The organism is Methylobacterium sp. 10 (genome assembly GCF_000519085.1).
Classification (GTDB): domain Bacteria; phylum Pseudomonadota; class Alphaproteobacteria; order Rhizobiales; family Beijerinckiaceae; genus Methylobacterium.
The window spans coordinates 312,501-367,913 of sequence record NZ_KI912577.1 but is presented as its reverse complement, the minus strand read 5'-3'; the positions used below and the strand labels follow the sequence as shown (position 1 = coordinate 367,913).

The window sequence follows — 55,413 nt, the reverse complement described above, 5'->3', positions numbered from 1 at the left end:
CGTCGGGATCCCGCATGCCCTGAAGGATGTGCACCGGGCAGCCCGGATCGATCGGCCCGCCGAGGAGGAGGTGCCGGCGCCCGTCCTCGATCAGCGCCATGGTGGTAGGGACCGGCTCCGGTGAATAATTGGTGGATCGCATCCACACCCCCTCGCGCTCCATCGTCTCGCGGATCTCCGGCGGAAAGCGCTCCCACATCAGGCTCTCGGTGAAATCGAGGGCCGGGGCGATGAGCACCATGCCGGCGAGGGGGGCATCGCCCCGGAGCGCCCGTGCACGTGCAGCGAGGCAGGCGATCCAGCCTCCCATCGACGAGCCGACCAGAACGGCCGGCGCCGTCACGGTGGCGTCGAGGACCGCCATGGCGTCGTCGAGCCATGTCGAGATCGTCGATCCGGCGAATTCTCCCTCCGATTCGCCGTGCCCGGTATAGTCGAACCGGACGAGGGCGCGGCCATGGTCCCGCGCGAAGGCGTCGAGGACCATGGCCTTGGTGGCGCCCATATCGGAGCGGAAGCCCCCGAGCCAGACTAGGGCGGGCCCGTCTCCTGCGCGGGTGCGCACAGCGATGCGGCGTGCGGCGTCTCCCTCGCCCACGGTGATGAAGATCGGGGCCTGGCTGAGCGCTGAGTCCATGCGTAGTCCTTTTAATCCGGTAAAACCGACGTTTGACTGTGATGCAGTCGCATTTCGTTTACCGAGCCGTAAAGCGTGCCCCCGATGCTGGAGACCATGATCGAGACACGAGACGAGTCCCGTCGCCCCCTCAAAGGCTACCCTTCATCGATCCGGCCGTTGCCGAAAGGACCTGCTCGATGAGCGGCGACGAGCGATTCGGCGCTGGCTTCCCCAGCGAGACGCAGCCGCTGGCGGGCGCCACGGTGCTGCAGATCATTCCCGCCCTTGATGCGGGCGGGGCGGAGCGCACCACCGTTGACGTGGCCGCAGCCCTCGCCTCCGTGGGCGCGCGGGCACTCGTGGCCACGGAAGGCGGACGCCTCGTTGGCGAGATGCAGGCCAAGGGCGGGACCTGGCTTCCCTTCCCGGCGGCCTCCAAGAATCCCCTCGCCATGGCACTGAATGTCGGGCGCCTCGCCAGCCTGTGCCGGCGCGAGGGGGTCCAGATCGTCCATGCCCGCTCGCGGGCCCCCGCCTGGGTAGCCCTCGGTGCCGTCCGGCGGTTGAAAATTCCCTACGTGACCACTTATCATGGCAGTTATTCCGGCCGGACCGGCGTGAAGGTGCTCTACAATTCGGTGATGGCGCGCGGCGACGTGGTCATCGCCAACTCGCACTACACCGCCGACCTCATCCGGATGCTCCATCCCGATCAGGCTGGCGACCGTGTCCGGGTCGTCCATCGCGGCACCGACCTCGCCCAGTTCTCGCCCGGTGCCGTGGCGCCGGCCCGGGTCGAGACTCTGCGCCGGTCCTGGGGGGTCGCGCCGCATCAGCGCGTGGTTCTGCTCGCGGCCCGGCTCACCGCCTGGAAGGGGCAGCGCGTGCTGATCGAGGCGGCGTCCGTCCTGCGCGACCGGGGCATCGCCGATGTCGTCTTCGTCCTGGCCGGCGACCCTCAGGGCCGCTCGGCCTATGAGCGGGAACTCGACGCGCTGATCGAGGCCCGCGGGCTTCGCGGCGTCGTCCTGCGGGTCGGCCATTGCACCGACATGCCCGCCGCCTTCCGAGCGGCTTCGGTGGTGGCCGTGCCGTCCGTGGAGCCCGAAGCGTTCGGGCGTTCGGCTGTGGAAGCCCAGGCCCTCGGGACCCCGGTCGTGGTCTCGGACCTCGGCGCGGTGCCGGAGACGGTTCTCGCCCCGCCGGAAGTGCCGGCGGCCCAGCGCACTGGCTGGCGGGTGCCGCCCGGCGACGCACCGGCCCTGGCCGAGGCCCTGCTCGAAGCGCTCACCCTCGGGGCCAGTGCGCGGGACGCCATGACCCGCCGGGGGCGCGCCCATGTGGAAGCGCATTTCTCCCTCGACGGCATGGTGGGCGCCACCCTCGACATCTATGCGGAACTTCTCGCCCGACGCCCGCGCTGACGTCGTATGAGCCGGTTCGTGAACCAAACCCGTTCCTGCCTGTTGACACGGGACGCAGTTCGGACATGGTGTCCGCAACCGGATTGCCGGAGCGATTGGTGGCAGGTCTAGCCCTCCGGGCGATGTCCGCAGGCTGCCGTTTCGTCGTTCACTAGGAGATTGAAGCCATTCGTAGACCAATGAGAGCCATGCCGGCCCCGCAGAAGGACGGGCCGCGCGCCAATCGGGACATCCGTGGCGTCCGCGAAGTGCAGCTCATCGATGATACCGGGCAGAACCGCGGTGTCGTCGCCTTCTTCGACGCGCTCACCCTTGCCGAAGAGGCAGGCCTCGATCTCGTGGAGATCGCGCCGAACTCCGTCCCTCCCGTCTGCAAGCTTCTCGATTACGGTCGCTTTCGCTTCAACGAACAGAAGAAGCAGAACGAGGCCCGCAAGAAGCAGAAGACGGTCGAGGTCAAGGAGATCAAGCTCCGCCCCGGTATCGACAAGCACGATTACGACACCAAGATGAAGGCCGTCATCCGGTTCTTCGAAGAGGGCGACAAGGTGAAGGTCACCCTGCGCTTCCGCGGCCGCGAGATGGCGCACCAGGATATCGGCCTGCGCCTGCTCGAGCGGGTGAAGAACGAGACCCAGGAAATCGCCAAGGTGGAAAGCGAGCCGATGCTCGAAGGCCGCCAGATGATCATGATCCTGGCGCCGCGTTAAGGCACGCATCGTCCCGTCACGGGATATAGACGAGCTAAAAGCCGCTTCCTCGGGGAGGCGGCTTTTTTTTATCGCGTGACGGTCGGTGCTGAATGGCGCGAGATTCGGGGCAGCTTCGTGCGTGTCGAGAGGGGCGGGGGCAGCTTGTGGGCCGCCCCCCAATTCTCGAGGTTTTACTTCACCACGGACACCTGTGCGTCGCCCACCCGCCTCAACACGTTCACCGTGACGTCGCTGCCGTAGCGCTGAACCCGCAGGTCGATCCGCGATTCGCCGAGCTTCAGGTTGAAGATCGAGACGCCTTCGAGGAAGGCCGGCAGGGTGGGATTGCGCAGGCGTATGCGGTTGCGGTCGTGCTGAATCTCCAAACCGATGCAGGCTGAGAGGAAGGCGAACGGTGCCGCTGCCGCCCAGGCCTGAGGCGAACAGGCCACCGGGTAGGAGACGGGGCCGCGCTGATTGCGGCGCATGAAGCCGCAGAACAGCTCCGGCAGGCGCTTCTGGTCCTGGTAGAGGGCGGTGTCGAACATGCCCTGGAAGATGCGGGAGGCCTCGGGCTTCAAGTCGTAGCGCGCGAGGCCCATGGCCACCAGGGCGTTGTCGTGCGGCCAGATCGAGCCGTTATGATACGACATCGGGTTGTAGCGGGCCTCGCCGCGCGCGATCGTTCGCACGCCCCAGCCATTGAATCCGTCCTTCGACAGCAGGTTGGCGGCGACGCTCGCCGCGCGCTCCGGCAAGGCGATTCCGGTGAAAAGAGCGTGGCCGGCATTGGACGAGCGCACGGCGCATTGCTTCTTCGCACCGTCCAGGGCCAGCGCGTAGGTGCCGATCTCCTCGCACCAGAAGGCCTTGTCGAAGTTTTCGCGAAGGGCCAGAGCCTCCTTGCCGAGTCGGGCAGCGAGCTCGTCGTGGCCGAGCAGGGTGGCGAGCTTGGCCATGCCGTTCTTGGCCGCATAGACGTAGCCCTGGACTTCGCACAGGGCGATCGGCCCCTTCGCGAGCTGACCATCGGTATGGAAGATCGAATCGTGACTGTCTTTCCAGCCCTGGTTCTCCAGGCCCTTGTCGGTGTCACGCGCATATTCGACGAAGCCGTCGCCGTCCCGGTCACCGTAGTCGTTCATCCATGCGAGGGCGAGTTCGAGGGCCGGCCAGATGCGCTTGATCGTCTCGATGTCGCCGGTGACGGCGTAATACTCGTAGGCCAGCATGACGAAGAGCGGCGTGCCGTCGATCGTTCCGTAATAGTGGCGGAACGGCACCTCGCCGAGCATCGCCATCTCGCCACGCCGGGTCTCGTGCAGAACTTTGCCGGGCTGGGCGTCGGCAGCGGGGTCCACGGCTTTGGCCTGGGTCGAGGCGAGATAGCGCAGGACGCCCTTGGCGAAGTTCGGGTCGATCCAAAGTGCCATCATCGCGGTGATGATGCCGTCACGGCCGAACACGGTGGAGTACCAGGGGATGCCGGCGAAGGGATAGATGCCCTCGGGCGTGCGGCTCGCCAGCATGTAGAGGTCGGCGGTGGCGCGGCAGGCCGCTTCGTTGAATTGGTCGTTGGACGAGATGATTGTGGTGATGCCGGCGGTGAGCTGGCGCAGGTCCCGGCGTGCGTCGCGATAGGCGCGGGCAAAGATTACGCCCTCGCCAAGACCTTTGGGATGGCGAGCGCCGGCGCCGCTTCCCGCCGCCTGCGACAAGCCAGCGGCGGCGTCTTCGCCGACCTTGTCGGCGGCGGGGGCGCTGGTGAAGGCGCGGTGCGATTCGCAGACGACGCGGATGAACAACGACGTCCGGCCGCCCGGGGGTAGCGAGACCTCGAACTCGGCGCGGCCCGGCTCGATATGGCGCGGCTTCGGACCGAAATGCAGGCTCGTGGTGCGCACCACCTCGTCGAGGCCGACATAGCGGAACTGGACTTCCGATTCGTTTGCCACCTGCACGCTGCGCTTGCCGCGAACCGGCCGGTCCATGCCGCGCACCTCGAACAGGTCGCGGTAGTCGGCGTCGAAGGTCACGCCGATCTTGAGCTTCCAATGGCGTGAATCGTAATTCCGCAGGCCGATCCGGTCGTAGCAGGCGCCCTTGAACAGGAACTTGGTGCGCTCGATGGCGATCAGCTCGCGAGGGATCGTGGTCTCGTCATGGGCATCGATGCGGATGTCCGGCGTCGTCATGTCGACGCTGAGCGCGCCGTTGTCGTCCTGCATCACCGAGGAGAGCAGCAGCGGACGCTGGTCCTCGATGGTGAAGCCGAGGCGCGAGAGGTAGCGCGTATCCTGGAAATACAGGCCCTCGGGCCCTGGCAGCACGCCGATATCACCGTAGCTGTCGAGGACGGCGAAGGCCTCGCCGTATTTCAGCGAGCGTAAGGGACGCTCCACCAGCGAGGTCTGCGCCTCGATATGGTACTGCGGCAGCACCTCGTCGGCATCCTGGAAACCGTGCCCTAGCCCGTTCGCGCTGGTGGGGCCGTCCTGTGTCGTCGCCGTGGAAGTGTTCGCCGCCATGCCTGAACGTCTCCGGGAAGTGGGCTGTCGGACCTGCGATATCGAAGCCGGGCCGTTCCGCCCCATGCCGCAGATCGTCGTGGTCGCGTCGACGGGCTCGATGAAGCGGCTTTCGCTCCCTGGCCTGATGCGCTGGATCGTCTATCGCGAATCAAAAGGCCGCCGGTCGCGAAAAGGCGATCCAGCGGCCTCCGGTAACCTGTATCGACGGATCTCACGAATGAGCGCCGACGACTAGGGAAGAGGTTAGCAAGGCTGATGCCGTATGGCACCAGCCCATTTTGGAAGATTTTAGGCAGGCCGGACTTTTAGGCGGGCATGGCGGCGGCGGACAGCGACGGGCGGGCCGAGCCGTTCAGATCGCCGTAATGAGGGGTGAAAGCCCCCGCGCGCGGCATCTTGATGACGTTCTGCTCGTTCTCGATCAGCTGCTCGTAGACCGCCACATACTTCTTCACCATGCACTCGGCAGTGAACTGCGTCTCGAAGTGGCGGCGCACGCCGGCGCGGCTCATGGTCTTGACCTTGTGCACGGCCGCGATGGCATCGTCCATCGTGTCGCACAGCGCGCCGCTGACGCCGTCGGCGATGACTTCCGGCACGGAGCCGTTGCGGAACGCGATCACCGGCGTGCCGGCCGACATCGCCTCGATCATGACGAGGCCGAAAGGCTCCGGCCAGTCGATCGGGAAAGCCAGGGCGAGGGCGTTGCCGAGGAAGTCCTTCTTCTGCTCCTCGTTGATCTCACCGATGAACTCGACGAGCGGGTGGTGGATCATCGGCTCGATGACCTCGTCCCAGTAATCCTGATCGGCCTTGTCGACCTTGGCGGCGATCTTCAGCTTCACGCCGGACTGGATCGCCATCTGGATCGCGCGGTCGGGACGCTTCTCGGGGGAAATGCGGCCGAGGAAGGCGAGGTAGCCGCCCTTGGCTTCCGGGTAGTACGGGCAATTCTCGGCCGGCAGGCCGTGATGGATCGTCGACTGCCAGTTCGAGGTCGATGGCATCGGCTCGCGCTGGTTGTCGGAGATCGACACCAGGGGCATGCCCGTGAAAGTACGATAGACCGGCATGAAATCGGGCACGTCGAGGCGGCCGTGCATGGTCGTGACGCACTTGTGGTAGAGGTCTTCGAACATCGGATACTGCAGCAGGTCGATGTGGAAGTGCAGCACGTCGAACTCGTGCGCCCGCTTATGGACGGTGTGCAGCATCGCCAGATGGCTCGCAGTGTGGTCACGATATCCGAGAAGGCGAAGACCCTCGGGCGTGCAGGCGGCGAGCTTGGCGGATGTCTCCGAATCGCCGCTGGCGAATAGGGTCACATCATGTCCCTGCCGGACAAGTTCCTCCGTGATCCACGATACGACGCGCTCGGTGCCGCCGTAGAACTTCGGAGGTACGGCCTCCGAGAGCGGAGCAATCTGGGCAATGCGCACGAAACGTCTCCTGTAAGGTCGAATATTGCGACGACCTAACGCCATCCGGCCTGAGTGGGACATGAACGGAACTCACGGCCAAGGTTCTGGTTCCGTGTGCCCCACGAGTGCCGATCCTCGCTATCTCCCCCCGCCCGGATGTCCCCGAAATCCTTGTTTCCAGCTCTTACGATCAGGTGGTCGGGCAGGGTCCGAGCCATGCAGGAAGCCGGCCAGATCGGGCCATTGCCACCACTACGACGCCGCCGGTCAGGGGAGCTGCGCGGATCGGTCGTGTTGCCGGATGCGATCTGCTCCATACTTCACGGGCATGGCCGGATTTGTGCGACGCACGATGCCCTTGTTTCGCTCAAGGGGGTCGTCTAAGCCTCGCGCCTGCGCAGTCTGGCATTGGAGCAATTCCATACCGTTCGAGCGCTCGCGAGGCGCTTCGGCCGCCACGAACACGAGAGGTGTCGCATGACAAGCCTGCTGGCGGACTATCTGCCCCTCATCGTCTTCATCGGCGTGTCGTTGTTCATCGCCGTGGCCTTGCTCGTCGCACCGTTCCTCGTTGCCTACAACAGTCCGGATCCGGAGAAGCTCTCGGCCTACGAGTGCGGCTTCAATGCTTTCGATGACGCCCGCATGAAGTTCGACGTGCGGTTCTACCTCGTCGCTATCCTGTTCATCATCTTCGACCTCGAAGTGGCGTTCTTGTTCCCCTGGGCGATTACCTTCGGGGAGCTTGGGTGGTTCGGTATGTGGTCGATGATGGCCTTCCTCGGCGTGCTGACGGTCGGGTTCGTCTACGAGTGGCGCAAGGGCGCCCTCGAATGGGACTAGACGTCCCGTCGACCTGACAATCGCATTGCCCGAAGCCGGATCCCGAGAAACCGATGGCCTTCAGTCCCGATATCACCCGGATCCCCGCCGTCGCACCTGCGCCGAAGGGGATCATCGACCCCAATACCGGCCGCCCCATTGGTGCCGACGATCCGACCTTCCTGTCGATCAACAGCGAGCTCGCCGATCGCGGTTTCCTCATCACCTCGACGGACGACCTCATCAACTGGGCCCGCACCGGGTCGCTGATGTGGATGACGTTCGGTCTCGCCTGTTGCGCGGTCGAGATGATGCAGATGTCGATGCCGCGCTATGATTGCGAGCGTTTCGGTTTCGCGCCGCGCGGCTCGCCGCGCCAGTCTGACGTCATGATTGTCGCGGGGACCCTGACCAACAAGATGGCTCCTGCTCTGCGCAAGGTCTACGATCAGATGCCGGAGCCGCGCTACGTCATCTCCATGGGCTCCTGCGCCAATGGCGGCGGCTATTACCATTATTCCTATTCGGTGGTGCGCGGGTGCGACCGCGTGGTGCCCGTGGACATCTACGTGCCCGGCTGCCCGCCCACGGCGGAGGCGCTGCTCTACGGCGTGCTCCTCCTCCAGAAGAAGATCCGCCGCACCGGCACGATCGAGCGCTGAGGGTCCGCCATGAGCAACGGCATCTCGATCCTCGCCCATACCGCCGCCCCGGCCGACGGCTCGCTCCAGGTGCTCAGCGACCATGTCGGAGCGGCGCTCGGCCCCGCCATCGTCTCGCGGACCATCGCCTTCGGCGAACTCACGTTGAATGTGCAGGCGAGCGACATCGTCTATGCGCTGACCTATCTGCGCGACGATCCCGCCTGCGCCTTCCGCTGCTTCATCGACATCTGCGGCGCGGATTACCCGAACCGCGAGAAGCGCTTCGACGTCGTCTATCACCTGCTCTCCCTGCGCCATAACGCCCGCATCCGGGTGAAGGTGCAGACCGACGACCAGACCCCGGTCCCCTCCGTCATCGAGGTGTTCCCGGCCGCCAACTGGTTCGAGCGCGAGACCTACGACCTCTACGGCGTCCTCTTTTCCGGACATCCCGATCTCCGTCGCCTGCTGACGGATTACGGGTTCGAGGGTCATCCCCTGCGCAAGGATTTCCCGCTCACCGGCTTCGTCGAGGTCCGCTACGACCAGGACGAGGCCCGCGTGGTCTACGAGCCGGTGAAGCTGGCGCAGGAATTCCGGAACTTCGACTTCCTCTCGCCATGGGAGGGCACCGACTACGTGCTCCCGGGCGACGAGAAGAAATCGGCTTGAACGGCGGAGCGAGGCCATGACCGAGCACAACATCCGCAACTTCGCGATCAATTTCGGGCCCCAGCACCCGGCGGCGCACGGCGTGCTGCGGCTCGTGCTGGAACTCGACGGCGAAATCGTCGAGCGGGTCGATCCGCATATCGGCCTGCTCCATCGCGGCACCGAGAAGCTGATCGAGCACAAGACTTATCTCCAGGCCACGCCGTATTTCGACCGTCTCGATTACGTGTCGCCGATGAATCAGGAGCACGCCTTCTGTCTCGGCATCGAGAAGCTGCTCGGCCTTCAGGTACCGCGCCGGGCCCAACTCATCCGCGTGCTGTTCTGCGAGATCGGCCGCATCCTCTCCCACCTCCTCAACGTCACCACGCAGGCCATGGATGTGGGTGCGCTGACGCCGCCTCTCTGGGGCTTCGAGGAGCGTGAGAAGCTAATGATCTTCTACGAGCGCGCGTCGGGCGCGCGCCTCCACGCCAATTACTTCCGGCCCGGCGGCGTGCACCAGGACCTTCCGCCCGCGCTGATCGACGACATCGAGGCCTTCATCGACCCGTTCCTGCAGGTGGTGGACGACCTCGACAACCTCGTCATGGGCAACCGCATCTTCAAGCAGCGTAACGTCGACATCGGCATCGTCACCGTGGACGAGGCCATGGCCTGGGGCTTCTCTGGCGTGATGGTGCGCGGCTCCGGCATCCCGTGGGATCTGCGCAAGTCACAGCCCTACGAGTGCTACGAGGAGATGGAGTTCGACGTTCCCGTGGGACGGAACGGCGACACTTACGACCGCCAAGTCATCCGCATGGAAGAGATGCGGGAATCGGCCAAGATCATGCGGCAATGCTGCGTGAAGCTGCGCGAGCCCGCCGGACAGGGGCCGATCGCGGCCACCGACGGCAAGTTCGCGCCGCCGCCGCGCCGGGAGATGAAGCGCTCGATGGAAGCGCTCATCCACCACTTCAAGCTCTACACCGAAGGCTTCCACGTCCCGGCTGGCGAGGTCTACGCGGCGGTCGAGGCGCCCAAGGGTGAGTTCGGCGTCTATCTCGTCGCCGACGGCACCAACAAGCCCTACCGCTGCAAGATCCGCGCTCCGGGTTTCGCCCATCTCCAGGCCATGGACTGGATGTGCCGCGGCCACATGCTGGCCGACGTGTCCTGTGTGCTCGGCACGCTCGACATCGTGTTCGGTGAGGTGGACCGGTGACGGTATTCGAGGTTTCCTACTGATGGCCAACCGCAGACTCGCCCCCGCTTCCGAGCAGCCGGCCTCCTTCGCCTTCTCGCCCGAGAATGCGGATTGGGCCAAAGGCCAGATCGAGAAATACCCGGAAGGGCGTCAGGCCTCCGCCGTGATCCCGCTGCTGTGGAAGGCTCAGGAGCAGAATGGCGGTTGGCTGCCGCGCGCGGCTATCGAGGCGGTGGCGGCCGAGCTCGGCATGCCGCATATCCGCGTTCTCGAAGTCGCGACCTTCTACACGATGTTCGCCCTGGAGCCGGTGGGCCGGTTCTGGATCCAGCTCTGCGGCACGGTGCCGTGCGATTCCTGCGGCGCGCGCGAGCTGAAGGACTATCTTCAGGAGCGCCTCGGCCCCCCCGGCCATGTGAGCGCCGACGGCAACTTCTCCTGGCTCGAAGTCGAGTGCCTCGGCGCCTGCTGCAACGCCCCGATGGCGCAGATCAACCAGGATTACTACGAGGACCTGACCCCGGACCTCCTGGGCACGCTGATGGACGATCTGGCCTCCGGCCGCCCGGTGAAGGTCGGCTCGCAGGTGGGACGTACCTCGTCCGAGCCGAAGGGCGGCGCTGATACCCTCATCGACACGACCCTGTTCGACGGCTCCCGCGTCGGCGCTTGGCGCAAGCGCTTCGAGGAGCATGCGGCCGACGACACCACCGCCGAGGGCAAATCCGAGGCGGCGTCCTCCGAGCAGCGCGCCGCCACCGATCCGAAGCCGGCTAAGCCCGATGCCGGGCGTGCCGCTGCCTCGTCGGCCTCTGACGGCCCTGCTCAGCGCTCGGCCGGCGGCGAAGAGCCGGTCAAGGCCGGCGATAAGTCCGATGCTGCGGATTCCAAGGATTCCAAGGCCCAGCCGGGTCATCCCTCGGCCGATGCCGGAGTGACGGTGGCGCGCGCCGAAGCCGCCGGTGCCGAAGCGGGAACGCAATCGGACCTGCCCCGGGACGAGCCGCCGCCGCAGCCCCTCGCCTCCGGTGCCAGCGACGATCTCGGGCCGGACGACGCGACGGCGCCTTCGAAGGCCGACAAGCCGAGCGGGACGGCCTCCAAGTCCGGTGCTCCGAAGACGGAGGGGAACTGACATGCTCTCCGATCAGGATCGCATCTTCACCAATCTGTACGGCCTGCATTCCCCCGGTCTCGAAGAGGCCCGGAAGCGCGGCGCGTGGGACGGCACCAAGTTCCTGCTGGAAATGGGCCGCGACTGGATCATCGACGAGATGAAGGCGTCCGGCCTGCGCGGCCGTGGCGGTGCCGGCTTCCCCACCGGGCTGAAATGGTCGTTCATGCCCAAGAAGTCGGACGGGCGGCCGCATTACCTCGTGGTCAATGCCGACGAATCGGAGCCGGGCACCTGCAAGGACCGGGAGATCATGCGGCACGATCCGCATCTCCTGATCGAGGGCTGCATGCTGGCCTCGTTCTCGATGGCCGCCCATGCCTGCTACATCTACATCCGCGGCGAGTACGTGGCGGAGAAGCACGCCCTGCAGAAGGCTGTGGACGAGGCTTACGCGGCCCGCCTCGTGGGTAAGGACAACGTCCACGGCTACCCGTTCGACATCTACGTCCATCACGGCGCCGGCGCTTACATTTGTGGCGAAGAGACGGCGCTGTTGGAGAGCCTCGAGGGCAAGAAGGGCATGCCGCGGCTGAAGCCGCCATTCCCGGCCAATATGGGCCTCTACGGCTGTCCCACCACGGTGAACAACGTCGAGTCCATCGCGGTGGCGGGTACGATCCTGCGCCGGGGCGGCGCCTGGTTCGCCGGGTTGGGTGGCAAGAACAACACCGGCACGAAGCTGTTCTGCGTGTCGGGCCACGTCAACAAGCCCTGCAACGTCGAGGAAGAGCTCGGCATCACCTTCCGCGAGCTCATCGACAAGCATTGCGGCGGCATGCGCGGCGGCTGGGACAACCTGCTCTGCTCCATCCCCGGCGGCTCCTCGGTGCCCCTGGTGCCGGCCGAGCAGATCATCGACGCCAAGATGGATTTCGACACCTTGCGCGGCCTCGGCTCCGGCCTTGGCACAGCGGCGGTGATCGTCCTCGACCGCTCCACCGACATCGTCTCGGCGATCGCCCGCATCGCATACTTCTACAAGCACGAGTCCTGCGGCCAGTGCACGCCCTGCCGCGAGGGCACCGGCTGGATGTGGCGCGTGATGCTGCGCATGGCCGAGGGCCGCGCCCAGCGACGCGAGATCGACATGCTCCTCGACGTGACGAAGCAGATCGAGGGGCACACGATCTGTGCGCTCGGCGATGCAGCGGCCTGGCCGATCCAGGGCCTCATCCGCCACTTCCGTCCCGAGATCGAGAAGCGCATCGACCGCTACAGCGCCAACCCGCACAGCGACCCCGTGCGGATCGCGGCGGAGTGATCGCCATGTCTTTCGGACCGATGTTCGACACCGAGAACCACGCATGACCAAGCTCATCGTCGACGGAACTGAGGTCGATGTTCCGGCCGAGTACACCCTGCTTCAGGCCTGCGAAGTCGCGGGCGCGGAGATCCCGCGCTTCTGCTTCCATGAGCGGCTGTCCATTGCCGGCAATTGCCGGATGTGCCTGGTGGAGCTGAAGGGCGCGCCGAAACCCGTCGCGTCCTGCGCCTACGCGGTGAAGGATTGCCGGCCCGGCCCCAATGGCGAGCCGCCGGAGATCCTGACGCGGTCGGGAACCACGAAGAAGGCCCGCGAGGGGGTGATGGAGTTCCTCCTCATCAACCACCCGCTCGATTGCCCGATCTGCGACCAGGGCGGCCATTGCGACCTGCAGGATCAGGCCATGGCCTACGGCGTCGATTCGACCCGCTACGGCGAGAACAAGCGGGCGGTCGAGGAGAAATACATCGGCCCGCTGGTGCGGACCGCCATGAACCGCTGCATCCACTGCACCCGCTGCGTCCGCTTCCTGGCGGAAGTGGCCGGCGTGCCGGATCTCGGCGCCATCGGCCGCGGCGAAGACATGGAGATCACGAGCTATCTCGAGAGCGCCATGGGCTCCGAACTTCAGGGCAACGTCGCCGATCTCTGCCCCGTGGGCGCCCTCGTCCACAAGCCGCAGAGCTACGAGGTGCGGCCCTGGGAGCTGTCGAAGACCGAATCCATCGACGTGATGGACGCGGTCGGCTGCGCCATCCGCGTCGATGCCCGTGGCCGCGAGGTCATGCAGATCGAGCCGCGCGTCAACGAGGACATCAACGAGGAGTGGATCTCCGACAAGACCCGCCACGCGGTGGACGGCCTGCGCGCCCAGCGTCTCGACCGGCCGTATCTGCGCGAGAACGGCCGCCTGCGTCCGGCCTCCTGGGGTGAGGCCTTCGCCGCCATCGCCGCGAAGACGAAGGCCGCCGATCCGAAGCGCGTCGGTGCCATCGTCGGCGATCTCGCCGCCGTCGAGGAGATCTATGCCCTCAAGATCCTGATGGCGTCCCTCGGCGTGACCAACCTCGACTGCCGCCAGGCCGGCGAGGCGATCGACCCCGCCTGGGGGCGGGCCGCCTACACCTTCAATCCCACCATCCCCGGTATCGAGGATGCAGACGCGATCCTCTTGGTCGGGACCAATCCGCGCCTCGAAGCCTCGCTCCTCAACGTGCGCATCCGCAAGCGCTGGCGCATGGCGCCGCTGGCGGTGGGCCTCATCGGCGAGGCCGTGGACCTCACCTATCCCCACACCTATCTCGGCGCGGGCCCCGAGACTCTGGCCGACCTCGCCGCCGGCCGGCACAGCTTCGCCGAGGTGTTGAAGGGCGCGAGCCGTCCCCTCGTCGTCGTCGGGACCGGGGCGCTGTCCCGGCCGGACGGAGCCGCCATCCTCGCGGCGGCGGCCGCCCTCGCCAAGGATGTCGGGGCGGTCACACCGGAATGGAACGGCTTTGCCGTGCTCCAGACCGCCGCCGCCCGCGTAGGTGCCCTCGATCTCGGCTTCGTGCCGGGGGAGGGGGGGCTCGACTTCGCCGCGATGGCCGAGCCCGGCGCCTTGGACGTGCTGTTCAATCTCGGCGCCGACGAGGTCGAGATCGGTGCCGGCGCTTTCGTAGTTTACCAGGGCACCCATGGCGACCGTGGCGCCACTCGCGCCGACGTGATCCTGCCGGGGGCCGCCTATACCGAGAAAAACGCCACCTTCGTCAATCTCGAGGGCCGGGTGCAGACCACCAACCGCGCCGGCTTCCCTCCGGGCGACGCCCGCGAGGATTGGGCGATCCTGCGCGCCCTCTCGGACGTGCTCGGTAAGCGCCTGGCCTTCGATTCCCTCGGCGCCCTGCGGCGTGCGCTCTATGCGGAATATCCGCATTTTGCCGCCCTCGACGCGGTGGCGCCGGGCGACCTCGTTGCAACGGTCGAGACCCTGGCGGGCCTCGGCGGCGAGACGAACCGCTCCGCCCTCGTGTCCGCGGTGCCGGACTTCTATCTCACCAACGCCATCGCCCGCGCGTCGCGCGTGCTGGCCGAGTGTTCGGGCCTCGCGCGGACGCGCGGCCTCGAAGCAGCGGAATAGGGGCTGCCGACCATGCTGGAAATCGTCGGCACCGTCCTGCTGCTGGTGCTCAAGAGCTTCGTGCTCCTGGCGCTGCTTCTCGTCTTCATCGCCTACGCGCTGCTGGCCGATCGCAAGATCTGGGCGGCGGTCCAGTTGCGGCGCGGCCCCAACGTGGTCGGCCCCTGGGGCCTGCTGCAATCCTTCGCCGATCTCCTGAAGTTCGTGCTGAAGGAGCCGGTGATCCCGGCCGGCGCCAACAAGGTGCTGTTCCTGCTGGCGCCCCTGGTCTTCGCCACCCTGGCCCTGGCCGGCTGGGCGGTGATCCCGCTGGCGGAAGGCTGGGCCATCGCCGACCTCAATGTCGGCATCACCTACATCTTCGCGATCTCGTCCCTCGGCGTGTACGGCGTGCTGATGGGCGGCTGGGCCTCGAACTCGAAATACGCGTTCCTGGGCGCGCTGCGATCCGCCGCGCAGATGATCTCCTACGAAGTCAGCCTGGGCTTCGTCATCATCTGCGTCCTGCTCTGCGCCGGCTCGCTCAACCTCTCGCGCATCGTCATGGCGCAGGATACCTCGCTGGGCATCCTGGGCTGGTACTGGCTCTGGCTGTTCCCGATGTTCGTGGTGTTCTTCATCTCGGCGCTCGCCGAGACCAACCGTCCGCCCTTCGATCTGCCGGAGGCCGAATCGGAGCTCGTGGCGGGCTACATGGTCGAGTATTCGTCGACGCCGTACCTGCTGTTCATGCTCGGCGAGTACGTGGCGATCATGACCATGTGCGCTCTCGGAACGGTGCTGTTCCTCGGCGGCTGGCTCTCGCCCATTCCGTTCGCGCCCTTCACCTGGGTGCCGGGGCTGATTTGGTTCGCCCTGAAGGCGAGTTTCCTGTTCTTCATGATCGCCATGGTGAAGGCCATGGTGCCGCGTTACCGTTACGACCAGCTCATGCGCCTCGGCTGGAAGGTGTTCCTTCCGCTCTCGCTCGTCTCGGTCGTCGTCGTCGCCTTCGTCCTCAAGCTGACCGGCCTCGCGCCGGGGGCATGATGCAACGCATAAGGGAGATCGCGCCATGAAGCTCGATCAGGTCGCCAAGGGTCTGCTGCTGAAGGAGTTCGTGTCGGGGTTCGCCCTCGCCATGCGCTACTTCTTCAAGCCCAAGGCCACGATCAACTACCCCTTCGAGATGGGGCATCGCGGGCCGCGCTTTCGCGGCGAGCATGCGCTGCGCCGCTATCCCAATGGGGAAGAGCGCTGCATCGCCTGCAAGCTGTGCGAAGCGATCTGCCCGGCCCAGGCCATCACCATCGAAGCCGGCCCGCGCCGCAACGACGGCACGCGGCGTACCACGCGCTACGACATCGACATGGTGAAGTGCATCTATTGCGGCATGTGCCAGGAGGCCTGCCCGGTGGATGCCATCGTCGAGGGGCCGAATCTCGAATTCTCCGTGGAGACGCGCGAGGAGCTTCTCTACGACAAGGACAAGCTGCTCCTGAACGGCGACCGCTGGGAGCGCGAGATCGCGCGCAACATCGCGGTGGACGCGCCTTACCGGTGATGATGGGAGCCCCGGCGGTTGTGCACCGCAGGGGTGGGTTCTATAGACGGGCGGCCTGCACGGGCTGGTTTGAATTTCGGCAGAAGGGGCCGTCCTCGGGACGGCTGATCTCCATAGTCGCATGAGTGCAGCTGCAGCCTTCTTCTACCTGTTCGCCGGCATCGCGATCGCGTCCGCGTTCATGGTCATCACCTCGCGCAATCCGGTCGCGTCGGTGCTCTTCCTCATCCTGACCTTCGTCAACGCGGCGGGCCTGTTCGTCCTGATGGGCGCCGAGTTCCTCGCGATGATCCTCGTGGTGGTCTATGTCGGCGCCGTCGCGGTGCTGTTCCTCTTCGTCGTGATGATGCTCGACGTGGATTTCGCGCAGCTGCGCCAGGGTTTCCAGCAATACCTCCCCGTGGGGGCGCTGATCGGGGCCGTCTTCCTCATCGAGCTCCTGCTCGTGGTGGGCTCCTGGACGATCGATCCCGGTCTGATGCAGGCGCCGCTGGGCCCGCTCGCCAATGTCGAGGGTGTCACCAACACCCAGATGCTCGGGCGCGTGCTCTATACCGACTACGTCTTCTACTTCCAGCTGGCCGGGCTCATCCTGTTGGTGGCGATGATCGGTGCCATCGTCCTCACCCTGCGCGACAGGCCAGGCGTGAAGCGCCAGAACATCTCCGTGCAGAATGCGCGGACGCAAGAGATGGCGGTGGAGACCCGTAAGGTGCCCTCGCGCCAGGGTGTCGAAGTCTGATGTCGGCTCTCCAAAAGGATCAGCGCTCATGATCGGCTTGAGCCATTACCTCACGGTGGCGGCGATCCTGTTCACGCTCGGCGTGCTCGGCATCTTCGTGAACCGCAAGAACATCATCGTCATCCTGATGTCGGTGGAGCTCATCCTGCTCGCGGTGAACATCAACCTCGTGGCGTTCTCCACACATCTCAACGACATCACCGGCCAGGTCTTCGCCCTTTTCGTGCTCACGGTGGCGGCGGCGGAGGCGGCCATCGGGCTCGCCATCCTCGTCGTCTTCTTCCGAAACCGCGGCTCCATCGCGGTGGAGGACGTGAACATGATGAAGGGCTGACTCCACCAAAGCCGAGCCGCGCGGGCCCCCCGCGCGATCCCATTGACGAGAATGGAGCGAGGCCGGTCTTCCGGCGCGCTTCCGGAGGCCGGGCCAGCCAGCGATGTATCACGCGATCGTCTTCTTCCCGCTCATCGGCGCCCTGCTCGCCGGCCTGTTCGGCCGCCAGCTCGGCCCTCGCGTGTGCGAGTACATCACCACCGGCTTCCTCGCCTTCTCCGCCCTCCTGTCCTGGGGCGCCTTCTTCGAGGTACCGGGCTCCGACCACGCCACCCGCGTGCAGGTGGCGACTTGGTTCACCGCCGGTGACCTCGTGGTCGACTGGGCGTTCCGCATCGACACGCTCACCGTGGTGATGCTGGTAGTGGTGACGACGGTCTCGACCCTCGTCCACCTCTACTCCGTGGGTTACATGGCGGAGGATCCGCACCGGCCGCGCTTCTTCGCCTACCTGTCGCTGTTCACTTTCGCCATGCTGATGCTGGTGACGGCCGACAACCTCGTGCAGATGTTCTTCGGCTGGGAGGGCGTCGGCCTCGCGTCCTACCTGCTGATCGGGTTCTGGTACGAGAAGCCCTCTGCCAATGCCGCCGCGATGAAGGCCTTCATCGTCAACCGCGTCGGCGATTTCGGCTTCTCGCTTGGCATCTTCCTCGTTTTCGTCCTGTTCGGTTCTGTGGCCTTCGATGGCATTCTGCCGCGCGCCGCCGAGTTCAAGGACGCCACCTTCCACTTCCTCGGCTACGACTGGAACGCCATGACGCTGGCGTGCCTGCTCCTGTTCATGGGCGCCATGGGCAAGTCGGCGCAGTTCCTGCTCCACACCTGGCTCCCCGATGCCATGGAGGGGCCGACCCCGGTCTCCGCTCTCATCCACGCCGCAACCATGGTGACGGCCGGCGTGTTCATGGTCGCGCGCCTGTCGCCCCTGTTCGAGGTGGCGCCCAACGCCCTCATCGTCGTGACCGTCATCGGCGGCATCACCGCGTTCTTCGCGGCCACGATCGGCATGGTGCAGAACGACATCAAGCGGGTCATCGCCTACTCGACCTGTTCGCAGCTCGGCTACATGTTCGTGGCGCTCGGCGTCGGCGCCTATTCGGCCGCCGTGTTCCACCTCTTCACCCATGCCTTCTTCAAGGCGCTGCTGTTCCTCGGCGCCGGATCGGTCATCCACGCGATGCACCACGAGCAGGACATGCGGAACATGGGGGCGCTGCGTCGCTACATCCCCTTCACCTCCGCGATGATGACCATCGGCACCTTGGCGCTAATCGGCTTCCCCTTCACCGCCGGCTATTACTCGAAGGACGCGATCATCGAGGCGGCCTACGCCTCCACGCGGCCTGGCCACACGCTGGCCTTCCTCGCCACCGTCATCGCCGCGCTGATGACCTCGTTCTATTCGTGGCGGCTGTTCTTCATGACGTTCGAGGGCCCGGCGCGCTGGGCCGGTCATGGCGCCGCTCATCATGACGATCATGATGCGGCACCGGCCTCGGTGCATGCGCACGCGGCGGTCCAGGCTGACGGCGCGCCGGGGCACCACGAGGGCGTCGCCCATGACGACAAGGGCCATGACGTCGAGCCCGCCTCGCACAGCGCCATCGAGCACCACGATCATGCGCACACGCCGCATGAGAGCCCGCTGGTGATGACGATCCCGCTCGCGATCCTCGCCTTCGGCGCGCTCTTCGCCGGCCTGATCTTCAAGAACCGCTTCATCGGCGAGGGCATGGAGACGTTCTGGGGACATGCCCTCGGCCATGGCCCCGACAACCACATCATGCACGACATCCATTCGGTGCCGGCGCTGGTCGCCTATTCGCCCTTCATCATGCTGGTGATCGGTTTCCTGCTGGCCTTCTGGATGTATATCCGCCGGCCTGAACTGCCGGGCCAGCTCGCCGCGCAGCAGCCGAGCCTGTACCGGTTCCTGCTCAACAAGTGGTATTTCGACGAGCTCTACGAGCGCATCTTCGTCCGGCCGGCCAAGAACTTCGGCAAGTTCCTCTGGAAGGAGGGCGACGGGCGCGTCATCGACGGGCTCGGCCCCGACGGGATCGCCACCCGCGTGCTCGACGTCACCCGCGGCGTGGTCCGGCTCCAGACCGGCTACGTCTACCACTACGCCTTCGTCATGCTCATCGGCGTCGCCGCGATCATCAGCTGGTACATGCTCACCGGCCTGCCGAAGGTCGGACACTGATGTCTCGCGCAATGACGGTCGCCAACCTGTATCGGAGTGCCCGCTAGATGTTCGGCCTCGGCATTCTTTCAGGCCTGCTGATCGTGCCGCTTTGCGGCGCGGCCTTCATCCTGTCCCTCGGCGATGAATCCGAGAGCGTGAAGCGCAACGCCCGCTGGGCCGCGCTCGCGACCACCATCGTCACCTTCCTCCTCAGCCTGGTGGCCTGGGGCCGGTTCGATCCGTCGACGTCGAGCTTCCAGCTGGTGGAGACCCACGGCTGGCTCGCCGAGACGATCAAGTTTAAGCTCGGCGTCGACGGGTTCTCGATGCCGCTGATCCTGCTCACCACGTTCCTGATGCCGTTCTGCATCGGTGCGTCGTGGCTGTCGGTGAACACGCGGGTGAAGGAGTATTTCGTCGCCTTCCTCGTCCTCGAGACGACGATGATCGGCGTGTTCCAGGCCCTCGACCTCGTGCTGTTCTACCTGTTCTTCGAAGCCGGCCTGATCCCGATGTTCCTCATCATCGGCATCTGGGGCGGCAAGCGCCGGATCTACGCGAGCTTCAAGTTCTTCCTCTACACCCTGCTCGGCTCGGTGCTGATGCTGCTGGCCATCATGGCGATGTACTGGCACGCCGGCACCACAGACATCCCGACCCTGCTGCACACCCGCTTCCCCGTGGGCATGCAATACTGGCTGTGGCTCGCCTTCTTCGCCTCCTTCGCGGTCAAGATGCCGATGTGGCCGGTCCATACCTGGCTGCCCGACGCCCACGTGGAGGCGCCCACCGCCGGTTCGGTGATCCTCGCCGGCATCCTGCTCAAGATGGGCGGCTACGGCTTCATCCGGATCTCGCTTCCGATGTTCCCGGATGCGTCGGCCTATTTCGCGCCGTTCGTCTTCGCCCTCTCGGTCATCGCGATCATCTTCACGTCGCTGATCGCGCTGATGCAGACCGACATCAAGAAACTCATCGCCTATTCGTCGGTGGCGCATATGGGCTTCGTGACGCTGGGCCTGTTCACCCTCAACGAGCAGGGCATCCAGGGCGCCCTGTTTCTGATGATCTCCCATGGGATCGTCTCGGGCGCGCTCTTCCTTTGCGTCGGCGTGGTCTACGACCGGATGCACACCCGCGAGATCGCTGCCTATGGCGGCCTCGTGAAGCGGATGCCGCTCTACGCGGCGGCCATGATGGTGTTCACCATGGCCAATGTCGGCCTGCCGGGTACGTCGGGTTTCGTAGGCGAGTTCCTGGCCATGATGGGGGCCTTCAAGGCCAACCCCACCGTCGCCTTCTTCTCCGTCTTCGGGATCATCCTCTCGGCCGGATACGCTCTGTGGCTCTATGCCCGCGTGATCTACGGCAAGCTCGAGAAGCCCAACCTGCAGGGGATTCTCGATCTCGACCTGCGGGAGAAGATCATCATCGCGCCGCTCGTCGCCCTGACGATCTATTACGGCGTGCATCCCGCGCCCATCCTCGACACCTTCGCCCCCTCCACGGAGGCGCTGATGCAGAGCATGAAGACCGCGCTCTCGAACACGCAGACCGCGGCGGTGATCCCGCCGGTGGCGCGCTGAAGGTCTACCTCAGATGACCGCTATCCAGGCCGTCCTGCCCTCGCTCTCGCCGGTGATGCCGGAGCTGATCCTCGCGATCGGCGTGCTGGGGCTGATCCTCTACGGCGCCTTCCGGGGCGAGCGCTCGGTCGAGAGCGTCAATGTCGGTGCGCTCATCCTGCTGATCCTCGCCTTCTTCGTGGTCGTGTCGCAATCTGGCGCCAAGATCACGACCCTCAACGGGTCGTTCATCGTCGACAACTTCTCGAAGGTGATGAAGGCGCTGATCCTGCTCGGCTCGGCCGCCACGATCCTGCTCTCGCGCGACTATTTCCAGCGTGAGCGCATCGACCGGTTCGAATTCCCGATCCTGATCGTGCTCTGCACCATCGGCATGATGGTGATGGCCTCGGCCAACGACCTGATCGCCCTCTATCTCGGCCTCGAACTGCAGTCGCTGGCGGCCTACGTCATCGCCGCCTTCCACCGCGACAACCTGAAATCGACGGAAGCCGGGCTGAAGTACTTCGTCCTCGGCGCCTTGTCCTCGGGCATGCTGCTCTACGGTTCGTCGCTGGTCTACGGCTTTACGGGCACCGTCTCCTTCCCCGGCATTGTTTCCGCGCTCAACGACAATGCCGGCATCGGCATCGTGCTCGGTATCGTGTTCGTGGCCGCCGGCGTCGCCTTCAAGATGTCGGCCGTGCCGTTCCACATGTGGACGCCGGACGTCTACGAGGGCTCGCCGACCCCCGTGACGGCCTTCTTCGCCTCGGCCCCGAAGATGGCCGCTGTCGCCATGACCGTGCGCGTCTTCATCGGCGCCTTCCCGGACGTGACGTCGATCTGGCAGCAGATCATCGTCTTCGTCGCCATCGCCTCCATGACCCTCGGCTCGTTCGCCGCCATCGGCCAGCGCTCCATCAAGCGCCTGATGGCCTATTCCTCCATCGGCAATGTCGGCTACGCCCTGATTGGCCTCGCCGCCGCCTCGGAGGAGGGGATCCGCGGCGTAGTGATCTACATGATTATCTATCTCGCCATGACGCTGGGCGCCTTCGCCGTGCTCCTGTCACTGCGTCGCGGCGGGCAGATGTACGAGACGGTGGACGACCTCTCGGGCCTCTCGCGCACGCATCCGGTCCTGGCCTTCTGCCTCGCCGCGATGATGTTCTCGCTTGCCGGCATCCCGCCGCTGGCCGGGTTCTTCGGCAAGTTCTACGTCTTTGCCGCCGCAATAAAGGCCGATCTCGTCGGTCTCGCGGTGATCGGTGTCGTCACGAGCGTCGTCGGTGCGTTCTATTACCTGCGTCTCGTCAAGGTGATGTATTTCGACGAGCCCCAAGCCCCGTACGAGACCATGGCGCCCGGCCTGCGCATCGTGCTCGGCCTTTCGAGCGCAGTAGTGGTGCTGTTCTTCCTCGTGCCCTCTCCCCTGGTCAGCGCGGCGGGGGCCGCGGCCAAGTCGTTGTTCTAGCATTGTGTCCGGGTATCGACTCGGCCCGGCGGCCAAGGCTGCCGGGCATCGGCTTCACGTTCACGAGAGCCTGAGCTCGACCAACACCCAGGCGATGGACCTCGCGCGCCAGGGTGAACGGGGGCCGCTCTGGGTCGTCGCGCTCAGGCAGGACGCGGGGCGCGGCCGCAGGGGGAGCACTTGGGCCTCCCTGCCCGGCAACCTCACCGCCAGCCTGCTCTGGCCGGTCTCGGACGTCGATCCAGTCCATGTGCCGAGCCTCGGCTTCGTCGCCGGCGTCGCGCTGATCGCGGCTCTGAAGCGAACGATCAGACCATCTCACCCTGGACAACCAATCACATCATCTCAGGAAGAGGTTGAAGGTCGAATAAGCCCGTTCCGCCTGAAATGGCCCAACGACGTCTTGGTCTCCGGCGCGAAGCTCGCGGGTCTGCTCCTGGAGGCCGAGATCCATCCCGGCGGCCGCAGATCGGCGGTGATCGGCTTTGGCGTCAACGTTGCCGCGTCACCGCAGGACTTGCCTTATCCCGCGACAAGCCTCAGTCAGAGTTCGCACGAAACGCGCGCCGAGGATCTGTTCGACTACCTGTCGGACGAAATCGTCGCTGCAGCGCGACTCTGGAGTCGGGGCGGCGGATTCTCAACGATCCGCCGGCTTTGGCTCGACGACGCCGCTGGAATCGGCGCACCGGTTTCGGTGCGGATCGGCGGCGAGATCGTGCATGGAATTTTCGAGACGATCGACGAGGCGGGGCGGCTCGTCGTCCGATCGGATGATGGGACGCGACGGACCGTGACGGCGGGCGAGGTGCATTTGGGTTCGGCCGCGACGGCGGCTTGAGGTTTTACAGTGATGACGACAGGGCAAGACGAACTCGTCTTCGTGCCGCTCGGCGGCGTGGGCGAGATCGGCATGAATGCGGCGCTCTACGGCTTCGGGCCGGAGAAGCGGCGGAAATGGATCATGGTCGATTGCGGAATGGGCTTTGCCGGGGAAGAGGGCTTCCCGGGCATCGACCTCATGTTCCCCGATCTCAGCTTCATCGAGGAGCGCAAGGACGACCTCCTCGCCATCTTCATCACCCATGCGCACGAGGACCATATCGGCGCCATCGGTGAGCTGTGGCCCAAGCTGAAGGCGCCGGTCTATGCGACCCGCTTTGCCAAGAACTTGCTCGAGGCGCGGCGCCTCAGCGAGCCGGGCGCGCCAAAGGTGATCCTACGCGAGATCGCGGCGCATAAGCCGGTGACGGTGGGCCCGTTCGAGATCGAGTACGTTCCGGTGTCGCACTCGATTCCGGAATCGAACGCGGTCGCCATTCGCACCGCGCACGGCCTGGTCCTGCATACGGGTGACTGGAAGCTCGACGCCACGCCGATCCTCGGCGACGTCACCTCGGAAGCCTCGTTCCGCAAGTTGGGCGACGAGGGCATCATCGCCATGATCAGCGATTCGACCAACGTCGTGCGCGAGGGCCGCAGCCCGAGCGAGGCCGAGGTCGCCGCCACCCTGCGTGAGCTCATCGCCGAGGCGCCTCACCGGGTCGCCGTCACCACCTTCGCCTCCAACGTCGCCCGCATGCGGGCGGTGGCCGAAGCAGCGCGCGATTGTGGCCGCGAGGTCATCGCCGTTGGGCGCGCCATGGACCGTGTCATCGGCGTCGCCCGGGAATGCGGCTTCCTCGACGGCCTGCCCGATTTTCGCTCGGCCGACAGCTACGGCTACCTGCCCCGCGACAAGGTGGTCTGCCTGCTCACCGGCTCGCAGGGCGAGGAGCGTGCGGCGCTCGCCCGCGTCTCCCGTGACGATCATCCTGACGTGACGCTGGCCGCGGGCGATCGCGTGATCTTCTCGTCCCGCGCCATTCCCGGCAACGAGCGGGCGGTGGGCGCGATCATCAACGACCTGATCAATGCCGGCATCGAGGTGGTCACCGACCGGACGAAGCTCGTCCACGTCTCCGGCCATCCGCGCCGCGACGAGATGGCCGAGATGTATGCCTGGACCCGTCCGAGGACCGCGATCCCCGTCCACGGCGAGGCGTTGCATCTCGACGAGCATGCCCGCTTCGCCCTGGCACAGGGTGTCGGCAACGTGGTCAAGGCCCGCAACGGCAGCGTCGTTCGCCTTGCCCCCGGCACGCCGGAGATCGTCGAGCACGTGAAGGCCGGCCGTCTGTTCAAGGATGGCAACATCCTGATCGACGGGAAAGACCGCGCCATCCCCGAGCGCCGTAAGCTGTCGCAATCCGGCGTCGTGTCTGTCGCCATCGCCATCGATGTCCAGGGCGAGGTTCTCGGTGAGCCTGCCATCGACATCATGGGCCTGCCCAATCGCGGCAAGAACGGCCAGCCGATGCTCGACGTCGCCGTCGAGGCGGTGTCACGGACCCTGAGCGGCCTGTCGAAGCAGAAGCGCAAGGATGCAGAGGCCGTGGAGAAGGCGGTCGACCGGGCGATCCGCTCGGCCGTGAACGAAGCCTGGGGCAAGAAGCCCGCCTGCCACGTGCAGGTGGTGGAGGTGTGAGAAAGCGGGGTGGAACGGTGGCCTGACGCTGCCCTTCCACCCCGCGACCTCATCCTGAGGTGTCCGGAGCGCAGCGAAGGCCTCGAAGGAGCCCTCCAGCACGCGCTGCGACCGCTGGAGGGCTCCTTCGAGGCCGCTGGTGCGGCACCTCAGGCCGAGGGGGATGGGTAGGATCACAAGAACGAAAAGAGGGAGCAGACCATGATCGGACGCCTGAACCACGTGGCTATCGCCGTACGCGACCTTGATGCGGCCTGCGCCATCTATCGCGATACCCTCGGCGCCACGGTCACCGAGCCCCTGCCGCAGCCGGAGCACGGGGTGACGGTGGTGTTCGTGAACCTGCCCAACAGCAAGGTCGAGCTGATGTCGCCGCTGGGCGAGGGCTCGCCCATTGAGAGCTTCGTGGACCGCAACCCGAACGGCGGTGTTCACCATGTCTGCTACGAGGTCGACGACATCATCGTCGCCCGGGACAAGTTGAAGGCTCAGGGCGCCCGCGTTCTCGGCACCGGCGAGCCGAAGATCGGCGCACACGGCAAGCCGGTGCTGTTTCTCCACCCCAAGGACTTCCTCGGCACCCTCGTCGAGCTGGAGCAGGTGTGAGAGGCGTGAGTGCCCTCGTCCAGACCGTCTCGGCCACAATCTGGCGGACGCTGGCCACCATGGCCGTCATCGTCTCGGCCGTGGCGGCCCTCGCAGTGGTTCTGTTCAAGCTGACGGTGTTCGGGGCCTTCGCCCTGTATTTCGTGGTCTGGTGGACGCTGCTCTTCGTCATCCTGCCGTTGCGCAACCACGTCGAGACCGACCCGTCGCTGATCGTCCCGGGGCAGGATCCAGGGGCGCCGGCGGCCCCGCGCCTGCTCGAGAAGGCGATCTGGACGACGTTGCTCGCCAGCCTCGTCTTTCTCGTGGTGATCCCGATCTTCGAGCTGTCGGGTCTGTAGCGCCGCGATCGGGCCGGATGTCGGACAGGGCAGGGTCGGATCGTCCCGCGCCCGTATCCGGCGGGCCGCATACGCCATAAAAAAAGCAAGGCGTGAGCCTTGCTTTTGAGACGATAGATGACGTGTCAGCCTATTTTATCTCACGCATTTCTGACGGCGTGGCGGCTGAAATTTCCTCCCGAGACTCGGACCTCGCGCTGCCTCTCCGGGCGTCGCGACCATCACGGTGGCGCTTATAGGAACTGGATTGCGCATTGTCACGCCTTCGGAGATGATTCCTGGCGTTTTTTTGCAAGACTTGGTGGGTTTGAGCTCCATTTCCCCCCGCGACCCGGTTCCGTGACCATGCGGGCTTTCCCTGACCCCGCACGGCGCTTGTCTTTTCTCGATGCAATGTGTTGTGTGCCCCGCAATGATGCGCGGTACGATCGCGCTCCAAAACGATCCAGGGCCCCCGATGCGTCTCTCCCGCTATTTCCTGCCGACCCTGCGCGAGACGCCCAAGGAGGCTGAGATCGTCTCCCACCGCCTGATGCTGCGGGCCGGCCTGATCCGTCAGGAAGCGGCGGGCATCTATGCCTGGCTGCCCCTGGGCCTGCGCGTACTCAACAGGGTCTGCGCGGTGATCCGTGAGGAGCAGGATCGGTCAGGTGCCATCGAACTCCTGATGCCGTCGATCCAGTCGGCGGAGCTGTGGAAGGAATCCGGCCGCTACGAGGCCTACGGCAAGGAGATGTTGCGCATTTCCGACCGGCACGACCGCGAGATGCTGTTCGGCCCCACCGCCGAGGAGGTCATCACCGAGATCTTCCGCGGCAGCGTGCGCTCCTACAAGGACTTGCCGAAGAATCTCTACCAGATCTCCTGGAAGTTCCGTGACGAGGTGCGGCCCCGCTTCGGCACCATGCGTTCGCGCGAATTCCTGATGAAGGACGCCTACTCGTTCGATATCGACCAGGCGACGGCCCGGCACGCCTACAACAAGATGTTCGTGGCGTATCTGCGCACCTTCGCCGGCCTCGGCCTCAAGGCGATCCCCATGCGCGCCGATACCGGCCCCATCGGCGGCGACCTCAGCCACGAGTTCATCATCCTGGCCCAGACCGGCGAGAGCGAGGTGTTCTGCGACAGGCAATACCTCGATTTCGACGTTCCGCCGGTCACCACAGATTTCGACGACGTGGCCGGTCTCCAGGGCACCGTGGACCGCTGGACCTCGCTCTACGCCGCCACCTCCGAGATGCACGAGCCCGCCGCTTTCGCCGAGGTCGGCGAGGACAAGCAGATGGCCGCGCGCGGCATCGAGGTCGGGCACATCTTCTATTTCGGCACCAAGTATTCCGAGGCCATGGGCGCCAAGGTCACCGGGCCGGACGGCGTCGACCGCCCCGTGCATATGGGTTCCTATGGCATCGGCCCGAGCCGTCTTGTGGCCGCGATCATCGAGGCCTCGCATGACGAGGCCGGCATCATCTGGCCGGATTCCGTGGCGCCGTTCGACGTCGCCCTCATCAACCTCAAGACAGGCGATGCCGCGACCGATGCGGCCTGCGCCGAGATCCAGTCCAACCTCGAGGCCAGCGGCCTGACGGTGCTCTACGACGACCGCGACGAGCGTCCCGGTGCCAAGTTCGCCACCGCCGACCTCATCGGCCTGCCCTGGCAGGTCGTCGTGGGTCCGCGCGGCCTCGCCGAGGGCAAGGTCGAGATCAAGCGGCGCTCCGGCGGCGAGCGCGAGAGCGTGGCTCCCATCGACCTGATCTCGCGCCTGAAGCGGAGCTGAGGCCGGCATGGCTCTGGCAGAGACGGTGAAGGAACGGCTGGCGGGGCTTTCCGTGCTGTTCAAGCGCGGCAGCACGCCGCCCTTCGCGGCCTTCGAGTGGATCATCGCCGGGCGCTATCTCCGCGCCCGGCGGCGCGGCGGCGGCGTCTCCGTCGTCGCCTTCTTCTCAGTCCTCGGCATCACCCTGGGGGTCGCCACCCTCATCATCGTCCTTTCGGTGATGAACGGGTTCCGCACCGAGTTGCTATCGAAGATCGTCGGCATCAATGGCCACGTCTTCGTTACGCCCATCGACAAGCTGTTCACCGATTACGTCGATCTCTCCGACCGCCTCTCCAAGGTCGCCGGCGTCCGCTCGGCGATTCCCCTGGTGGAAGGCCAAGCCTTCGCCTCGTCGCCCTATGGCGGCAGCGGCGTGCTGGTGCGCGGCATCAGGGGCGAGGACATCGATTCCATCGGCTCCATCGCCAAGACCATCCGGGGCGGCACGCTCGATGGGTTCGACGACGGCACCGGTGTCGCCATCGGTCGGAGGCTCGCCGAATCGCTGGGCCTGCAGGCCGGCGACCAGATCACCCTGTCCACGCCGAAGGGCGCGACGACACCGTTCGGCACCGCGCCGCGCACCAAGGCCTATACGGTCAAGGCGATCTTCGAGATCGGCATGACCGAATTCGACGCTACCTTCGTGTTCATGCCGCTCGCCGAATCCCAGGCCTTCTTCAACCGGGACAGCGACGTCAGCCTGATCGAGGTCTATCTCGACAATGCCGATGCCGTGGCGCAGCTGCGGCCGGATCTCGAAATGGCGGCGGAGCGGCCCGTTCTCCTCACCGACTGGCGCCAGCGCAACCGAACCTTCTTCGGGGCGCTGGAGGTGGAGCGGAACGTGATGTTCCTGATCCTCAGCCTCATCGTCGTGGTGGCGACCCTCAACATCGTCTCCGGCCTGATCCTGCTGGTGCGCGACAAGTCGAGCGACATCGCGATCCTGCGGACGATGGGGGCCACGCCAGGTACCGTGATGCGGGTCTTCCTCATCAACGGGGCGCTCATCGGCGTGGTCGGGACGCTGGGCGGGCTGGCGCTTGGCACGCTCATCACCCTCAACATCAAGCCGATCCAGCGGGTGCTGTTCCCCTCCGCCTGGGACCCGACCGTGCGGTTCCTGGCCGAGATCCCCGCCGAGATGAATTCCGGCGAGATCACGGTGGTGGTCCTCACCTCCATCGCCCTGTCGCTCGTGGCGACGCTCTATCCCTCCTGGCGCGCCGCCCGGCTCGATCCGGTGCAGGCCCTGCGTTACGGCTGAGGGGAGATTCAACCATCATGACAACCCAAGCCGAGGCGGCCGGCGCGCAGCCGGTCCCGGCCCTGTTCTTTGCCAAGGTCGAACGCCGCTATACGCAAGGGACGGGAGCCCTCGACATCCTGCGGGGGGCCGATCTCGCGATCTGGCCCGGCGAACTCGTGGCCCTGGTGGCACCCTCGGGGGCGGGCAAGTCGACGCTTCTGCATCTCGCCGGCCTATTGGAGCGGCCGGATGGGGGCGAGGTCTATATCGGCGGCCAGCCCACGGCGGCCATGCCTGATGCCGAACGCACCCGCTTTCGCCGCGAGGAGATGGGCTTCGTCTACCAGTTCCACCACCTCCTGCCGGAATTCTCGGCCCTGGAGAACGTGGTGATGCCCCAGCTCATCCGAGGCCTCGGGGCTAAGGAGGCCAAGGCGCGCGCCACGGAACTCCTGAGCTTCCTCGGCCTGAAGGAGCGCCTGATCCACCGCCCGGCCGAATTGTCGGGCGGCGAGCAGCAGCGCGTCGCCATAGCGCGCGCGGTCGCCAACGGCCCGCGCCTGCTGCTGGCCGACGAGCCCACCGGCAACCTCGACCCGCACACGGCGGCGCATGTGTTCGGCATCCTCGTTTCGCTGGTCCGCGCCTCGGGCCTCGCCGCGCTCGTGGCCACCCACAACATGGAACTCGCCGCCCGCATGGACCGGCGCGTCACCATCCGGGACGGATTGATCGAGCAGCTGGCATAAGGTCAGACCGCCCTGCCTTCGTCACCGTCGGCGGGGCGCCATCTTCTCGATCGCGTCGCAGGCGGCGGAGACCCCGTCCAGCCCGTCGAGACGCAGCCTCAGATCTCCGCAGGCGCGAGCCACCTCGGCCGAGGCCAGAAGACGGCGAAGTCGGCGCGCGCCGCGCGCGGGCGTGAAGCGGCGACGGCTCAGGCTCGTTCCGGCGCCGAGGCGCTTCACCCGCGCCGCCTCATCGAAATGGTCGAACGCCACCGGAACGATCATCTGCGGTGTGCCGGAGGTCAAAGCCTGCGCCACGGTGCCGATCCCCCCATGGTGGATCAACGCCGCCGACCGGGGCAGCAGGACGCTGAGCGGCGCATAGGGCACATGGATCAGGGAATCCGGCAGGGACTCCGGAACCTGACCGTGCTCCGGAGCGAGCAGCACGCCCCGCCGCCCCAGACGCTCGCAGATGGCGAGGGCAGTTCGGAAGAAGGCCGATGCCTGGCGCATCGCCGATCCATAGGTGAAGACCAGGGGAGGATCGTCGCTCCTCAGAAATTGCGTGAGACGGGGTCCGAGGCGGTCCGTGTCGCCGAAGCGGTCCGCGACGGGGAAGCCCACATGCACGGCCTGCCGGGGCCAATCTGGCTGAGTGGCCGCGAACCACTCGGGAAAGAGCAGAAGGACACGGGAGGGGCTGTTCCACCAGTAGCGCAACCGGCGCACGGGATTGAGGCCGAGCTCCTGTCGGAACGCATTGATGGTCGGCAAGGCGGCCGGGCCGATCACGTATCGGTCGGCACCCCTGCCGACCCAGTGCCGGATCCGATGTGGCGTCCAGGCAGGCAGCGGCACGCCCGGCAGGATCGGGGAGGCGTAGCGGCTCTCCATCAGCAGCGGCATTGCGTGGATCGTGATAACGGGGAGGCGCAACTTCTCCTGAGCCACCCGCGCGCCGAAAGCCAGGGTCGAGGCGACCACGATCGAGTGGCCTTTGCACGCGTTCGCGGCGATCCAGCGATAAGTCTGCTCGGTGGCGGCCGCCAGGTTTCCAAAGAGCGCGGCGGCACCCCGGCGCGGATGCCAGAGCTCGGGATCTGCGGTGATGCGGCGGTAGTCGCGATCGTCCCCGAGAGAATGGAAGGGCAGGCCGATCCGTGCAGCGTGATCCGCGAAGGGGGCGGGGGCGGCCAGGATCACATCATATCCGCGACGGAGAAATTCCGCGCCGATGGCCAGAAACGGAAGGATGTCGCCATGGGAACCGATGGCGACGAGATGTATTCGCATTCGACCATTCACATAGGATAGCGAAAATGGCTAAGAATGGAATGTTTGTCCGCGGTTCTTCGCCTAGATTGACCTTTCAAGTGCTTGAGAGTCGAACGGGTTGCGCGGGGAGGACTATTTGTCCGCTTTCACACGAAGCCCGGCGGGCGATCGTGAGGATTCCTTGCCCAGTGTAAGGGGAACATTTCGGGAGGCGGAGAAGACCGCCGAGGCCGGGCGCATGGGGTTAGACACCGTGCACTGTCGACCTGTTAACCGTGCGCTAACCACATTGCGAAACACGCGAACTACCTGCTTTACAAGGAACAAAACAAGAACAAAGATCATCGCGTCAACGAGAGGCGATCACAATGCTCAAGCGGATGATCCTGACCGGCGCGGTGGAATTCATGGCCTTCGGGTTGCTCTCCGGCGCGTTCGTCGTCTGGGCGGTGGCGCTGGCACCTCTGCGGTAGGGGGGCGGCCTTAACGTTCGGTGAGCTTCAGCTCGATGCGGCGGTTGCGGGCGTAGACGTCGTCGCTGGTGCCGGCCTCGATGGGCTGGAATTCACCAAAGGCGGCGGCGAGCAGGCGCTGAGGCGGGATGCCCCTGCCCGCCATGTACTGCACCACGGCGATGGCGCGGGCCGCCGAGAGCGACCAGTTCGACGGGAATTGCGAACTGGCGATGGGACGGGCATCGGTATGCCCGTCGACACGAAGGACCCAGGGAATATCCGCCGGGATCTGCTTCGACAGATCGAGGATGGCCGTGGCGATCCGGTCGAGCTCCGGCGCCGCCTCGGGCTTCAGGCTCGCCGAGCCCGCCGGGAACAGCACCTCCGATTGCAGGACGAACCGGTCGCCAACCACGCGGATGTCGCTGCGGTTGCCGAGGATCTGGCGCAGGCGGCCGAAGAAGTCGGAGCGGTAGCGCGCCAGTTCCTGCACCTTCTGGGCGAGGGCCACGTTGAGGCGGCTGCCGAGATCGGCGATGCGGGCCTGGCTCTCCCGGTCACGGCTTTCGCTCGCAGCCAGGGCATCCTCCAGGGCGGCGAGTTGCCGGCGCATGGCGCCGATCTGTTCGTTGAGGAGATCGATCTGTGACGCGGCGCGGGCGTTGGTGGCGCGCTCGGCCACCAGTTGCTTGTCGAGTTCGCCCTGGCGGTTGTCGCCGCCCGCGGCGGCGCCGGCCTGTTCCTTCAGTTTGTCGCGCTCGGCCTCGGTGCTCAGAAGCGTTGTGCGCAGGTTCGAGGCCTTCTCCTCCTGCGCCCGGCGCGTGGAGCGCTCCAGCGCCAGGAGGTCGGTGAGGTCGGCGATCTGTCGGTTGAGGCGGTTCAGCACCGAATCGCGGCCGGTGATCTCCTGGGACAGGAAGAACTGCCCGACCACGAAGATCGTCAGCAGGAAGACGACGGCGAGCAGCAGCGTCGCCAGGGCGTCGACATAGCCTGGCCAGACGTTGAGGCTCCGGTCCCGGCGCGTGCGCAGCGAGGCCATCAGGTCTTCTCGCGGCCGAGCCGGTCGAGCACCTGCTTGAGTTCACGCTCCCGCGTCGCCTGCGCCTCGACCCAGTCGCGGATCATCTGCTGCTCGGCCCGCATGTGCTGAACGAGGCCCTGGATGCCCTCGGCGAGGTTGGTCATCGCCTGGGTCGCCACGCGGCCGTTGGCTCCCTCGGAGATAATGGTGGAGAGCCGGTCCACCGCCTCGGTGAGCTCGCGGGCGGAGGCCGGCTCCTGCGCCGCGACGGGGCGCGCCGCAGCGGTCTGCTCCTCGCCGGAGACCAGCCAATCCTCCAACTCGTTGTGGAAGCGGGCATGGGCTTGGCCGGCCTGGAGGTCGAGGAAGCCGGTGACGAGGGAGCTCGACAGGCCGAACAGCGAGGCCGAGAAGGCGAGGCCGATGCCGGAGAGCGGCTTGGCGAGACCGTTCTTCAATTCGTCGAACATCGCGCTGGCCTCGCCGCCGCCGCGCATGCTCTGGATCACGCTGCCCACCGCGCTCAGTGTGTCGATGAGGCCCCAGAAGGTACCGAGGAGGCCGAGCAGGATCAGCAGCCCGGCGATGTAGCGCAGGATCTCGCGGCCCTCGTCGAGGCGCGCCGCCACGGTGTCGAGATAGGAGCGGATGCCGGCCTGCGTCGTGCCCTCGCGCCGCGCCAGGATCGCCGGGGAAAGCGGTGCCAGGAGCGAGGGCGGCTTGGCCGAATCCTCACCGGCCGCGACCGCGTTGACATAGGCGACCTCGCGGAAGAGGCGGATCACCTGCCCGAAGGCGAGCAGGATGGCGATGAGGAGCACACCGAGGATCAGCCCGTTCAACCCGGCATTGGCCAGGAAGGCCGGCGTGATCTGCCGGAACAGGACGAAGGCGAGAAACCCGACCAGGGTCAGGAAGACCAGCATCCGGACAAGATAGATGCCCGGGCGGCTCAGGGGGGCAGTCGCGGAGCGGGTCGCCATGGGGTGTCGGGGACTCTGAAGACGCCGGTCTCTGACCATGCGTCGAGCTGCGGAAACGAAAAGCACCGGGCGTGCGCTCAAGCTGAGCTACGCACACATTCGACGCATCGCCGCCCGCGATCAAGCGGCACGACTTCCTCGGATCGATCGAACGGCGTCTATGCACGGAATAGAGGAAGCGGGACACGGGATCGACCGTGGCGGATCGGGTCGATATGAGCCCACAGTTCATCTCAACCGGGCGATCGGGGCGTCAGGCACACCGAATCGGCACCTCGATGATGCGGCTCGGGGTCGATTCCCAAGGACGTTTCTGGACGAGGCGGACGGTCGTGTCACCGGGCTGCTCCAGGCGAACGCGAAAGACTTTTTCTCGCGTCGCCCCGACGCCTTCTCCCGCCGGCCCCAAGGCCTCGCTCACGATCGTCGCCGCCTGCTGCGAAACCTCGGCATGCCAGAGAAAGACCCGATTCCCTTACCGGGGGCGGACACCTCGATCGTGTCGCCAGAACACGCCTTGATCGGGCCGCGCCGTTCGAGCTCCATGAGGTTCACTCCAGTGCGATTCCTAATCGCGTACCGGTTTGCCCGCACACAAGTCGCTCGTTCGAGCCGGAGGCCTTACCCCTCTGTCTTCATGCGGAGCTTCTCGAACGGCGCCGAGGAGGTGTCGGTGCCGCGATGTCGGGCTTGAGAAGAGCGATCTCCGGATCGAAGGCCAGACCGAACCGCTCGGTCGCCGGGCCACTCGCGTCCTAGAACTCGCTGAGAGCTGTAGGCCCCGAATCCCACTGGGCGCCTGCCTGCCGGATCGCTGCATGGATGCGAGAAAAATCGGGCTCGGCCAAGTTTTCAACCTCCAAGAGAGATTCATTTGATCTCTTCTTAAGATTGTGTTCGAGGATAAGTTGCCCGTCAAGGTTGTCTTTCGGGCGCACGCGCCATTAACGGCGTCGAAGCGAGTGTCGCCCGAGCGCGTCTCCTAATCCCAGGCGCGCGGCCAGGTTTCTTCGAGATGCGGGCCGAGGCGGACCGCCGAAACCATGGTAGCGAGCCCCGTCGCGTTGTCAGTCTCGACGGCGATCCCGCACAGGGTACCTTTCCCCTGCGCCGCTTCCAGGCGTGCGCCGGGAGTCTTCTGCAGGAAGCGGCGCAGGGGCTCGTCCTTCTGCATGCCGAGGATCGAATCGTAATCGCCGCACATGCCGGCATCCGACAGGTAGGCTGTGCCGCCTGGGAGGATACGGTGGTCGGCGGTGGGGGTGTGCGTATGGGTGCCGACGACGAGGCTGGCGCGGCCGTCCAGGAAGTGCCCGAAGGCCTGCTTCTCGCTGGTCGCCTCGGCATGGACGTCGACGATGACGGCGTCCGCCACCTCGCCGAGGGGGCAGGCGGAGAGTTCGCGCTCGACGGATGCGAAGGGATCGTCCAGCGCATCCATGTAGATGCGGCCCATGACGTTGAGGACGAGGACGCGGGCGCCGCCCCGCGTCTCCACCACGGTGGCGCCGCGCCCCGGCGTGCCGGGCGGATAGTTTGCCGGGCGGACGAGGCGGGACTGGCGCTGGATGAAGACGAGGGCTTCGCGCTGGTCGAAGGAATGGTTGCCCAGCGTCACCGCATCGGCGCCCGCCTGGAGGAGTTCGTCGCAGATCGCCTCGGTGATGCCGAAGCCGCCTGCCGCGTTCTCGCCGTTGATGACCACGCAATCGAGGCGCCAGCGCTCGCGCAGCTTCGGCAGCCGGTCCATCACCACGTTGCGGCCGGGGCGGCCCACCACATCGCCGAGGAAGAGAAGTCGCATGTGTCGGTGTCAGTCCCGGACGAGCGGGACCGGCCCCGCTTCGGTGATGAGATGGTCGAGGGGCTGGTCGTGCGGCTCGGAGGGCACGGTCTCCACCTCCTGCACGCAGAAGGCGATGCCGATCGTCAGGGCCGGGCCGTTGCGGGAGAGCCGCTCGATGGCCTGATCGTAATAGCCGCGCCCATAGCCGATGCGGTGCCCGCGCCGGTCGAAGGCGGCGAGCGGCACGATGAGGGCGGTGGGATCGAGGGGCGGCAGGTCGTCCCGCGGTTCGCTGAGGCCGAAGGAGCCCGGCACCAGCGCCTCTCCAGCGCGCCACTCGCGGAAGACGAGGCCGTCCGGCGTCACCTTGGGCAGGGCGACCCGCTGTCCGCGCGCGAACAGCATCTCGATGAGGGGGAGGGGATCGACCTCGCTGCGGATCGCCCAGAATGCGCCGACGATGGCAGCATCAGCCAAGGGTGCGATCCGTATTACGCTCTGCGCAATCCGCAGACCGCCGACCCGGCGGCTCTCGGCGTCGAGGCCGTCGCGCCGGGCGAGGGCTTGCTTACGAAGCTCGGCTTTCAAAGCGGGGAAATCAGAGTGCGGAGCCACGTGAGCCGTTGGAGTTGCGATCCCGGGAAACCTACAGTGTAGGTGGGCGCCGTGTTGGCCAAGTCCAGGGACAGGGCCAGGGACAGCTCCCTGGGGAGTCGATAAGGCCCCGGGGAAAAGTACTCCTGACGAACCCCGCAGCACCGCCCTAGTCATGTAGCGTTGGTCGGCGTTCCGCGCCAGGGGGTGGCGTAGGCAATCGTGTGCGGGATGCTCATCCCGCCGCCAGCGCATGCGCCAGCCGCTCGATCCGGTCCGCCGCCCGGCCGAGCCCCTCGGCGATACGGGTCTCCTCGTCGGCGCGGAGGGAGTCTGCGGTTTCGACGCGCTCCCGGAGCGTGACCGTTTCGGCCTCGAGATCCGCCAGGCGACGCTTGAGTTCCGCGAGCTCGTCCGCCTGGGTGAGGGCGGCCATCACATGCAGGCGCATGTCGCCGATCTCGCCGAAGGATGTCCGCATGTCGGTGACGCGGGTGTCGAGCTCTGCGGCCAGCGCCGAGAGATGCGCCTCTTCGCCTTCGGCGCAGGCCATCCGGTAGCTCTTGCCGTCGATGGTGACGCTGATCTGGGGCATGTCCGATGGGGCTGGTGTGAGAGTTCGCAGACTAGCGTGCGGTGCGGGGGCGGGCCAGCACGCCCTCCACCGCTTCGATCGCCCGCCCCAGGCGGTGGCCGACATCGCTCGTGGTCGCCTCCACCTTGGCGAGGCGCGCGCTGGCGGCGTCGAGTTCCACCGCGAGGCGCGCGCGATCCTCCGCCATGATGGCGAGTTCCGTCTCCAGGTCGCCGGGTTCGCGCTCGGCCTCGAGGCGATGGGCCACCGAGGCTTCAAGGCGGGTCAGCACCGTGTCGAGCCGAGCAAGGGCATGGTCCACGTTCGGCCGGTCTGGCGTCTGGTTCATCGTTCTACGGTCCGCCGGATGATGGAGGGGCTGGCGCATCTGTTTCGGAAAAGCGGATTTGTAGCCAAACCTCTACCGATCCGCGCGCGAAATCGACGCTTTGCCATCATATGCGGGGGAGGAAAACGAATCGATCCGGCAAAACCTTTGCCAGCGGTTTCCCCCATGTTAGAGACCGCGCGCTCCTCGAACCGACCGCCAGATTGGGAATTCGAGCCCGTGACCCGTTCGACCATCGATCCCGCATCGGTCCTTTCGCGGACGCATGAGGGTCGGATGATGGGCCAAGCGGTTCATCTGACGTTCAACGGTGCACATGACACAGCGACGCCGAATGGCGGCTCCGCCCCTTCGGCCCGCTGTCTCGCTCTTGCTGCTTACGGGTTCCGCGAGGTCGGCGCCCGGTACATAGAAGGATTCACGCCGTGTCGGTGAAGGTTGCCATCAACGGGTTCGGACGCATCGGCCGCAACATCCTGCGCGCCATCCACGAATCCGGCCGCAAGGATATCGAAGTCGTCGCGATCAACGATCTCGGCCCCGTCGAGACCAATGCTCACCTATTGCGCTTCGACTCGATCCACGGCCGCTTCAACGCCAAAGTCGAGGTAGACGGCGAGTTCATCGTCGTCGACGGTCAGCGCATCAAGGTCACCGCCGTGCGCAACCCGGCCGAGCTTCCGCACCGCGAGCTCGGCGTCGATATCGCCCTCGAATGCACTGGCATCTTCACCTCGAAGGACAAGGCCAAGGCTCATCTCGACGCCGGCGCCAAGCGTGTCATCGTCTCGGCCCCCGCCGACGGCGCCGACCTCACCGTGGTCTACGGCGTCAACCACGACAAGCTGACTGCCGACCACCTCGTCATCTCGAACGCCTCCTGCACCACCAACTGCCTCGTGCCGGTGGCCAAGGTACTCAACGATCTCGTCGGGATCGAGCGCGGCTTCATGACGACGATCCACTCCTACACCAACGACCAGCCTTCGCTGGACCAGATGCACAAGGACCTCTACCGGTCCCGCGCCGCCGCGCTGTCGATGATCCCGACCTCCACCGGTGCGGCCAAGGCCGTCGGCCTCGTCCTGCCGGAGCTGAAGGGCAAGCTCGACGGAACCTCGATCCGCGTGCCGACCCCCAACGTCTCGGCCGTCGACCTGGTGTTCACGGCCAAGCGCCAGACCTCCGTCGAGGAGATCAACAATGCCATCCGCGCCGCCGCCGATGGTCCGCTGAAGGGCGTGCTGGCCTATACCGACCAGCCCAACGTCTCCATCGACTTCAACCACGATCCTCATTCGTCCACCTTCCACCTCGACCAGACCAAGGTGATGGACGGCACGTTCGTGCGTATCCTGTCCTGGTACGACAACGAGTGGGGCTTCTCGAACCGCATGGCGGACACCGCCGTGGCGATGGGAAAGCTGCTCTGAGAGTAGCGCTTCCGGGCGGCCCGCGTGCCGCCCGGGGTGCTGCGTGAACGACACCCTGTGATCGACCAGCAATGGTGCGTCCGACATGACCGAGCCTTCGCCGACCCCGTCGACCGGAACCAGCTTCATACCGGGCGCCAAGACTTCCGAGAGTATGACTTCTGAGAGTAAAACGCCCGATCTCGCGGGAACGGCGCCGTCGCCGGTGCCCGAGACCCAGGCGATCGCCAACCAGAAGGCAGCACCGCCGCTCGCGGTCGGCAAGGCCGAGCCTCTGTCTCAATCCTCGCCCGCCGCATCTTCGCCCGGCAGCGATCAGCTCGCCCGCATCGAGGACAAGTGCGCGCGGATCGAGGATAAGTACGCCCGCTCCGAGGCCCTGCTCTCCCGCGTCGAGGAGAAGATCGAGGGGGCGACCACCCGCATGAGCGAGGCGGCCCGCCAGTCCGACCTCGCTGCCCTGCGCAGCGAAGTCCGCGCCGTCGCCGACCGCACGCGCCGGCTGCCAGGCTCCGGAGCCCTGGTGCTGACGGCAATCATCACTGCGGTGCTCACCGTAGTCCTGACCATTGCCGCCCAGCGCTTCCATCTCGATGGGCTCATCACCCCGCGCTGATCTTTCTCTCGACGACACTGAAGGCCAGGATGACCGCTTTCCGCACCCTCGACGATGCCGGCTCCCTCCAGGGCAAGCGCGTGCTTCTCCGCGTCGACCTGAACGTGCCGATGGAGGGGGAGCGCGTCACCGACGCCACTCGCATCGAGAGGATCGTCCCGACGATCCGCGAGATCGCGGATGGTGGCGGACGCGTGGTGCTGCTGGCGCATTTCGGCCGCCCCAAGGGCAAGCCGGTGGCGGCTGATTCGCTGAAACAGGTGGTCTCCGCCCTGTCCGACCGTCTCGGCCGCCCGGTCGCCTTCGCCGAGGATTGCATCGGCGAGGCCGCGTCCTCGGCCGTCACGGCCCTGAAGGACGGCGATGTCCTCCTCCTGGAGAACACCCGCTTCCACGCGGGCGAGGAGAAGAACGAGGCCGGTTTCGTGACGGCACTCGCCGCCAACGGCGACCTCTACGTCAACGAGGCCTTCTCGGCCGCCCATCGCGCCCATGCCTCGACGGAGGGCCTCGCCCATGTGCTGCCGGCCTACGCCGGCCGGCTGATGCAGGCCGAGCTCGACGCGCTCACCAAGGGGCTGGAGGCGCCGAGCCGCCCGGTCATCGCCCTCGTCGGCGGCGCCAAGGTCTCCTCGAAGATCGACCTCCTGCAGAATCTCGTCGCCAAGGTGGACATGCTCGTCATCGGCGGCGGCATGGCCAACACCTTCCTGCACGCGCAGGGGAAAGCCGTCGGCAAGTCGTTGTGCGAGAAGGATCTCGCCGAGACGGCACTCCGCATCCTCGACGCCGCCGCTTCCGCCAAGTGCCGCATCATCCTGCCCGTCGACGCGGTGGTCGCCGCCGAGTTCAAGGCCAACGCGGCGCATGAGACGGTGAGTGTCGACGCCGTGTCGGAGACCGGTATGATCCTCGATGCCGGCCCGGCCTCGGTGGCCGAGATCGATGCCGCCATCGACGATGCCGCGACACTGGTCTGGAACGGACCTCTCGGCGCGTTCGAGCTGACCCCGTTCGACGCCGCCACGGTGGCGGCTGCGCGTCACGCGGCCGAGCGCACCAAGGCCGGCAAGCTCGTCTCGGTGGCCGGCGGCGGCGACACGGTGGCCGCCCTCAACCATGCCGGCGTCGCCGACGATTTTTCCTACGTGTCCACCGCCGGCGGCGCGTTCCTCGAATGGCTGGAGGGCAAGGTCCTGCCCGGCGTCGAGGCCCTGCGCGTCAAGGGGTGATCGGTTCCATCACCCATCTCTCCACTTCATCCCAAGGCGCCCGCGGCAGCGGGCCTCGAAGAATGCTCCTTCGAGGCCTTCGCTCCGCTTCGGCACCCTAGGATGAGGAAGCGGATGGGAAATGGTGAGGGACCACTGGCGAGCCCTCCCATTTCGAGTTGCGATGGACCCGGTAAGGTCCGACAAGGCAGACGAATTTCATTGGATGGCGGCCCATCGGGTCGGCCCCATCGTTTTTAGGAGACACCAATGGCACGTATCACCCTGAGGCAGCTCCTGGATCACGCCGCCGAATACGAATACGGCGTGCCGGCCTTTAACCTGAACAACATGGAGCAGGGGCTCGCCATCATGGCGGCGGCCGATGCCACTGATTCGCCGGTGATCCTGCAGGCGAGCAAGGGTGCGCGCGCCTATGCCAACGACGTGGTGCTCGCCAAGCTGATCGACGGCCTCGTGGAGATCTACCCCCACATCCCCGTCTGCATGCATCTCGACCACGGCAACAACGAAGCCACCTGCGCCACGGCGATCCAGTACGGTTTCACCTCGGTGATGATGGACGGCTCGCTGAAGGCCGACGGCAAGACTCCGGCGGACTACGCCTACAACGTCGAGATCACCGGCAACGTCACCCGCATGGCCCATTGGGCCGGCGTCTCGGTGGAGGGCGAGCTCGGCGTGCTCGGTTCACTGGAGAGCGGCCAAGGCGAGGCCGAGGACGGACACGGCGCCGAGGGCGTACTTAGCCACGACCAGCTCCTCACCGACCCGGAGGAGGCCGTAAAGTTCGTCACCGCCACCAAGGTCGATGCGCTCGCCGTCGCCATGGGCACCAGCCACGGCGCCTACAAGTTCACCCGCCAGCCCGACGGCGACGTGCTTGCCATGAACGTGATCGAGGAGATCCACCGCCGCCTGCCGACGACCCACCTCGTCATGCACGGCTCCTCCTCGGTGCCGCAGGACCTGCAGGACATCATCAACTCCTATGGCGGCCAGATGAAGCCCACCTGGGGCGTGCCGGTGGCCGAGATCCAGCGTGGCATCAAGCACGGCGTGCGCAAGATCAACATCGATACCGACAACCGCATGGCCATGACCGGCCAGATCCGGAAGGTCCTCACCGAGAACCCGGCCGAGTTCGATCCGCGCAAGTACCTGAAGCCCGCCATGGACGCGATGACGAAGCTCTGTCGCCAGCGTTTCGAGGAATTCGGCACTGCCGGCCAGGGCTCGAAGATCCGCCCGATCTCGGTCTCCGAGATGGCCAAGCGCTACGCCAATGGCTCCCTCGATCCGAAGATCGGCGCTGCCTGAGCCGCTGCTTCACGGTTTCGGATCGCATCCGGAACCGTGCGTGACGCGGTGATCTCGCATCGTCTGTCCCCGAGAAGCGGTCCCCGCTTTTCGGGATGATGCTGTTAGGACGAGAAGAATGGCCGAACCCCGTACCCGCCTCGCCCTCTTGTCCCCCCACAGGGTAGAGGCCCATCAGGCCGACGCCCTCGCCGAGGCGCTGACCGCGGCCTGCGCGGTGGGGGACGTGGCCGCCGTGGTCCTGCGCCTCGCGGCGGCGGATGAGCGTAGCCTTGTGAACCTCGTCAAGCGTCTGGCCCCAGCGGCACAGGCCACCGGCGCCGCCCTGGTCGTCACGGTGTCCGATTTCACCGGCGACCTCGTCAGCGTCGCCGCGCGGGGCGGGGCGGACGGCGTCCATGTGGACAAGGCGCGCGATGGAGCCCTGAAGGATTTCCGCGATCGCCTCGACGACGGCCGTATCCTCGGGGCCGGTGGCTACGAGCAGAAGCACGCGGCCATGGAGGCGGGCGAGGCCGGCGTCGATTACGTGATGTTCGGCGGCCTCTACGCAGATGGGATCGCCCCCGACGCCGATACCGTGCGCGAGCGCGCCGAATGGTGGGTGGAGATCTTCGAGACACCCTGCATCGCCGTCGCCCATGACCTCGCCCAGGTGGAAGGGCTCCTGGCGACGGGAGCGGAATTCCTCGGACTGGAGAGCGCGCTCTGGATGGGGGAGGGGGCCGATGTCGCCGCCATCCAGGCCTTGGTCTCGGCCTCGGAGGCCGATACGTGAGGCGGGTCCGCCGGGCCGCCCTCGCCCTCGCCGTGGCGGAGGGCCTGGCGTTCTCCGCACGGGCCGAGGCGCCGAAAGTGATGCCGACCGATCCGGCGGCACCCCAAGCGCTGACACCTCGCGCCAGGGAGACGTTGAAGGGGCAGGTCCGGGAACTGCCGACCCCGTACTCCATCGGCGCGGTCGGCGCGGTGCCGCCCCGGTCGGCGACCGAACCGGACATCGCCTTCGGCGCCTACCAGCGCGGCCAGTACACCACCGCCTTCCGCGAGGCGACGAAGCGGATCGCCGCCGACAATAAGGACGCCGCGGCGATGACGCTGCTCGGCGAGCTCTACAACCAGGGCCTCGGGGTGAAGCAGGACCCGGTTAAGGCGGCCGAATGGTATCGTCTGGCTGCCAACCAGGGCGACACCCACGCCATGGCCTCCCTCGGCCTGATGTCGATCGACGGCCGTGGCGGCACAAAGGATCCGAAGGCCGGGCGTCGCTGGCTCGAACAGGCCTCGGCCAAGGGCGATACCACGGCCGCCTACAACCTCGCCCTGATCCTGATCGGCACCGGCGCGGCGGAGGACGAGGTGAAGGCCGCCGCCCTGTTTCGTAAGGCGGCGGAGGGCGAGATCGGCCCGGCGCAGCACGATCTTGGTGTGCTCTATCTCCAGGGGAGAGGGGTGCCGAAGGATCCCAGACAGGCGGCCGAGTGGTTCCGCCGCGCCGCCGATAACGGCGATCTCGCCGGTGAGGTCGAGTTCGCGATCCTGCTGTTCAACGGCATCGGCACCGAGAAGGACGAGGCCCGCGCGGCCCGCTATTTCCTGCACGCCGCATCGCGCGGCAACGCCATCGCGCAGAATCGCGTCGCTATCCTCTACGCTCTCGGACGGGGGATGCAGAAGAACCCCGTGGAGGCGGCAGCCTGGAACCTCGCCGCCGCCGCCCAGGGGCGCTCCGACCCCAAGCTCGACGAGACCCTCGCCGGCCTCACCGCCGAGGAGCGCAGCCGGGCCGAGCGTCTGGCCGAGGCGCGGATGAAGGTGGAGTGATACCAGTCGACGATGAGGCTACCTCATTGTCGTCTCCCCGCGCGACGCGGCGCACCGCAGACGATGCGGCATCCATGGGGGCCTGCGCGCGTTTCTGCTCTGCCCCGCATCGGCGAGGGGTGAGGCGGGCGGCAAACATGCTATGGCCGCGCGAGACCGTTCTTTGAATCGACCCGGACCTTTGCATCGATGATCAGCTCACCTCTCATGACCGTCATGGTCGACGCCGTCCGCAAGGCCGCCCGCGGCCTCAAGCGCGACTATGGCGAGATCGAGAACCTTCAGGTCTCGCGCAAGGGTCCCGGCAACTTCGTCTCCGCCGCCGACCGCAAGGCGGAGGAGGTGCTGCGCGACGCCCTGATGAAGGCGCGCCCAGGCTACGGCCTGATCCTCGAGGAATCCGGGACCATCGAGGGGCAGGACAAGAGCCATACCTGGCATGTCGATCCCCTCGACGGCACCACCAACTTCCTCCACGGCATCCCGCATTTCGCGATCTCGGTGGGTCTCGAGCGCGACGGCCAGATCGTCGCCGGCGTCATCTACGATCCGGCCAAGGACGAGCTGTTCGTGGCCGAGCGCGGCAAGGGCGCCTATCTCAACAACCGCCGCCTGCGCGTCTCCGGCCGGACCGATCTCGCCGACGCCCTCGTCGCCTATGGCTCGCCCTATCTCGGGCGCGGCGACCACCCGAAGCTCCTGCGCGAGGTCGCTGCGGTGATGGCGGTGACCGGCGGTGCCCGCCGCTTCGGCTCGGCCGCCCTCGACCTCGCCTACGTCGCCTGCGGCCGCTCGGACCTCTACTGGGAGCGTGACCTCCAGACCTGGGACATCGCGGCCGGCATCATCCTCGTCCGCGAGGCCGGTGGCTTCGTCACCAGCGCCGATGGCGGCGCGGAGCCCCTGGCCGCCCGCTCGGTGGCCGCCGGCAACGAGAGCCTGCACGGAGATCTCGTGAAGCTCCTGCGCCGCGCCAACGCCTGAAATCCGAGGCCCCGGCTTTCCCGCCAGGGCATGGCATATTCAAACCCACTCCGATCCCGACCCATCCTAGCGAAAGCCGCCCGCATGGAAGCCCGCCGCCACTCCGCGCTGAAGGATTCGATCCGCTCGATTCCGGATTACCCCAAGCCCGGAATCGTCTTTCGCGACATCACTACGCTTCTGAGCGACCCGCGCGCCTTCCGCCGGGCGGTGGATTCCCTGGTCCACCCTTTTGCCGGCGGGCGGATCGACCAGGTGGCGGGGATCGAGGCACGGGGCTTCATCCTCGGGGGAGCGGTGGCGCACCAGCTCTCATCGGGCTTCGTTCCGATTCGCAAGAAGGGCAAGCTGCCCCATAAGACCGTCTCCATCGCCTATGCTCTGGAATACGGCACCGACGAGATGGAAATCCACGTGGACGCCATCAAGCCGGGCGACAAGGTGCTGCTGGTGGACGACCTCATCGCCACCGGCGGCACCGCCTGCGCGGCGGTCAACCTCCTGCGCCAGATCGGCGCCGAGGTGGTGGCGGCCTGCTTCGTCATCGACCTGCCCGAGATCGGCGGGGCACAGAAGCTGCGTGATCTCGACGTGCCGGTGCGGACCTTGATGGAATTCGACGGGCATTGAGAGCGCGACACTTCCTTCTCCCCTCTGCGGAAGAAGGTGGCCCGCGTCAGCGGGGAGAGTGAGAAGAACGCTATCTTGCGGAAGAGGTCTTCCCCCTCTCCCGCCTGCTCCGCATGTACCCTCTCCCGCAAAGGGGAGAAATGTCCCGTGTTCTACGCCGCCAGGCTCTCGAACAGCCCGCGCCCGTCGACCCCACCAATCAGTCCTTCGACGAAGTTTTCCGGGTGGGGCATCATCCCGAGCACGTTGAGGTTTTCGCTGTAGATACCGGCGATGGAGTTCAGCGAGCCGTTTCGGTTGGCGTCCACGGTCAGGTCGCCCGAGGCGTCGGAATAGCGGAAGGCCACGCGACCGTCGCCTTCGAGGCGGGCGACGGTGTCGGCATCGGCGAAGTAATTGCCCTCGCCATGCGCCACGCAGACGTCGATCACCTGTCCCTTGACATAGGACGAAGTGAAACGGGTATCGGCGCGCTCTACCCTGAGCAGTTGCCGGTGGCAGATGAAACGCCGGTCGACGTTGCGCATCAGCACGCCCGGCAGGAGGCCGGATTCACACAAGATCTGGAAACCGTTGCAGATGCCGAGCACCAGGCCGCCGCGGGCGGCGTGGTCGCGGACAGCATCCATGGCGGCGGCGCGGCCGGCGATGGCGCCGCAGCGGAGATAGTCGCCGTAGGAGAAGCCGCCGGGAAGCACCGCGAGGTCGGTGCCGGCCGGAAGCGCCGTCTCGGTGTGCCAGACCTTGACCACCTCCGCGCCGGCGAGGCGCAGGGCGCGGGCGACGTCGCCGTCGCGGTTGGAGCCAGGGAAGACGACGATCGCGGCGCGCATCAGACGATCTCGATCGCGTAGTTCTCGACCACGGTGTTCGCGAGCAGCTTCTCGCAGGCACTCTTCAGCGTCGCTTCGGCGCTGGCCGGGTCCGTGTCGGCGATCTCGACGTCGAACACCTTGCCCTGGCGGACACCCTCGATGTCGGAGATGCCGAAGGAGGAGAGGGCGGCTTCGATCGCCTTGCCCTGAGGGTCGAGCACGCCGGTCTTCAGGGTGACGATGATGCGGGCTTTCATGGGCTCGGACTCGGTGCTGTGGCTCGACCCGTCAGGCGATAGTCGGGAAATGCCGGCCATGCAACGCGGCGACGCCATCGCGGCGGGGATGTCTCCCTGCCCGTTCCGCCTCCGTCAGGCGCAAGAGCAATTCGGGATTAGACCCCGGATCAGCGACGGGCGGCCGGCGCGGCATCGCGAATCGGCTCGATGCTCACCGCCCGGCGCCAGAGCTGGAGCATGATCCAAGCGGCGATCGAACTGAACAAGACCATGAGGACATGGCCCACGGTATCGCCGAGATCGAACAAGCCGGCGAGCGCCCAGCCGGCAGCAATGGCGACGGCGAAGACTTCGGTACCCACCAGCACCATCATGCTGACGATCGTGATCAGGTTACGCGTGTTCACGGGCATGCATCTCCGTCGGGCCCGGTGCAGCGACTGCGGTGGGCGGCCGGAGCTTTACAGCGCCGGTCCGGTTCCGTGCAACATCGCGCGCCGGGGTCGTCGTCAGGGGCGGCTCAGCGCGGCGCACGCTTGGCTAGAATGCGCTGTAGCGTGCGTCGGTGCATGTTGAGACGGCGCGCTGTCTCGGAGACGTTGCGGCTGCACAATTCATAAACCCGCTGGATGTGCTCCCAGCGCACGCGATCGGCCGACATCGGGTTTTCCGGCGGGTCGGCCCGCTCGCCCGGCTGCGCCATCAGGGTCCCGTGGATTTCGTCCGCATCGGCAGGCTTGGCGAGGTAGTCGAACGCACCCAGCTTCACGGCGGTGACGGCGGTCGCGATGTTGCCGTAACCGGTGAGAATGACGCCCCGCGCCTCGGGGCGCTTCTCCTTCAGCCGCGCGATCACGTCGAGGCCGTTGCCGTCGCCGAGGCGCATGTCGATGACCGCGAAGGCCGGCGCACGGGTCTCTACCAGGGAAACGCCTTCAGCCACGCTCTCGGCCACTTGGACCTCGTAGCCCCGCGCCTCCATCGCCCGTGCCAGGCGCGTGGAGAAGGGACGGTCGTCGTCCACGATCAGCAGCGTGCGGTCGGCAAAGGCCGCAAGCGGGTCGGATTCCGACGTCTGCAGCGCATCGGCAGCAAGCCCCGGACTTACACTCTGCGTCAACATCCGACGCTCCTCCATTTTCCAAAACCTAGTTGTTGGCAACTTATATAGGCGCCGGACCGCGTTCGGTCAGGGGCACCTCGGCGTTGAATTCCGTGCCGCGCCGGGGAAGCGTGTCCCGCTCGAAGATGTGGCGCGCCCAGGATACGCGGACCACGGCTCCGGTTGCTTGGTGGCCCGACAGGTTGGAGAGCGTAAGCTGCGCGCCGGAGCGTTCGATCAGGGTCTTTGCGATGAACAGACCGAGGCCGAGACCGGCGCCGACGCTGTTCCCGCCGCGCGTTTTGTCGGGGCTTCGGGTGGTGACGTAGGGCTCGCCCGCCCGCAGCAGGATCTCGCTGGTGAAGCCCGGGCCGTCGTCGCTGATCTCGAGGGAGACCCGCTCGGCGGTCCAGCGCGCTTCGATGACGACGCGGCTGGTGGCGAAGTCCACGGCGTTGTCGACGATGTTGGCGAGCCCGAACAGCACCCCCGGATTGCGCCGGCACGCCGGTTCCATACCGTCGCCGCGGCTGGTGACGTCGAGTTCGATGCCCATGGCGCGCTGGGGCGCCACCAGCTCCTCCACGAGATGGCTCAGGGTCACGGTCTGGAGGATGCCGGCCTCGTCCCCGTCGAGGGACGTGAGCTTCGACAGGATGCCGCGACAGCGGTCGACCTGGTCGCGCAAGAGGTCGAGGTCGTCCTTCACGGCGGGCGAGGCCGTGGGGGCGAGCTGCCGCGTGAGTTCCTTGGTGACCAGCATGATCGTACCGAGAGGCGTGCCGAGTTCGTGTGCCGCCGCCGCCGCCAGCCCGTCGAGCTGCGACAGATGCTGCTCGCGCGCCAGCACGAGTTCCGTGGCCGCGAGGGCTTGGGCGAGCTGTCGGGTCTCGTCGGCGACCTTCCAGGCATAGACGCCGGTGAAGGCGGTCCCGAGGAGGATCGCCGTCCACACCCCCGAGACGTAGAGAAACGGAAGTTCGAGCCGCCCGTCCGCGAACCACGGCAGCGGCCGGTGGATCAGCGCCAGCATGGTCGCGAGCCCCACCGCCAGGAGCCCCAGCGCCAGGGTCCGCTCCGGGGGCAGGGCCGTGGCCGAGATCAGCACCGGGGCGAGGAAGAGCAGCGAGAACGGATTCTGCAGGCCCCCGGTGAGGAAGAGGAGCGCGGCGAGCTGGATGATGTCGAAGGCGAGGAGCAGGGCCGCCGAATCGTCGCTCAGGCGGTAGCTCGCGGGAAACCGGATCCGGAGGGCGAGGTTCAGCCAGGAGGATGCCGCGATGACGAGGAAGCACCAGCCGAAGGGCAGGGGCAGGCCGAGGCCGAACTGCGCGCCGACAACAGCCGCGCTCTGCCCGGTGATCGCGAGCCAGCGCAGGCGCACAAAGGTGTCGAGCCGAAGGTGCCGGGCATCGCGGACGAAGCCATTGGTGCTCATGTCGATCATGTCTGTTCAACGATAGCGCTCGGCCGGGCGGAATCCATGGTTCGCCCGCCGATTGCGCCCATCCTTGCGCACTCCGCATCCTTACGAGTTTCTCGTACCGAACGTTTCACGAGGCGCGGCGTTCTCTACCGCGCCCGAACGCGCGGGAAGTCGGATCGCGCGGGAAGTCGAGTCGGGCGGGAAGTCGAGGCGCGGGACGACGAGGGAGGGGCGGATATGAGCTTGGCCTACACCTGGTACGAGTTCGGTCGCATGATGACGGCGCCGGCGCGCCTCGCGGCCGACATGGTCAAGCACAGCTTGCAGAATCCGGCCAATCCCCTCGCCTATTCGCCCTATGCGAAGTCCATGGCTGCCGCCTGCGAGATGTTCGAGCGCGGAACCCGCCGCTACGCCAAGCCGGCCTTCGGGCTCACCGGAACCTGGATCGACGGGGCGAGCCTGCCGGTCAGCGAACGGGTGGTGTGGGAGAAGCCGTTCTGCCGGGTCGTGACCTTCGACCGCTCCTTCGCGCGCGGTCCCTCCGAGCCGCAGCCCAAGCTCCTGATCGTAGCGCCGATGTCGGGGCACTACGCCACGCTCCTGCGCGGCACCGTGGAGGCGATGCTCCCCAATCATCAGGTCTTCATCACCGACTGGACCGATGCGCGCCTCGTGCCGATCACGGAAGGGCGGTTCGATCTCGACACTTATATCGACTACCTGAAGGAGATCTTCGTCGCCCTCGGTCCGGACCTTCACGTCATGGCCGTGTGCCAGCCGGCCGTGCCGGTGCTGGCCACCGTGGCGTTGATGGAGGCGCAAGGCATGGTGCCGGTGCCGCGCTCGATGACCTTGATGGGCGGTCCCATCGATACCCGCCGCTCGCCCACCGCCGTGAATTGTCTGGCGCAGGAGCGCGGCACCGCATGGTTCGAGCGGAACTGCATCACCATCGTCCCGCTGGCGTATCCCGGTGCCCTGCGCAGCGTCTATCCGGGCTTCTTCCAGCTCGGCGGCTTCATGGCGATGAATCTCGATCGTCACGTCAACGCCCATACCGAAATGTTCGACCATCTCGTCACCGGCGACGGCGATTCCGCCGAGAAGCACCGGGAATTCTACGACGAGTATCTCGCGGTGATGGATCTCACGGCGGAATTCTACTTGCAGACGATCAAGACCGTCTTCGTCGACCACGCCCTGCCCAAGGGCGAGATGCTCCATCGCGGCGAGCGGGTGGACCTCACCGCGATCCGGACCTGCGCGATCCTCGCCATTGAGGGCGAAAACGACGACATATCCGGCGTCGGGCAGACCAAGGCCTCCCTCGACCTGACCCCGAACCTGCCGCCCGATCGCAAGGCCTATCACCTGCAGGAGCGCGTCGGGCATTACGGCGTGTTCAACGGCTCGCGCTATCGCACGGTCATTGCCCCGCGTATCGCGTCCTTCATCCGCGAGGTGCAGGCCTTGCCGGCTCTGGAGCAACGCCCGGCGGCGTAATGCGGAATCGGACCCCGCGAAAGTTCTGGACGTGACCGATGCGCCGATGGCGGCGGCGGGAGGCTGCCGCTAAGCTGACGCCATGAGAGTCGCCCTGCTGCGCGGGTCCGATCCCGACCATATCGACATCCTCCATGAGGGTGTGAAACTCCGCGTCGCCCTGCGCCGCCGCCCGGCGGCCCGCAGACTGACGCTGCGCGTGTCGAGCGCCACCGGCGAGGTGGTGATGACCCTGCCTGCCCGGACGTCTCTGACAGTCGCTCGAACCTTCGCGGTGAGCCATGGCGGCTGGATCGCCATGCGGCTCGCCAAGGTTCCGGATCGCGTGGCGTTCGAGGCGGGGGCGGAACTCCCCCTGCGCGGGGTCGGCCATCGCATCGTCCATCGCAGCGAGCGCGGCGGCGTGACCCTGGTGTCGGAGGAGGAGGGCGGGCCGGTGCTCTCCGTTGCGTGCGAGGCGCCCCACCTGCCGCGCCGTGTCAGGGACTTCCTGGAGCGTGAGGTCCGCAAGGATCTCGCCCAGGCGGTGTCGGTCTATACGGACAAGCTGGGTCAGGGACCGAAACGGATCACCATCCGCGATACCCGCTCGCGCTGGGGCTCCTGCACCGCTCGGGGGGAGCTGAACTTTTCCTGGCGCCTGATCCTGGCGCCGCCCCTGGTGCTCGATTACCTCGTGGCGCACGAGATGGCTCACCTGCGCGAGATGAACCATTCCCAGCGGTTCTGGTCTTTGGTGGAATCCCTGTGCCCGCATGTGGACGAGGCCGAGCGCTGGCTCAAGCGCAACGGCGCGAGCCTCCACCGCTACGGCTGAGGCACGGTTCGGATTTTTCCGCCTTACCCGCGTGCGCGCAGGACGCGGTCCCGAGACACTCTCTCGGCCGGCCAAGTCGGACGGGCATCCACATCGCCCGGCCGCATCGTGCGGGGTGCGACGCTGTCGCAGACTTCGCGCTGGCGCAGGATCGTCGGGTTGCCGAACTCGTCGAGGCGGCGGACATATCCGCCGTCGCGGCAGAAACCGGCGATCTCGGCCGAATTGGAATTGACCCGCCCCCCCGGCATCCGCCGGATCGGCCGGTGTTCGACCACGAGCGGCCCGTCGCGGTTGAGCGACCGCTCCACATAGGTCGTCTCGTCGACGGGCAGGGACTGGGCCGAGGCTGGAGCGATCCCGGCGAGGATAAGGAACGCGGCGGTAGCATGAAATCGCATGGGCTCGGTCCGTTGGCGCGTGGGGCTTTGCCCTGTGAACTAGGGCGTCATCTCGGGTAACGATAGCCCGTGAGGGTAAACTAGTGGTCACGCTTGACACAGAATAGCCGCGCATGGTCGGAACACCGCGGGTTTCATCGGGTGCCCCTGGTCATGAGGGGTGAGGCGAGAGGGATCGGCGCGTGGGTTTTCGAGCAATGCTGAGGCGCGCAAGGCGGGTCGCCGAGGATGGGGCGACCGTCCTCGGGCGTCCAGCGCGGATCGGTCTGGTCTGCCTGTCCGCTCTTGCCGGCGTGGCACTCGCCGGGGGCGGCCGCGCCGAGGCGCAGGGCATGGTGCGCAATACCTTCGGGGACTGGCAGCTCCGCTGCGAGACGCCGGCGGGGGCGAAAGCCGAGCAATGCGCCCTGGTCCAGTACCTCGCCGCCGAGGACCGGCCCAACCTCACCCTCGTCGTCATCGTCCTCAAGACTGCGGACAATCGCGGCTACCTGCTGCGCGTGGTGGCACCCCTCGGCGTGCTGCTACCCTCCGGCCTCGGCCTGAAGATCGACAAGACCGATGTCGGCCGGGCCGGGTTCGTGCGCTGCCTCACCACAGGCTGCGTCGCCGAGGTGGTCATGGACGACAACCTCATCAAGCAGTTCAGCGCCGGGGTGCAGGCCACGTTCATCGTGTTCCAGACCCCGGAGGAGGGGGTGGGCATCCCCCTCTCGATGAAGGGCTTCGGCGACGGGTTCGCCAGCCTGAAATAGGCTTGTTCCGGCGCCCCGTGCCGGAGGTTCAGCGGGATCTGACGATGCGGACACGCGCGATAACGGTCGGAATCGCCCTGGTGGCGGGATTCCTACCCTTGGCGGCCATGATGCCCCGGGCGGCCTTGGCCGAGGACGGAAACTGGTTCACCAACATGCTGAAGTACGGTGGGACCACGGTCCCGCCGTCGCAGCCCCCCGATCTCGGCGAGGTCTACTGCCCCACGGTCGATGTCGCGGAGAACGGCGCCGCTTTGCGCAGCTACGGTGGCCGGGCCGACGACAATGCCAGCTTGCGCAGCCAGATCACCCTCGGACGTCTCGCCCGCGAATGCGTGCGTCTGGCCGATGGATCGGTGAGCGTGAAGGTCGGCGTAGAGGGGCAGGTCTTGCTCGGACCTCAGGGACGGCCCGGACGGTTCGAGGCGCCGGTCCATTTCACGATCAAGGCCGGTGATCAGATCATCGCGACGCGGGCGCGCAAGGTGGCGGTGTCGATCGGACCGGGCGAGGCACAGGGTCTGTTCTCGGTGATCGAGGAGAATCTCGTGGTGCCGCGTCCCTTGAGCGAGAGCTACGAGATCGGCGTCTCACTGCATGGGAAGCCCGGCAAAGCCGCAGTGAAGCGCAAGCGTAAGCCCGCTCCGGCAAGTGCCGCCGTTCCTGCCGAGGCGACTCCCGAGACGTCGCAATAGCGGCCAGCCACGCGCTGCCGTCGACGGCGCATGAAAAAGGGGCCTCCGCTCGTGCGGGGCCCCTTTTTCATGTCGTTTCGGTGACGTCGGCTACTGAACCAGGCGCGGGCCGCCGGACTGGACCTTCTCGTTCTCGGACATGATGCCGAGACGCTTGGCCACTTCCGTATAGGCCTCGATCAGGCCGCCGAGATCCTTGCGGAAGCGGTCCTTGTCGAGCTTGTCCTGGCTCTTGATGTCCCACAGACGGCACGAATCCGGAGAGATCTCGTCGGCGACGACGATCCGCATCAGGTCGCCTTCCCAGAGGCGGCCGGTTTCGATCTTGAAGTCCACGAGACGGATGCCGACACCGAGGAAGAGGCCCGACAGGAAATCGTTGACGCGGATGGCCAGCGCCATGATGTCGTCGATCTCCTGGGGGGTCGCCCAGCCGAAGGCGGTGATGTGCTCTTCCGACACCATCGGGTCGTTGAGCGCGTCGTTCTTGTAATAGAACTCGATGATCGAGCGCGGCAGCTGCGTGCCTTCCTCGAGGCCGAGGCGGGTGGCGAGCGAGCCGGCGGCGACGTTGCGGACCACTACCTCGAGGGGGATGATCTCGACTTCGCGGATCAGCTGCTCGCGCATGTTGAGGCGGCGGATGAAGTGGGTCGGCACGCCGATATCGTTGAGGTGCTGGAATACGAACTCGGAGATCCGGTTGTTCAGCACACCCTTGCCGTCGATGACCTCGTGCTTCTGCGCGTTGAAGGCGGTGGCATCATCCTTGAAATGCTGGATGAGCGTTCCCGGCTCGGGTCCCTCGTACAGGACCTTCGCCTTGCCCTCGTAGATGCGACGGCGGCGGTTCATAGGCGTATACCGTGGTTTGAGGAAGTCCATGGGCCGTGACTCCTTCGGACGATCGATGTGCGGAATCCGCGGCGTGGCGGCCTCGATGAGACCGGGCCGCGAGAACACATCGTTTGTCGAAAGCCTCGACGACCGTGGCGCAAACTACCCGAAGCGGGTTTGCAGTACAACGCACCCGCCCGCAGCCCGGCCGTGCGGCACGAGTCGGATATGCATGGCGGAGTAAGCGCCGTCCCGTCAGGCCGCGACGGTCTTGGCCGGGTAGCGGCACAGATCGGCGATGAGGCAGGTCGGGCATTCGGGCTTGCGCGCCTTGCACACGTAGCGGCCGAACAGGATCAGCCAATGGTGGGCGTTCAGGCGGAACGGCTCCGGAACGATCGCCTCCAGTCCCGCCTGCACCTTATCCGTGGTCGGCGCGACCACGAGGGGGATCCGGTTCGAGACCCGGAAGATGTGGGTGTCGACGGCGATGGTGGGCACGCCGAAGGCGACGTTCATCACCACACTCGCGGTCTTGGTGCCGACGCCCGGCAGGATTTCGAGATGAGGGCGTGAGGCCGGCACCTCGCCGCCATGCTGCTCCACCAGGATGCGCGACAGGGCGATGACGTTCTTCGCCTTGGTGTTGAACAGGCCGATCGTGCGGATGAACCCGCGCACCCGGTCCTCGCCGAGTTCCAGCATCGCGGCCGGCGTGTCGGCAAGGGCGAAGAGGGGGGCGGTGGCGAGGTTCACGCTCCTGTCGGTGGCCTGGGCCGACAGGACCACCGCCACGAGAAGCGTGAAAGGATTGAGATAGTCGAGCTCCGCCCTCGGCTCCGGGTTTGCGGCGCGGAGCCGGGCGAAAACCTCGGTGACCGTGGCGGCATCGACAGGGGAGGGGGTCGTCTCCACGCCAGCAACGAGCGGGTCGGCGAGAGTCGCGCCAATCCTGCTCGCCCGGGGAACCTTCGGCGCCGGCAATGTCGTCGCGGTCGTCGACTTCTTTGGGGGCTTCGACTGTCGGGTCTTCATCGGTGGGTTATATGTGTTCGACGCAGAGCGGCAACACGGTTCGCGACATGATCCCATCCCATCCCGACGGGCTCGACCCGAACAGCATCGATGTCCCGGTTTTTCAGGCGACCATCCGCCCGCATCAATCGCTGACACATAACGGCTTTCGAAACGTCATGATCGGCTGCGGGGCCGTTTCGCTGGTGACCTCGATCGCCTGTGTCCAGGCGGGATTCTGGCCGGTGGCGGGCTTTTTCGGCCTCGATATGATCGCCCTCTACGTGGCGCTGAAGACGAGTTTCAAGCGCGGGCGCTCCTTCGAGGAAGTGATGATTTCGCCGATCGAGGTTTCGCTGGCCCGCGTGACCCATCGCGGCGAGCGACGCGAATGGCGGTTCAATCCTCTGTGGACGAAACTGACCAGGGTCGAGGACGAGGAATACGGGCTCCAGACCCTGACCTTGGTCTCCCGCCGTGAATTCGTGGTGGTAGCCCGCGATGCATCGCCCCCCGTCCGCGAGCGGATCGCCGAGGGACTGACGCGGGCGCTGGCGGACGTGAAGAAGGGATACTGAGCCTTGCGCGCATGGCTCCTGTTCATCACCGTCGTTCTCGTCGGCTTTGCCGGCTCCGCGACCGCAGCACCAGGCGGATCGGTAGAGGTCCGTTTCATCGAGCCCGACCGTTACGTGGACGCCAACACTCAATTCAGTTCCAGCATTGGACCCAAGGCGACGTTGGCCGAGTTGCGCCGGTTGATCGAGCAGGCGGCGTCACCCTTCCTTGCCCCCGGCGAGCGTCTGGTCGTCGATGTCTTGGATGTGGACTTGGCGGGATTCCCCAATCCGGGCGCCAGTGTCCCCTACGGCCTGCGGGTCGTAAGCGATGCGACCCCGCCTTCCTTTCGCCTGCGCTACACGCTGCTGAACCAACGGGGGCAGCGCATTGCCTCGAACGAGGAGCGGGCGAGCGATATCAACTTCCTGCTCGGCGCCCGCGCCGCACAATCGGGC

At 66.4% G+C, this 55,413-nt stretch carries 56 protein-coding genes and 1 other RNA gene (2 of these 57 running past the window's edge); 38 read left to right on the top strand and 19 right to left on the bottom strand.

The window, feature by feature from the left end; all coding sequences use genetic code 11:
* On the bottom strand, positions 1-637 hold the 5' portion of the coding sequence (locus K368_RS0101635; protein WP_027170860.1) for an alpha/beta hydrolase. It extends 143 nt beyond the left edge of the window; 637 of the gene's 780 nt are visible here — the first part of the coding sequence; its start codon is at positions 635-637; its stop codon lies off the left edge, out of view.
* A 179-nt stretch (positions 638-816) separates the two neighbouring features.
* Between K368_RS0101635 and K368_RS0101630 the strand changes: the two genes are divergently transcribed.
* Both K368_RS0101630 and infC read left to right on the top strand, forming a co-directional pair.
* Positions 817-2,043: a glycosyltransferase family 4 protein gene (locus K368_RS0101630; RefSeq protein ID WP_027170859.1), complete on the top strand. Its 1,227-nt coding sequence runs from the start codon at positions 817-819 to the stop codon at positions 2,041-2,043.
* A gap of 188 nt (positions 2,044-2,231) precedes the next feature.
* Complete coding sequence (infC, locus tag K368_RS0101625; protein WP_019906832.1) at positions 2,232-2,753, top strand: translation initiation factor IF-3; 522 nt, start codon at positions 2,232-2,234, stop codon at positions 2,751-2,753.
* A 173-nt stretch (positions 2,754-2,926) separates the two neighbouring features.
* On the opposite strand, the gene K368_RS0101620 is transcribed toward infC, so the two are convergent.
* Entirely contained in the window at positions 2,927-5,263 is a 2,337-nt protein-coding gene (locus K368_RS0101620; RefSeq protein WP_027170858.1) for a glycogen debranching N-terminal domain-containing protein, read from the bottom strand.
* Positions 5,264-5,327: 64 nt separating this feature from the next.
* Here K368_RS0101620 and K368_RS26425 point away from each other — a divergent pair, with 64 nt between their 5' ends.
* Positions 5,328-5,501 carry a hypothetical protein gene (locus K368_RS26425; RefSeq protein WP_155934970.1) on the top strand — a complete coding sequence of 58 codons (174 nt, stop codon included), beginning with the start codon at positions 5,328-5,330 and terminating at the stop codon, positions 5,499-5,501.
* Between the two features lie 70 nt (positions 5,502-5,571).
* Here the strand turns inward: K368_RS26425 and K368_RS0101610 are convergent, their stop codons facing one another.
* The gene (locus K368_RS0101610; protein WP_027170857.1) at positions 5,572-6,705 is read right to left on the bottom strand and encodes a glycosyltransferase family 4 protein; all 1,134 of its coding nucleotides are present in this window, start codon (positions 6,703-6,705) and stop codon (positions 5,572-5,574) included.
* A 459-nt stretch (positions 6,706-7,164) separates the two neighbouring features.
* Here K368_RS0101610 and K368_RS0101605 point away from each other — a divergent pair, with 459 nt between their 5' ends.
* The 21 genes from K368_RS0101605 to K368_RS0101505 all read left to right on the top strand — a co-directional run bounded on the left by K368_RS0101605 (position 7,165) and on the right by K368_RS0101505 (position 29,729).
* Entirely contained in the window at positions 7,165-7,530 is a 366-nt protein-coding gene (locus K368_RS0101605) for an NADH-quinone oxidoreductase subunit A (RefSeq protein ID WP_018042016.1), read from the top strand.
* A gap of 53 nt (positions 7,531-7,583) precedes the next feature.
* Positions 7,584-8,171, top strand: coding sequence for an NADH-quinone oxidoreductase subunit B (locus K368_RS0101600; RefSeq protein WP_019906836.1), 588 nt, complete (start codon positions 7,584-7,586; stop codon positions 8,169-8,171).
* A gap of 9 nt (positions 8,172-8,180) precedes the next feature.
* On the top strand, positions 8,181-8,825 hold the full coding sequence (locus K368_RS0101595; RefSeq protein WP_027170856.1) for an NADH-quinone oxidoreductase subunit C: 645 nt from the start codon (positions 8,181-8,183) through the stop codon (positions 8,823-8,825).
* Between the two features lie 16 nt (positions 8,826-8,841).
* Entirely contained in the window at positions 8,842-10,032 is a 1,191-nt protein-coding gene (locus K368_RS0101590; RefSeq protein WP_018042019.1) for an NADH-quinone oxidoreductase subunit D, read from the top strand.
* A 22-nt stretch (positions 10,033-10,054) separates the two neighbouring features.
* Positions 10,055-11,149, top strand: coding sequence for an NADH-quinone oxidoreductase subunit NuoE (nuoE, locus tag K368_RS0101585; RefSeq protein WP_027170855.1), 1,095 nt, complete (start codon positions 10,055-10,057; stop codon positions 11,147-11,149).
* Position 11,150: 1 nt separating this feature from the next.
* Complete coding sequence (gene nuoF / locus K368_RS0101580) at positions 11,151-12,452, top strand: NADH-quinone oxidoreductase subunit NuoF (RefSeq protein ID WP_027170854.1); 1,302 nt, start codon at positions 11,151-11,153, stop codon at positions 12,450-12,452.
* Between the two features lie 43 nt (positions 12,453-12,495).
* On the top strand, positions 12,496-14,577 hold the full coding sequence (nuoG, locus tag K368_RS0101575) for an NADH-quinone oxidoreductase subunit NuoG (protein ID WP_027170853.1): 2,082 nt from the start codon (positions 12,496-12,498) through the stop codon (positions 14,575-14,577).
* A gap of 12 nt (positions 14,578-14,589) precedes the next feature.
* The gene (gene nuoH, locus K368_RS0101570; RefSeq protein WP_036265872.1) at positions 14,590-15,606 is read left to right on the top strand and encodes an NADH-quinone oxidoreductase subunit NuoH; all 1,017 of its coding nucleotides are present in this window, start codon (positions 14,590-14,592) and stop codon (positions 15,604-15,606) included.
* 25 nt (positions 15,607-15,631) lie between these two features.
* Positions 15,632-16,120 (top strand): NADH-quinone oxidoreductase subunit NuoI, encoded by a 489-nt coding sequence (nuoI, locus tag K368_RS0101565; protein ID WP_018042024.1) that lies wholly within the window; start codon positions 15,632-15,634, stop codon positions 16,118-16,120.
* 121 nt (positions 16,121-16,241) lie between these two features.
* A complete protein-coding gene (locus K368_RS0101560) occupies positions 16,242-16,862 on the top strand; it encodes an NADH-quinone oxidoreductase subunit J (protein WP_018042025.1) in 621 nt (206 codons plus the stop codon).
* A gap of 28 nt (positions 16,863-16,890) precedes the next feature.
* Positions 16,891-17,196, top strand: coding sequence for an NADH-quinone oxidoreductase subunit NuoK (nuoK, locus tag K368_RS0101555; RefSeq protein WP_018042026.1), 306 nt, complete (start codon positions 16,891-16,893; stop codon positions 17,194-17,196).
* A 103-nt stretch (positions 17,197-17,299) separates the two neighbouring features.
* Positions 17,300-19,405 (top strand): NADH-quinone oxidoreductase subunit L, encoded by a 2,106-nt coding sequence (gene nuoL / locus K368_RS0101550; RefSeq protein ID WP_027170851.1) that lies wholly within the window; start codon positions 17,300-17,302, stop codon positions 19,403-19,405.
* Positions 19,406-19,452: 47 nt separating this feature from the next.
* Positions 19,453-20,973: an NADH-quinone oxidoreductase subunit M gene (locus K368_RS0101545; RefSeq protein ID WP_027170850.1), complete on the top strand. Its 1,521-nt coding sequence runs from the start codon at positions 19,453-19,455 to the stop codon at positions 20,971-20,973.
* Between the two features lie 13 nt (positions 20,974-20,986).
* Positions 20,987-22,429, top strand: a complete 1,443-nt coding sequence (gene nuoN / locus K368_RS0101540; protein WP_027170849.1) for an NADH-quinone oxidoreductase subunit NuoN — start codon at positions 20,987-20,989, stop codon at positions 22,427-22,429.
* Positions 22,430-22,433: 4 nt separating this feature from the next.
* Positions 22,434-23,270, top strand: coding sequence for a biotin--[acetyl-CoA-carboxylase] ligase (locus K368_RS0101535; protein WP_036265865.1), 837 nt, complete (start codon positions 22,434-22,436; stop codon positions 23,268-23,270).
* A gap of 12 nt (positions 23,271-23,282) precedes the next feature.
* Entirely contained in the window at positions 23,283-24,956 is a 1,674-nt protein-coding gene (locus tag K368_RS0101530; protein WP_027170847.1) for a ribonuclease J, read from the top strand.
* A gap of 201 nt (positions 24,957-25,157) precedes the next feature.
* On the top strand, positions 25,158-25,562 hold the full coding sequence (gene mce, locus K368_RS0101525; protein WP_027170846.1) for a methylmalonyl-CoA epimerase: 405 nt from the start codon (positions 25,158-25,160) through the stop codon (positions 25,560-25,562).
* Positions 25,559-25,903, top strand: coding sequence for a DUF1467 family protein (locus K368_RS0101520; RefSeq protein ID WP_027170845.1), 345 nt, complete (start codon positions 25,559-25,561; stop codon positions 25,901-25,903). Before mce ends, K368_RS0101520 begins: the two co-directional genes overlap by 4 nt.
* Positions 25,904-26,360: 457 nt before the next feature.
* Positions 26,361-27,686, top strand: coding sequence for a proline--tRNA ligase (gene proS, locus K368_RS0101515; RefSeq protein WP_027170844.1), 1,326 nt, complete (start codon positions 26,361-26,363; stop codon positions 27,684-27,686).
* A 7-nt stretch (positions 27,687-27,693) separates the two neighbouring features.
* Positions 27,694-28,998 carry a lipoprotein-releasing ABC transporter permease subunit gene (locus K368_RS0101510; RefSeq protein ID WP_027170843.1) on the top strand — a complete coding sequence of 435 codons (1,305 nt, stop codon included), beginning with the start codon at positions 27,694-27,696 and terminating at the stop codon, positions 28,996-28,998.
* A 17-nt stretch (positions 28,999-29,015) separates the two neighbouring features.
* Positions 29,016-29,729: an ABC transporter ATP-binding protein gene (locus K368_RS0101505; RefSeq protein ID WP_027170842.1), complete on the top strand. Its 714-nt coding sequence runs from the start codon at positions 29,016-29,018 to the stop codon at positions 29,727-29,729.
* Between the two features lie 21 nt (positions 29,730-29,750).
* Here the strand turns inward: K368_RS0101505 and K368_RS0101500 are convergent, their stop codons facing one another.
* From K368_RS0101500 to K368_RS0101465, 8 genes are all read right to left on the bottom strand, one after another.
* Positions 29,751-31,004 carry a glycosyltransferase gene (locus K368_RS0101500; RefSeq protein ID WP_027170841.1) on the bottom strand — a complete coding sequence of 418 codons (1,254 nt, stop codon included), beginning with the start codon at positions 31,002-31,004 and terminating at the stop codon, positions 29,751-29,753.
* Positions 31,005-31,469: 465 nt separating this feature from the next.
* A complete protein-coding gene (locus K368_RS0101490) occupies positions 31,470-32,483 on the bottom strand; it encodes a peptidoglycan -binding protein (protein ID WP_027170840.1) in 1,014 nt (337 codons plus the stop codon).
* Positions 32,483-33,448: a MotA/TolQ/ExbB proton channel family protein gene (locus tag K368_RS0101485; RefSeq protein ID WP_027170839.1), complete on the bottom strand. Its 966-nt coding sequence runs from the start codon at positions 33,446-33,448 to the stop codon at positions 32,483-32,485. The genes K368_RS0101490 and K368_RS0101485 overlap by 1 nt, the downstream gene beginning before the upstream one ends.
* A 982-nt stretch (positions 33,449-34,430) precedes the next feature.
* The gene (locus K368_RS0101480; RefSeq protein WP_027170838.1) at positions 34,431-35,252 is read right to left on the bottom strand and encodes a TIGR00282 family metallophosphoesterase; all 822 of its coding nucleotides are present in this window, start codon (positions 35,250-35,252) and stop codon (positions 34,431-34,433) included.
* A gap of 9 nt (positions 35,253-35,261) precedes the next feature.
* Complete coding sequence (locus K368_RS0101475; protein WP_027170837.1) at positions 35,262-35,849, bottom strand: 5-formyltetrahydrofolate cyclo-ligase; 588 nt, start codon at positions 35,847-35,849, stop codon at positions 35,262-35,264.
* A non-coding RNA gene (gene ssrS, locus K368_RS25755) (6S RNA) lies at positions 35,839-35,996 on the bottom strand. Before ssrS ends, K368_RS0101475 begins: the two co-directional genes overlap by 11 nt.
* A gap of 67 nt (positions 35,997-36,063) precedes the next feature.
* Complete coding sequence (locus K368_RS0101470) at positions 36,064-36,423, bottom strand: cell division protein ZapA (protein ID WP_027170836.1); 360 nt, start codon at positions 36,421-36,423, stop codon at positions 36,064-36,066.
* A gap of 31 nt (positions 36,424-36,454) precedes the next feature.
* Positions 36,455-36,751: a DUF4164 domain-containing protein gene (locus K368_RS0101465; protein WP_027170835.1), complete on the bottom strand. Its 297-nt coding sequence runs from the start codon at positions 36,749-36,751 to the stop codon at positions 36,455-36,457.
* 425 nt (positions 36,752-37,176) lie between these two features.
* Here K368_RS0101465 and gap point away from each other — a divergent pair, with 425 nt between their 5' ends.
* The 8 genes from gap to K368_RS0101425 all read left to right on the top strand — a co-directional run bounded on the left by gap (position 37,177) and on the right by K368_RS0101425 (position 44,790).
* Complete coding sequence (gene gap / locus K368_RS0101460; RefSeq protein ID WP_027170834.1) at positions 37,177-38,184, top strand: type I glyceraldehyde-3-phosphate dehydrogenase; 1,008 nt, start codon at positions 37,177-37,179, stop codon at positions 38,182-38,184.
* Positions 38,185-38,269: 85 nt separating this feature from the next.
* A complete protein-coding gene (locus tag K368_RS0101455) occupies positions 38,270-38,800 on the top strand; it encodes a hypothetical protein (protein ID WP_027170833.1) in 531 nt (176 codons plus the stop codon).
* A gap of 29 nt (positions 38,801-38,829) precedes the next feature.
* Positions 38,830-40,032 (top strand): phosphoglycerate kinase, encoded by a 1,203-nt coding sequence (locus K368_RS0101450; protein ID WP_027170832.1) that lies wholly within the window; start codon positions 38,830-38,832, stop codon positions 40,030-40,032.
* A gap of 249 nt (positions 40,033-40,281) precedes the next feature.
* Complete coding sequence (gene fba, locus K368_RS0101445; protein WP_018042049.1) at positions 40,282-41,352, top strand: class II fructose-bisphosphate aldolase; 1,071 nt, start codon at positions 40,282-40,284, stop codon at positions 41,350-41,352.
* A 118-nt stretch (positions 41,353-41,470) separates the two neighbouring features.
* A complete protein-coding gene (locus K368_RS0101440) occupies positions 41,471-42,130 on the top strand; it encodes a thiamine phosphate synthase (RefSeq protein WP_027170831.1) in 660 nt (219 codons plus the stop codon).
* Positions 42,127-43,176 (top strand): tetratricopeptide repeat protein, encoded by a 1,050-nt coding sequence (locus K368_RS0101435; protein WP_027170830.1) that lies wholly within the window; start codon positions 42,127-42,129, stop codon positions 43,174-43,176. The genes K368_RS0101440 and K368_RS0101435 overlap by 4 nt, the downstream gene beginning before the upstream one ends.
* Positions 43,177-43,365: 189 nt before the next feature.
* Positions 43,366-44,160 (top strand): inositol monophosphatase family protein, encoded by a 795-nt coding sequence (locus K368_RS0101430; RefSeq protein ID WP_027170829.1) that lies wholly within the window; start codon positions 43,366-43,368, stop codon positions 44,158-44,160.
* Between the two features lie 84 nt (positions 44,161-44,244).
* Entirely contained in the window at positions 44,245-44,790 is a 546-nt protein-coding gene (locus tag K368_RS0101425) for an adenine phosphoribosyltransferase (protein ID WP_027170828.1), read from the top strand.
* 152 nt (positions 44,791-44,942) lie between these two features.
* On the opposite strand, the gene purQ is transcribed toward K368_RS0101425, so the two are convergent.
* The 5 genes from purQ to K368_RS0101400 form a co-directional block, all read right to left on the bottom strand.
* Positions 44,943-45,623, bottom strand: a complete 681-nt coding sequence (gene purQ, locus K368_RS0101420) for a phosphoribosylformylglycinamidine synthase subunit PurQ (protein ID WP_027170827.1) — start codon at positions 45,621-45,623, stop codon at positions 44,943-44,945.
* Positions 45,623-45,862 (bottom strand): phosphoribosylformylglycinamidine synthase subunit PurS, encoded by a 240-nt coding sequence (gene purS / locus K368_RS0101415; protein WP_027170826.1) that lies wholly within the window; start codon positions 45,860-45,862, stop codon positions 45,623-45,625. The genes purQ and purS overlap by 1 nt, the downstream gene beginning before the upstream one ends.
* A 149-nt stretch (positions 45,863-46,011) precedes the next feature.
* Positions 46,012-46,257, bottom strand: coding sequence for a hypothetical protein (locus K368_RS0101410; protein ID WP_197030963.1), 246 nt, complete (start codon positions 46,255-46,257; stop codon positions 46,012-46,014).
* Positions 46,258-46,364: 107 nt separating this feature from the next.
* Positions 46,365-46,967 carry an ActR/PrrA/RegA family redox response regulator transcription factor gene (locus K368_RS0101405; RefSeq protein ID WP_027170824.1) on the bottom strand — a complete coding sequence of 201 codons (603 nt, stop codon included), beginning with the start codon at positions 46,965-46,967 and terminating at the stop codon, positions 46,365-46,367.
* 40 nt (positions 46,968-47,007) lie between these two features.
* On the bottom strand, positions 47,008-48,393 hold the full coding sequence (locus K368_RS0101400; protein WP_027170823.1) for an ActS/PrrB/RegB family redox-sensitive histidine kinase: 1,386 nt from the start codon (positions 48,391-48,393) through the stop codon (positions 47,008-47,010).
* Positions 48,394-48,609: 216 nt separating this feature from the next.
* On the opposite strand from K368_RS0101400, the gene phaZ reads away from it, so the two are divergent.
* A complete protein-coding gene (gene phaZ, locus K368_RS0101395) occupies positions 48,610-49,878 on the top strand; it encodes a polyhydroxyalkanoate depolymerase (RefSeq protein ID WP_027170822.1) in 1,269 nt (422 codons plus the stop codon).
* 82 nt (positions 49,879-49,960) lie between these two features.
* Positions 49,961-50,695: a SprT family zinc-dependent metalloprotease gene (locus K368_RS0101390; protein WP_027170821.1), complete on the top strand. Its 735-nt coding sequence runs from the start codon at positions 49,961-49,963 to the stop codon at positions 50,693-50,695.
* A gap of 23 nt (positions 50,696-50,718) precedes the next feature.
* Here K368_RS0101390 and K368_RS0101385 read toward each other — a convergent pair whose 3' ends face one another.
* A complete protein-coding gene (locus tag K368_RS0101385; protein ID WP_027170820.1) occupies positions 50,719-51,096 on the bottom strand; it encodes a hypothetical protein in 378 nt (125 codons plus the stop codon).
* A gap of 197 nt (positions 51,097-51,293) precedes the next feature.
* Between K368_RS0101385 and K368_RS0101380 the strand changes: the two genes are divergently transcribed.
* Together K368_RS0101380 and K368_RS0101375 are read left to right on the top strand one after the other, a co-directional pair.
* The gene (locus K368_RS0101380; protein ID WP_197031055.1) at positions 51,294-51,851 is read left to right on the top strand and encodes an invasion associated locus B family protein; all 558 of its coding nucleotides are present in this window, start codon (positions 51,294-51,296) and stop codon (positions 51,849-51,851) included.
* A 44-nt stretch (positions 51,852-51,895) separates the two neighbouring features.
* On the top strand, positions 51,896-52,546 hold the full coding sequence (locus K368_RS0101375; protein WP_027170818.1) for a hypothetical protein: 651 nt from the start codon (positions 51,896-51,898) through the stop codon (positions 52,544-52,546).
* Between the two features lie 90 nt (positions 52,547-52,636).
* Here the strand turns inward: K368_RS0101375 and purC are convergent, their stop codons facing one another.
* On the bottom strand, positions 52,637-53,431 hold the full coding sequence (gene purC / locus K368_RS0101370) for a phosphoribosylaminoimidazolesuccinocarboxamide synthase (protein ID WP_026175628.1): 795 nt from the start codon (positions 53,429-53,431) through the stop codon (positions 52,637-52,639).
* Positions 53,432-53,638: 207 nt separating this feature from the next.
* Positions 53,639-54,418, bottom strand: coding sequence for an endonuclease III (gene nth / locus K368_RS0101365; protein ID WP_245259466.1), 780 nt, complete (start codon positions 54,416-54,418; stop codon positions 53,639-53,641).
* Positions 54,419-54,465: 47 nt separating this feature from the next.
* On the opposite strand from nth, the gene K368_RS0101360 reads away from it, so the two are divergent.
* Positions 54,466-54,975 (top strand): DUF2244 domain-containing protein, encoded by a 510-nt coding sequence (locus tag K368_RS0101360; protein ID WP_027170816.1) that lies wholly within the window; start codon positions 54,466-54,468, stop codon positions 54,973-54,975.
* Positions 54,976-54,978: 3 nt separating this feature from the next.
* On the top strand, positions 54,979-55,413 hold the 5' portion of the coding sequence (locus K368_RS0101355) for a DUF3016 domain-containing protein (RefSeq protein ID WP_027170815.1). 66 nt of this gene lie beyond the right edge of the window; the window shows 435 of its 501 coding nt (coding positions 1-435); its start codon is at positions 54,979-54,981; its stop codon lies beyond the right edge, outside the window.

Excerpts from the sequence above, each read along its gene's own strand:
- K368_RS0101630 (WP_027170859.1), top strand. The coding sequence starts at position 817 with ATGAGCGGCGACGAGCGATTCGGCGCTGGCTTCCCCAGCGAGACGCAG.
- infC (WP_019906832.1), top strand. The coding sequence starts at position 2,232 with ATGCCGGCCCCGCAGAAGGACGGGCCGCGCGCCAATCGGGACATCCGT.
- K368_RS0101620 (WP_027170858.1), bottom strand. The coding sequence starts at position 5,263 with ATGGCGGCGAACACTTCCACGGCGACGACACAGGACGGCCCCACCAGC.
- K368_RS26425 (WP_155934970.1), top strand. The coding sequence starts at position 5,328 with ATGCCGCAGATCGTCGTGGTCGCGTCGACGGGCTCGATGAAGCGGCTT.
- K368_RS0101605 (WP_018042016.1), top strand. The coding sequence starts at position 7,165 with ATGACAAGCCTGCTGGCGGACTATCTGCCCCTCATCGTCTTCATCGGC.
- K368_RS0101600 (WP_019906836.1), top strand. The coding sequence starts at position 7,584 with ATGGCCTTCAGTCCCGATATCACCCGGATCCCCGCCGTCGCACCTGCG.
- K368_RS0101595 (WP_027170856.1), top strand. The coding sequence starts at position 8,181 with ATGAGCAACGGCATCTCGATCCTCGCCCATACCGCCGCCCCGGCCGAC.
- K368_RS0101590 (WP_018042019.1), top strand. The coding sequence starts at position 8,842 with ATGACCGAGCACAACATCCGCAACTTCGCGATCAATTTCGGGCCCCAG.
- nuoE (WP_027170855.1), top strand. The coding sequence starts at position 10,055 with ATGGCCAACCGCAGACTCGCCCCCGCTTCCGAGCAGCCGGCCTCCTTC.
- nuoF (WP_027170854.1), top strand. The coding sequence starts at position 11,151 with ATGCTCTCCGATCAGGATCGCATCTTCACCAATCTGTACGGCCTGCAT.
- nuoG (WP_027170853.1), top strand. The coding sequence starts at position 12,496 with ATGACCAAGCTCATCGTCGACGGAACTGAGGTCGATGTTCCGGCCGAG.
- nuoH (WP_036265872.1), top strand. The coding sequence starts at position 14,590 with ATGCTGGAAATCGTCGGCACCGTCCTGCTGCTGGTGCTCAAGAGCTTC.
- nuoI (WP_018042024.1), top strand. The coding sequence starts at position 15,632 with ATGAAGCTCGATCAGGTCGCCAAGGGTCTGCTGCTGAAGGAGTTCGTG.
- K368_RS0101560 (WP_018042025.1), top strand. The coding sequence starts at position 16,242 with ATGAGTGCAGCTGCAGCCTTCTTCTACCTGTTCGCCGGCATCGCGATC.
- nuoK (WP_018042026.1), top strand. The coding sequence starts at position 16,891 with ATGATCGGCTTGAGCCATTACCTCACGGTGGCGGCGATCCTGTTCACG.
- nuoL (WP_027170851.1), top strand. The coding sequence starts at position 17,300 with ATGTATCACGCGATCGTCTTCTTCCCGCTCATCGGCGCCCTGCTCGCC.
- K368_RS0101545 (WP_027170850.1), top strand. The coding sequence starts at position 19,453 with ATGTTCGGCCTCGGCATTCTTTCAGGCCTGCTGATCGTGCCGCTTTGC.
- nuoN (WP_027170849.1), top strand. The coding sequence starts at position 20,987 with ATGACCGCTATCCAGGCCGTCCTGCCCTCGCTCTCGCCGGTGATGCCG.
- K368_RS0101530 (WP_027170847.1), top strand. The coding sequence starts at position 23,283 with ATGACGACAGGGCAAGACGAACTCGTCTTCGTGCCGCTCGGCGGCGTG.
- mce (WP_027170846.1), top strand. The coding sequence starts at position 25,158 with ATGATCGGACGCCTGAACCACGTGGCTATCGCCGTACGCGACCTTGAT.
- proS (WP_027170844.1), top strand. The coding sequence starts at position 26,361 with ATGCGTCTCTCCCGCTATTTCCTGCCGACCCTGCGCGAGACGCCCAAG.
- K368_RS0101510 (WP_027170843.1), top strand. The coding sequence starts at position 27,694 with ATGGCTCTGGCAGAGACGGTGAAGGAACGGCTGGCGGGGCTTTCCGTG.
- K368_RS0101505 (WP_027170842.1), top strand. The coding sequence starts at position 29,016 with ATGACAACCCAAGCCGAGGCGGCCGGCGCGCAGCCGGTCCCGGCCCTG.
- K368_RS0101500 (WP_027170841.1), bottom strand. The coding sequence starts at position 31,004 with ATGCGAATACATCTCGTCGCCATCGGTTCCCATGGCGACATCCTTCCG.
- K368_RS0101490 (WP_027170840.1), bottom strand. The coding sequence starts at position 32,483 with ATGGCCTCGCTGCGCACGCGCCGGGACCGGAGCCTCAACGTCTGGCCA.
- K368_RS0101485 (WP_027170839.1), bottom strand. The coding sequence starts at position 33,448 with ATGGCGACCCGCTCCGCGACTGCCCCCCTGAGCCGCCCGGGCATCTAT.
- K368_RS0101480 (WP_027170838.1), bottom strand. The coding sequence starts at position 35,252 with ATGCGACTTCTCTTCCTCGGCGATGTGGTGGGCCGCCCCGGCCGCAAC.
- K368_RS0101470 (WP_027170836.1), bottom strand. The coding sequence starts at position 36,423 with ATGCCCCAGATCAGCGTCACCATCGACGGCAAGAGCTACCGGATGGCC.
- K368_RS0101465 (WP_027170835.1), bottom strand. The coding sequence starts at position 36,751 with ATGAACCAGACGCCAGACCGGCCGAACGTGGACCATGCCCTTGCTCGG.
- K368_RS0101455 (WP_027170833.1), top strand. The coding sequence starts at position 38,270 with ATGACCGAGCCTTCGCCGACCCCGTCGACCGGAACCAGCTTCATACCG.
- K368_RS0101450 (WP_027170832.1), top strand. The coding sequence starts at position 38,830 with ATGACCGCTTTCCGCACCCTCGACGATGCCGGCTCCCTCCAGGGCAAG.
- fba (WP_018042049.1), top strand. The coding sequence starts at position 40,282 with ATGGCACGTATCACCCTGAGGCAGCTCCTGGATCACGCCGCCGAATAC.
- K368_RS0101440 (WP_027170831.1), top strand. The coding sequence starts at position 41,471 with ATGGCCGAACCCCGTACCCGCCTCGCCCTCTTGTCCCCCCACAGGGTA.
- K368_RS0101430 (WP_027170829.1), top strand. The coding sequence starts at position 43,366 with ATGATCAGCTCACCTCTCATGACCGTCATGGTCGACGCCGTCCGCAAG.
- K368_RS0101425 (WP_027170828.1), top strand. The coding sequence starts at position 44,245 with ATGGAAGCCCGCCGCCACTCCGCGCTGAAGGATTCGATCCGCTCGATT.
- purQ (WP_027170827.1), bottom strand. The coding sequence starts at position 45,623 with ATGCGCGCCGCGATCGTCGTCTTCCCTGGCTCCAACCGCGACGGCGAC.
- purS (WP_027170826.1), bottom strand. The coding sequence starts at position 45,862 with ATGAAAGCCCGCATCATCGTCACCCTGAAGACCGGCGTGCTCGACCCT.
- K368_RS0101410 (WP_197030963.1), bottom strand. The coding sequence starts at position 46,257 with ATGCCCGTGAACACGCGTAACCTGATCACGATCGTCAGCATGATGGTG.
- K368_RS0101405 (WP_027170824.1), bottom strand. The coding sequence starts at position 46,967 with ATGTTGACGCAGAGTGTAAGTCCGGGGCTTGCTGCCGATGCGCTGCAG.
- K368_RS0101400 (WP_027170823.1), bottom strand. The coding sequence starts at position 48,393 with ATGATCGACATGAGCACCAATGGCTTCGTCCGCGATGCCCGGCACCTT.
- phaZ (WP_027170822.1), top strand. The coding sequence starts at position 48,610 with ATGAGCTTGGCCTACACCTGGTACGAGTTCGGTCGCATGATGACGGCG.
- K368_RS0101390 (WP_027170821.1), top strand. The coding sequence starts at position 49,961 with ATGAGAGTCGCCCTGCTGCGCGGGTCCGATCCCGACCATATCGACATC.
- K368_RS0101385 (WP_027170820.1), bottom strand. The coding sequence starts at position 51,096 with ATGCGATTTCATGCTACCGCCGCGTTCCTTATCCTCGCCGGGATCGCT.
- K368_RS0101380 (WP_197031055.1), top strand. The coding sequence starts at position 51,294 with ATGCTGAGGCGCGCAAGGCGGGTCGCCGAGGATGGGGCGACCGTCCTC.
- K368_RS0101375 (WP_027170818.1), top strand. The coding sequence starts at position 51,896 with ATGCGGACACGCGCGATAACGGTCGGAATCGCCCTGGTGGCGGGATTC.
- purC (WP_026175628.1), bottom strand. The coding sequence starts at position 53,431 with ATGGACTTCCTCAAACCACGGTATACGCCTATGAACCGCCGCCGTCGC.
- nth (WP_245259466.1), bottom strand. The coding sequence starts at position 54,418 with ATGAAGACCCGACAGTCGAAGCCCCCAAAGAAGTCGACGACCGCGACG.
- K368_RS0101360 (WP_027170816.1), top strand. The coding sequence starts at position 54,466 with ATGATCCCATCCCATCCCGACGGGCTCGACCCGAACAGCATCGATGTC.